The sequence below is a fragment of the Nocardiopsis dassonvillei genome, from assembly GCF_964273065.1.
Lineage (GTDB): Bacteria > Actinomycetota > Actinomycetes > Streptosporangiales > Streptosporangiaceae > Nocardiopsis > Nocardiopsis dassonvillei_B.
Genome location: NZ_OZ186815.1, coordinates 3,762,268 through 3,819,636, shown reverse-complemented (window position 1 = coordinate 3,819,636; position 57,369 = coordinate 3,762,268). Strand labels below are relative to the sequence as shown.

The window sequence follows — 57,369 nt, the reverse complement described above, 5'->3', positions numbered from 1 at the left end:
CCCCCCTCGACTCCCAGGCGCGCGGCGGAGGCCTCGGGCGCCGGGGCACCGCCGTGGCCTGTACCGGTGCGGGACGCGGCATGCCCGGAACCAGCGCCGGGGTGCGCTGCGGCGCCTCCCGCGTCGGGAGCGGCCGGTCCAGGAGCGGGTTCCCGGCCGTCATGAGTGCGGCCGGACCCGGTTCCGGGACCGTTGCCGGGGCGCGACCCGGCGTCCCCGATGCCGATGGGCGGGGTGGCGGCCGCGGACACGGGGACACCACCGGGGCCGGTGTGCGAAGTGGGATGGCCGAGGACCCCGTCGGGGCGCTCGGGAACGCTTCCGAAACCGGAGATGGTCGGTGTGGCCTCGGGGCCGGTACCGGTACGAACGGGGGCGGTTCCGGAGCCGGTGCGCAGAGCGGCGGCCGCGGACACGGGGACCCCGCCGGGGGGCACCGGGGACGGGGCGCCGGGGTCGCCGGCCGCCACCGTTGTCGCAGACGGGCCCGGCTGCGGTGCCGGTGTGCGCACCGCGGGGACCGGCTCCGCAGCCGGCACCGGTCGACGGCGGTGTGCGCCGACGGTCCGCGGGCCGCCACGCTCCCCGGCCGCCTCCGGGGACCGCGGCCTCCCCGTGCCCGCACCGGCCCTCCGCTCGGCGTCCCGCAGGCGCCCCATCAGCTCCTCCTCCGTGGACGCGCCCTGCCAGCGGACCTCGGCCGTCCCCCGGTAGAAAGCCACGTACGCACGCATGGCCGGAGCCCACATCACCGTCCACATCGGGCCCGCCTCGGCGTTGAGCCGCCGGGCCGCCTCGTACTGTTCGCCGTCGTCGGCGCGGTTCCAGCTCATCGCAGGGATCACCCGCGATCCAGCTCGAACCAGACCGTGGTCCGACCGCCCTCGGACAGGACCCCCCACCTGTCCGCCTGCAGGGCGACCAGCCTCAGCCCGAACCCGCCTTCGCGGTCCAGGTCCTGTTCCCGCACGTGCGGGGTTCCGGAGCAGTCGCCGTGCACCCCCTCGTCGGTCACCCTGACCTGCACCCGTCCGCGCAGCCGGTGCAGCGTCACGGCGACCCTGCCGCCGGGCCGCCCGCTGCGCGTGTGCCGGACGGCGTTGGTGAACAGCTCGCTGACCAGGCACTGGAGGACATCGTTCTGTGCCTCGGGCAGCAGCGCCAGCGCCGCCATCTGTCGGCGCAGAGCCCCTGTCTGCTCGGGGGTCCCGGGGACCGTGATCGAGTGCCCCAGTTCCCCGCTCTCGACGTCGACGAGGATCGCGACCCGGTCGCGCGGGTCCACGGTGCGGCGCGGCAGCGGTACGGGTCCGGGTGGCGCCGGACTCGGCGGACGGGGTACCAGCTCCTCGACGTCGTCGCTGGAGGCAGTGTTCCGCTCTCGGCGGGGTTCCATGCGGGTCACCGATCCCATCTTGTGCGCTTCCGCCTTCCGCATCGTTGTCCGACGACGCCAAGAACCACCCAGAAGAACCGACAAGGGTACAAAGACCCTTTCGGTTACCGTGCGCCTTCGTGAGAACACCTTGGGGGAGCCGTTCGGTGAAAGGCCAGTGAATCAACCACAGGGACAACATTTCGGCGAATCGGTTGCGGGCGGTTGAGAGTGCGTTGCATCGTGGTTATCCCCGGTTTCCCCCCTCACTCGGACAGGTGACGAATGACCGATCGCCGCAAGCCCGAATGGGCCAAGGTGGGCAAGGAGCTCAAAGCCCTCCGCCGCGCGGCCAAGCTGACCCAGGCGGAGCTCGCGCCTTACGCCAACGTGGTTGCCGCACATGTGTCCGCCTGGGAGAACGGCAAGCGCGGCATGAGCGAGGAACAGGTGTTCCGGCTCGACCAGGCGCTCAAGGCGAACGGCCAACTGGTCCGCGCATGGGAGAGAAGCCAGGAAACCGAAACCATCCCACCCTGGTACAAAAAGGTTCCGAAGCTGGAGCAGAAATCAACCGAGCTCCGGGAGTACCAGTCCCAGATCTTCCCCGGCCTGATCCAGACACCCGAATACGCCCGCACCACCATCCAGCACACCGCACCATGGGCCACCAACGAAGAGGTGGAAGAGATGGTGCTGGCGAGGCAAAAGAGGCAAGAGATACTCGTGAGGGACCACCCTCCGCTAGTGTCTATCGTGGTAGAGGCGTTCGTCCTAGACCTCGTCATGGGGGACGAAACTACCCAAATCGCCCAGCTGGACTGGGTGCTGCACCTTGTCGAGGAAGGCAAGATCCGCTTCCAGGTCACACCCCCGAGGACCCTGTACCACCCCGGAGCCGCTGGCCCGTTCCGGATCTACACCTTCTCCGACACTCCACCGCTGGCCTCTGCCGAGTATGCAAGCGGCGAGGTGCTCATCGACGACCAAGAGACCGTGCAGAAGTGCATGACCATCTTTGGGCTCCTGCAAGCCGAAGCACTGCCGATGAGGGCCAGCGTTGAATATGTCAGGAAGGTCAGGGAAAGCATTGAAGAGCAGGCACGAACTCGGCCAGCTGCCATGGCACAAGAGCAGCTACAGCGCAGCTCAAGGCAGCTGCGTGGAGGTGGCTGAGGGGCTGGACGTCCTCGTTCGGGACACCCAGAACCGCCCCCTCGGGCACATCGACTACTCCGCCGAAGCGTGGGCGTCCTTCCTCCGAGGCGTGAAGCTCCACGCCTGAACCCGAGCGAGAGGATCGCCGTGGAGAACCGGCGCAAGAGCAGTCACAGCGCCGCCGAAGGCGGTTGCGTCGAGGTCGCCGAAGGGCCTCTCGTCCTTGTCCGTGACACCCAGAACCGCTCCCTGGGCCACCTCGACATCAGAACCGACGCCTGGGCCGCGTTCCTCCACAGCCTGAAGCCTCGGGTCTCCTAGGTTTCAACCCCCGCTCAACGGCCGACCGGCTCCCCCCGGTCGGCCTTTTTTCTTGTCCGACCCAGGGAATCACATTTCGGACATAAGCCAATCAATACTAAGAAAGTTCGGACACTTTCCCACACTTCGCCGACCTGCGGGAACGCGATTCCGACACGGCCCCGAAAAACATTGCCGATCGGGCGGCATCCACCCCTGATCCGGCTATAGCCTTCTGCCGAAACAACTTCACATGTCCTCATACGGCAGTGACCCCGCGACGCCTGAGAAACGTCCGAGGTCGTGGCCGGCAGTAGAAACCTTCAACCCAAGAAATGTCAGCGTGAGCCAGTCTAGTGCCGCGCTCCTCGGCCGTGTCCCGCGTATGGCGGGAGCGCCGTTCTCCCCTTCCCGAAGCCGTCACACGCGGCCCGCCCTCTTCGGCTTCCGCCACAGGTCCGGGCGTGTCCGCCGCTACGCCGAGAACCCGCCCCCGGCCCGGCGCTCCGCCCTCCGCACGCGCCGGGAAAGCGAGGCCCCCACCCGTTCCGAACTGCGTCCGGCCCCGTCGGGCACCGCCTTCGACGCCTCCGGCATCGAGCCGGCCAGGCCCTACTGCGCAGACCACGAGCGCCGTCGCAGCGAGCACCCCGCCGACCGCTTCGAGGCCGAGACCCGGGTCCGCCTCGCCCGCTGGAGCATCGGGCGGGAACCGAGCGGACCATCAGCACCCCGCGCCACCGTGGCGGATTCCGCGGACCGGGGCTCACCGATCACCAGCTCGGCGACGGAACGCCGACCGGTCCCCGTCCCCGCACCTCCGACGAGCGGGCCGACGCCGAGGGAGGGAGCGGTCTGCTGCTCGTCGAAAAGTTGTCCACAGCCTGGGGACGTCTCCCGGGCCACCACACCCGGGCGGCGTTCCCCCTCCCGGGCGGCGTCCGCCGAAGCCGGTGACCGCGGAGCCGGGCGTCCTCCCGCGCCCGGCCCCTCGGCCGCCCTCCCTCCGCAAACGACAAAGGAGTCCCATGCCGAGTCGATCCCATGAGATCCCGCTCCGGCTGATCCAGAACAGGCCGGAGACCGTCCCCGTGCTGCTGCGCGAAGCCCTCGGGTACCCGGTCCCCCACCACACCGAGGCAGTGCTGACCTCATCGGTCCTGACCAACTGCGACCCCAAGGAGTGGAACGCCGACGGGGCGGTCCTGCTCCGCGACGGTCACCGACCCGCCCTGGCCGTGGCCGTGGAACGCCAGCACCGCCGTGACGACCGCAAGCGCTTCAGCTGGCTCGCCTACCTCGCCACCCTGTACGGGCGCCTGGAGTGCCCGACGGTACTGATCGTGCTGTGCCCGGACGAGGCGACCGCCCGCTGGTGCGCACAACCCGTCGAGACCGGCCATCCCGGGCTCGTGCTGCGTCCTCTGGTGATCGGCCCCGACACCATGCCGGTCGTGGTCGACCCGGAGCAGGCCCGCGCCCTGCCCGAACTCGCGGTGCTGTCCGCGCACGCGCACGGCGAGCACGACGGCCGGGTGCTGAAGGCACTGGTCGAGGCGCTGGATTCCGCCGGTGAGAAGAACCGTCCGTTCTACTATGACTATGTGCTGGCCGGCCTCAACGAGGCGGCCCGTAAGGAGCTGGAGGGCTTGATGTCCGTGGAGACCTACGAATGGCAGAGCGACTTCGCCCGTAAGTACGTCGGCCTCGGCCGCGAGGAGGGCCGCGAGGAGGGCCGAGAGGAGGGTGTCGCCACCAGCGTGCTGCGCGTCCTGAACAAGCGCGGGCGGACCGTCTCCGACCAGGTCCGTGACCGCATCCTGTCCTGCCGCGACCTCGACACCCTCAACTCCTGGCTGGACAGGGCCCTGGACGTCGACCGCGCCGAGGACCTCTTCGACTGACCCGGGACGCCTCCGCCCGGATGCCCCGGACAACGAGTGCCCCCGCCCGGCGGGGGCACTCCTGTCACACCGCCTCTGCGGCGGAAGGTCCCCCTACCCCCTCACCCCGTGTCGGCCTCCGGAGGCGCCCGGGCGACCGGCCCCGGGCCCGGAAAAGCCTCCGGTGGCTAGGGTCGGAGGCATGCGCGACATCCGGGTCATCCTCATCGGCGGCACCTCCCACACCGGAAAGTCCACCGCCGCCCAGGCGCTCGCCGGGCGGCTCGGCTTCTCCCACGCCGCCACCGACCACCTCGCCCGGCACCCCGGCCGCCCCTGGCGGACACCCGACCGGGAGGTGCCGCCGCACGTCGCCGAGCACTACGGCACCCTGCCCCTGGACGGGCTGATCGACTCCGTCCTCGCCCACTACGAGCGCCTGTGGCCGCGCATCGAGGCGACCGTCGCCGAACACGCCTCCGGCGGCGGTCCCGGCCTGGTGCTGGAGGGGTCGGCACTGTGGCCGACCCGGGTCGCGGGCCTCGCCTCCCCGCACACGGGGGCCGTATGGCTCACCGCGCCCGACGACCTGCTGCGCGAGCGCGTGCACGCCGGTTCCGGCCGCTCCACCGCCTCCCCGGAGGAACGGCACCTCATCGACGCGTTCCTCGCCCGCACCCTGCGCTTCCAGGAGCTCATGCGCGCCGAGGCCGAGCGGCTCCGCCTCACCGAGCTGCCCGTCGACGGCTCCCGTACCGCCGGACAGACCGCCGACGCCGTGCTCGCCGCCGTCACCGCCCAGGTCTCCCCGGGACGTGCCCGCACTCCTCGCCCCTGACCCGCGCACGCCCCCGGAGCCGTCCGTCGACCGGCTGCGGGCAGCATGCGGTGCGCCACGCCGGAAGGAGCCGGACGGCCTCCTCCCGGTCGACGGAACGGTGGTCGGGGGCCTGGGAACCCGGCGGCCCGGTGGCTCGGGCGCCTCGACGGCGACACGGACGGCGGCACGGGTGGCGATCGGTCCGGCGAGGACGGCGACGGCCCCGATGACGGCCGCGGCAAGGGCCGCGCCGACGCCGGGGAGGAGAGGATGCGGTGCGGGCGCGGGACCTCCGACCGCACCTCACCGGTACGACGCCGCCGCCCCGGGCGGGGTCGGCCACCGGCACGGCCCCCGGGAAACCGCGGGAAACCGCAGGCCGGGCATCCCTCCCGCCCTCTTCTTTAGAGTTGAGTTAGAACGACTCAAGTAAGGGAACGGCAGCCGGCGCAGGCCCGTTCTCACGGGTAGAGGACCTCGCGGACCGCGCACCCGTCCGGAAAGGTTCCCGCGGCACAGGGATCTCCGTCCCCGGCCCGGGGCCCGTCCGTCCTACGGACCCCGGGCTTCCCGGCCTCCGGACCCCTGCGGGGGCGGTCCGGCGGCCACGTACCCGTACGAGGAGGCGCACATGTTCTCCCCCGACCCTCGGGCCCTGCCCGCCCCGCCCACGGGGTGGTCGATCGGGTCCTACCCCACCTACGCCGAGGCGCAGCGCGCCGTCGACCACCTGGCCGCCACCGACTTCCCGGTCGAGGACCTCACCGTCGTGGGGACCGGAACCCGCGTGGTGGAGCGGGTCACCGGACGGCTGACCCGGGCGCGGGTGCTGGGATCGGCGGCCCTGTCGGGCATGTGGTTCGGCCTGCTCATCGGAGTCGTGCTGGGGGTGCTCACCCCGGGCGGGATGCTCGGGTCGATCCTCGCGGGGCTGTTCGCCGGCGTGGCCGCCGGCACGGCGTTCGCGGCCATGGGCTACGCGGCCATGGGCGGCAGGCGCATGTTCGTGTCGCACACGCAGATCGTGGCGGACCGGTACGAGCTGCTGTCCGAACCGCGCAGCGCCGAACGCGGCCGCGACCTGCTCGCCCGCTTCTCCCTGACCTCGCCCTCCCACTGACCCAGCACACCCGTCCGGCGGCCCCGGCACCCCGGAGTGCCGGGGCCGCGCCCGTCCCCGCCGCTCCGGACCGGGGACCGCGCGGAACACGAGCGGGGGCCGTCGGAACGACGGCCCCCGCTCCGCGGGCCCCGGACCCGCCTCCGGCCTAGTACTCGACCGGGATCTCCTCGAACTCCCCGAACGGCCCGGCGCGCAGCGTCAGCGCCTCCACGCTCGTGGCCGGGGCCGGGAACACCGCCACCAGGTTGTAGGTGTTGCCCGGCTGGAGGACGTGCACCTCCTCGGCGAAGCTGCTGTAGCGGCCCTCGCCGAAGTCCATCTGCGCCACGTACCGCACCAGCCCGCTCTCCGGCTCGAACAGCTGGAAGCCGCCCAGCGTGCCCTTGCTGAACTGCTCCGGGCCGCCGGCCACCACGTCCGAGCCGCCCATCTCGGGCATCAGCGGCTCGTCGGTGGTGTTGGTCAGCGCGACCGTGCCGATCACGTACGCGCCGTCCCGGCGCAGCGGGTAGACCTCCAGGCGGATGCCGTCCTGTTCGCTCTCGGCCACCACCGAACCCGGGTCGTCGTCGTAGGGGGCGGGCCAGGTGACGTTGCGCTGGGCGGTGTCGAGCCCGTCCTCGTCGTACTCCTCTTCCTCCGTCGTCTCGACCTCGGTGTTGAAGACGTAGGAGAACTCGACACGGCGGTTGCGGGCGCGGGCCTGCTCGTCGTCGGGGCCGCCCTCGCGGGCGATGGGCTCCTTCTTGCCGCGGCCCTCGACCTCCAGCTCGTAACCCGGGCCGATCTCCTCGGCCAGCAGGTCGCGGACGCTCTCGGCGCGCTGCACCGACAGGCGGTCGTTGTAGGCGTCGTCGCCGATGCCGTCCGTGTGGCCGATGATCGTGATGACCGGCTCGTCGGGGTCGACGTTGGCGGCCAGGGAGGTGGCGGCCCGGCGGACGACCTCCTCCGCCTCGGCGGTCAGGTCGGAGCGGTCGAACTCGAACATGACATCGGAGTGCAGGGAGATGATCTCGCGGTCGCCGTCGCGGGTGGTGGAGGCGATCTCGGAGTCGACGAAGCTCTGCACCCACCCCTCGTCGGCGACGGCGTCCTCGTCGGGGCGCCGGTTGACGAAGGTGAGGTTCTCCCCGCGCGGCGGCGGGTTGTCCAGGGAGAGGTGGTCCGCACCGTTGGGGCTCTCCGGGTCCGCGCGCTCCTCCTCGACGTCCTGGACGGGGATGCCGGTCATGGCGCCCAGCCCGCTGCCGACGAAGGTGACCTGGCGGACCTCGTCGGGGATACGGGGGAAGTAGCGGACGTACTCGTTGGTGACGCCGTCGTGGACGGGGTAGAGGCCGTCCTGGTTGGGGCTCTCGGACCCGTACTTGAGGCCGTCCGCGTCGAGGAACTGGCGGTAGACGCGGCCGGTGAGCGGGTCGACGAGGGTGTGGGCCATGCTGAGGTTGCGGTTGGGGCCGGCGAAGTCGTCGAGATAGGTGATCTCGTAGTACATGACGGTGTACTCGTCGGTGCGCTCCAGGCCGGTGACGGCGAAGCGCATCTCGGCGTCCTGCCCGGTGTCCTGGAAGATCCGGCCCTCCCGGACGTAGGGGAACTCCTCCTTGACCTCGGGGGGGCCGGACGCGTTCCCGAACGTCTCGGACCACCAGTCCGATATGTCCGCGGTGATCGTGCAGCCACTGAGCAGGAGGCTGCCCGAGACCATGAGCGCGGCCGCGGCGATGGGCGTCTTCCGCACCATGTGGGGGAACTCCGATCGTTGGGGAGACGTACGGGAGATATCCTCCTGCACTCCCGGAGTCGAACCGACCGCGGTGTCCCGCAACGGGAGGAAAGTCCACCGGGCCTGGCGCCGGGAGGCGGCGATGGGCGATTCTTTCTGCCATGTCAGCATCTGTCCCTCCCCGCTCCGCGGGCCCGCTCATCGGTCTGGCGACGGCGGCGGCCGCGCTGGGGGCCGCCCGGCCGGCGGCCGCGCTGCTGGGGGTGTCGCCGCCGGTCACGGTGGTGGCCGACGCGGTGGTGGACCACAGCCCGTCCGGCCTGGTGGCCTGGGCGGTCTCGGTCTTCGGAACGGCCGACAAGGCCGTACTGGTCGCGGGGGTCCTGCTGGTGGTGGCGGCGGTGGCGTGCGTCTCGGGAGTGCTCGCCCTGCGCCGTCCGGCCGCGGGGTACGCGGTTCTGGGCGCGGCCGCACTGGCGGGTGTGGCCGCCGCCTGGCTGCGCCGCGGTGGCGACCCGGGGGCTGCGGTCCCGGTCCTGGTGGCGGCACTGGTCGGCGCCCTGGTTCTGGCCCTGCTGCGCCGCACCCTTCCCGCACCCGTGCCTCCGACCGGGGTGGCGGAGATCGACGGACCGGGCGGAGCGCCCGGGGCCGACGGACCGGGCGGGGAACCCGGGACCGGACCTCCGCGGGAGGTCACCGGGGTCGGGCCCCCGCAGGAGCCGACCGGGGCGACGGGAGCGGGCGGCCCGGGTGGGACGTCCGGGGGCGGGGCGGACGAAGCCGGGACGTCCGGGGTACCGGTGGGCGGGGCATCCGCCGGGCCTGGGCGGCGCACCGTGCTGGCGTCGGCCGGGGTGATCGCGGCGGGCGCGGCCGCAGGCGGGACCGGCCTGTGGCTGCCGTCGGCGCTCGGGCGGGGCACGGGGCCCGAGTCCCTGCGGCTTCCGGCCGCCGCCCGCGCGCTCCCGCCCCTCGCCCCCGGCACGGACCTCGGCATCCCCGGGCTCTCCCCCTTCTTCACCCCCGCCCCGGAGTTCTACCGCATCGACACCGCACTGACCGTCCCCCGTCCGGACCCCTCCCGGTGGCGGCTTCGGGTGCACGGCATGGTCGACCGCCCCTTCGAGATCGACCTGGACGAGCTCCTCAGGCTCCCCCTCGTCGAGGCCGACATCACCCTCACCTGCGTCTCCAACCAGGTCGGCGGCGACCTGGCGGGCAACGCCCGCTGGCTCGGGTACCCGCTCGCCGACCTGCTCCGCCGCGCCGGGGTCCACGCCGACGCCGACCAGGTCCTCGCCACCTCCCACGACGGCTGGACCTGCGGCACCCCCACAGAAGTCGTCATGGACGGCCGCAACGCCCTCCTCGCAGTCGGAATGAACGGCGAGCCCCTGCCCCCCGAGCACGGCTTCCCCGCCCGCACCGTGGTCCCCGGCCTCTACGGCTACGTCAGCGCCACCAAGTGGGTCACCGACCTCGAACTCACCCGCTTCGCCGACGAGCAGGCCTACTGGACCGACCGGGGCTGGGCGGAGCGCGGACCGGTCAAGACCATGTCGCGTATCGACGTCCCCGGCGACTTCACCCGGGTCCCCGCCGGAGAGGTGACCGTCGCCGGGGTGGCCTGGGCCCAGCACACCGGCATCGACGCGGTGGAGGTGCGCCTGGACAAGGACGAGTGGCACACCGCCGAGCTGGCGAGGGTCCCCGGCATCGACACCTGGGTCCAGTGGGTCACCGAGGTCACCGTCGGTCCGGGCATGCACGCGCTGGAGGTGCGCGCCACCGACGCCACCGGGTCCACCCAGTCGTCGGTGCCGGTCGAGACCATCCCCGACGGCGCGGAAGGGTGGCACTACCTGCGGTTCACCGCCGAGTAGGGGCTCCCGAAAAAAATCCGGTCCGGACCCATCCGCTCCCCCACCCTGCTCCGAATACCCCACGTGACCACGAGAGCGCAGGACACCCGGGAGCGGAGCCGCAGGAGAGGGCGGCTCCTTCCCGGTCTGTGCTCGGGAGTGGTGACCGTCGCCGCGGCCGTGGCCGCCGGAGAACTGGTCGCCGCTCTCCTGGGGACGGCGTCCCCGGTGGTCTCGGTCGGCGACGCCGTCGTCGACAACACGCCGCAGGCCCTGGCCGAATGGGCGATCGCCCTGTTCGGGACCGCCGACAAGCTCGTGCTGGTCTCGGGCATCGTCGTCGTCCTGGTGCTGGTGGGAGGCGTCCTCGGAGTGGTCGCGCTGCGGCGGCCGCTCTGGGGGTACGCGGGCCTGGCGGCGTTCGGTGCGGCGGGCGCCGCAGCGGTGTTCATCGGTCGCGGTGACGACGTGAGGGCCCTGATCCCCGTCCTCACCGCCGTGGCCGTGGGTGTTCTCAGCCTGAACGCACTGCTGCGGGCCGCCCGCCGTGTCCGGACGGCCCCCCGGAGGGGCGCCGCGGTGGAGACCGCCCGGGAGGAGGCCGTGCCCGCGGGGGCGGGCGCGGCCGAGCACCGGCCGGGTCGGCGCGCGTTCGTCCTGACCTCCGTGGGGATCGCCGCGGGCGCCGGCGCCGCCGGAGCCCTGTCCCGCCTCGTGTCGGGGTGGCCGGGTGGAGCGGGCGGACCGGGGTCCGTGGCGCTGCCTGCCGCGGCGCGGCCGCTGCCTCCGCTCCCGGCGGCGACCGAGCTCGGCGTCCCCGGCCTCACCCCGTTCGTGACCCCGAACCGGGACTTCTACCGCATCGACACCGCACTGACCGTCCCCCGCCCGGATCCGGTCCGGTGGCGGCTGCGGGTGCACGGCATGGTCGACCACCCCTTCGAGATCGACCTGGCCGAACTCCTGGACCTTCCCCTCGTCGAGGCCGACATCACCCTCACCTGTGTCTCCAACCAGGTCGGCGGCGACCTGGCGGGCAACGCCCGCTGGCTCGGGTACCCGCTCGCCGACCTGCTCCGCCGCGCCGGCGTCCACACCGACGCCGACCAGATCCTCGCCACCTCCCACGACGGCTGGACCTGCGGCACCCCCACCGAGGTCGTCATGGACGGCCGCAACGCACTCCTCGCCGTCGGCATGAACGGCGAACCCCTGCCCCCCGAGCACGGCTTCCCCGCCCGCACCGTGATCCCCGGCCTCTACGGCTACGTCAGCGCCACCAAATGGATCACCGACCTCGAACTCACCCGCTTCGCCGACGAACAGGCCTACTGGGCCGACCGGGGCTGGGCGCTCAGGGCCCCGATCCACACGATGTCGCGGATCGACGTCCCCGCGCCGCTGGGCCGGGTGGACGCCGGGGAGGTGGTGCTGGCCGGGGTCGCCTGGGCCCAGCACCGGGGGGTGGACGCCGTCGAGGTCCGGGTCGACGACGGCCCCTGGGCCCCCGCCGAGCTGGCGAGGGTCCCCGGCATCGACACCTGGGTCCAGTGGGTCACCGAGGTCACCGTCGGCCCCGGCCGCCACGACGTGGAGGTGCGCGCCACCGACGCCACCGGGGCGGTGCAGACCGCCGAACGGGCCGAACCGATACCGGGCGGGGCCACCGGCCACCACCGGATCGCGTTCACCGCCACCTGATCCTCCGCCGCACCGAAATTCTTCACCTCCGATTCCACGGTTTTCACGAGAAGAACAGTCAAAGGAGAGCAAGATGATCCGCAAGAGCATCCTCGTCGGCGCCGCTGCCACTCTGGCCCTGGGCCTCAGCGCCTGCGGAAGCACGGGAGCGGAGGAGACGCCCGCCGAGGGCACCGCCAGCGAGGAGAGCACCGACCAGGGCATGGACAACGGTGGGGGCGAGATGGCCACCGCGGGCGAGAACTTCGGCCCGGGCTGCGCCGCGGTCCCCGAGGACGGCGCCGGCAGCTTCGAGGGCATGGCCCAGGACCCGGTCGCCACCGCCGCCTCCAACAACCCGGTGCTGTCCACACTGGTCACCGCCGTCACGGAGGCCGACCTGGGTGACACGCTGAACTCGGCCGAGGACATCACCGTGTTCGCGCCCACCAACGACGCTTTCGAGAAGATCCCGCAGGAGGACCTGGAGGCGCTGCTCGCCGACAAGGAGCAGCTCACCGAGGTGCTGACCTACCACGTCGTGGAGGGCCGCCAGGCTCCGGACGCGCTGGAGGACGGGACGTTCACCTCGCTCCAGGGCGGGGACGTCACCACCGAGGGCGCCGGCGAGGACTTCACCGTCAACGGTGACTCCAAGGTGGTCTGCGGCAACGTGCAGACCGCCAACGCCACCGTGTACATCGTCGACACCGTGCTGATGCCGCAGTAGTCGACACGGGAGTCCCGGGCGGTCCGCGAGCGTGAGCCGGGTCGTCCGGGTCCCATCAGGGCCGCACCGGCCGGTGCGGCCCTCCACCTCGACAGGGAGGACCGATGGACCAGGACGCGGCACGGGCGCGCGGCCCGCGGGCGGCGGAGCCGGTGCCCGAGCCCGAACGCGGCCTCGTCGACCTGCTGGGCGCGGTGGCCCGCGGGGACGAGGCCGCGTTCGGGGAGGTGTACGACCGGGTGGCCCCCGCGGTCCACGGGCTGGTGCGCCGGGTGCTGCGCGACCCGGCACAGTCCGAGGAGGTCACCCAGGAGGTCATGGTGGAGGTGTGGCGCACGGCCTGCCGCTACGACCCGCGGCGCGGGACACCGCGGGCCTGGCTGATGACCCTCGCCCACCGCCGCGCCGTGGACCGGGTGCGCTCGGAGCAGGTCGGCGCGGACCGGGAGGCGCGGGCGGCCGCCGCGGAGGTGGGCCGCCCCTACGACGAGGTCGCCGAGGAGGTGACCGACCGCATGGAGCGGGAGCGGGTGCGCCGCTGCCTGGACACCCTCACCGAACTCCAGGAGCAGTCGGTGCGGCTGGCCTACTACGGCGGATACACCTACCGTGAGGTGGCCAGGCTGCTGTCCGCTCCGCTGGGCACGGTCAAGACGCGGATGCGCGACGGGCTGATCCGGCTGCGCGACTGCCTGGGGGTGGAGTGGTGAGCCGGAGACTGAGGCAGGACCCGCACACGCTGTCGGGGGCCTACGCCCTGGACGCGCTGGCGCCGGAGGAGGCGGTCCGGTTCGAGGACCACCTGTCCCGGTGCGACTCGTGCGTGCAGGAGGTGCGCGGATTCGCCGAGACCGTCGCGCTGCTGGGCACGGCCGCCGAGTCCCCGCCACCGCCCGGACTGCGCGACCGGGTGCTGGCCGAGGTTTCGCGCACCCGCCAGCTGGCCCCGCCGCCCGCCCTGCTGGCCGAGCCGGGCCGCCGGTGGTGGACGCGCGGTTCGACGTGGATGCTCGCCGCCTGTCTGGCCGTGGCGGTGGCGCTGGGCGCGGTGGCCTGGGAGCAGGCGCGGAGCATCCGCGCCCTCCAGGAGAACGAGCGGCTGGTCGCGGCGGTGCTGTCGGACCCGGAGTCGCAGTACACCACCGCAGAGCCCATGGAGGGCGTGTTCGTCGCGGCGGTGTACTCCGAGGCGCACGGCAGCCTGGTGTTCAGCGGCCACGGCCTGGAACCGCTGGAGCGGGAGGACTACCAGCTCTGGTTCACCCGGGCCGACGGGACCGTGTACTCGGCCGGCGTGCTGCCGGTGGACGACCGCGGCGTGGTCGCCCCGGTCCCGGCCGCCACGCGGGGCGCCGGCACCGAGGGCGTCGCGGTGACCATCGAACCGGCGGGCGGTTCCGAGCAGCCCACCTCCGACCCCATCATGGCGATGCCCATCGGATCCTGAACGGGGCGCGGGGCACCGGTCGCGGGCGCCCGCCCGCGACCGGTCAGGATACGGCGACGTCCTCGGGCCGGGGGAGGTCGCGCATCACCGGGGAGAGGCTGAACAGCGCCGCCAGCCCCGACACCACGGCCATCGACACGAAGACCCAGGTGGGCCCGGCTGCGTCGAACAACAGGCCCACACCGAGGATGCCGACCGGCTGGGACACCAGGCACATGAACGTGACCGCGCCCAGCACCCGGCCCTGGAACTCGTCGGTCACCGACGCCGCGATGTAGCCGTAGAACACGGCGTTCACGCACGGGACGATCGCGAACACGCAGCCGACCAGGACACCCAGGGACAGCACGTTCGGCGCGACCACCAGCGCGAGCGCGCACACCGGGGCCGACCAGGCGGCGGCCAGGAAGGTCGCCGAGGGCCGCACCGACCTGATGACCGGTCCGGCCACGAGGGCGCCCACCAGTCCGCCGGTTCCGGCCAGTGCAACGGTGAGGCCGATCTGGAGGTGGCTCGCCCCCTGGCCCTCGGCGGTGGCGATGAGCGCCAGGAACGTTCCGGTCTGGGTGAAGGCGATGTTGAACCCGACGATCCACATCAGCATCGGCCGCAGGATGGGGTGGCGGGCCAGGAACACGAACCCGCCGACCATGCCGCGCAGCGTCCACGGTTCGCGGGCCCGGTACCCGCGCTCCTGCATGGGGCGGCGGATGCACAGCACCAGCGCCGCCGACACCAGGTAGGCGACCGCCTCCGCCAGGAAGGGGTAGGCGCGGCCGAGGTTGAACAGGAACCCGGCGACGGGCGCGCCCAGCGCGCTGGTGCTGAAGAAGCGGATCTGGTTCTGGGCGGAGGCGTCCGCCACCTGCGGCGCGGGGACCAGCTGCTTGATGGCTGCCATGGCCACGGGGTTGGAGACCCCCATGAGCGCGGAGGAGCACACCGCGACGGCGATGACGGCCGGGAAGGTGACGTTGCCGCTGAGCAGCACGACCCCGAAGAGGCCGAGCAGGACGAGCCGCCCCAGGTCGCAGCAGAGCAGGACGACGCGCCGGTTGGAGCGGTCCGCCAGCGAGCCTCCGACGACGGCCGCGATCATGGTGGTGGCCACCTGGGCCGCACCGATGACCCCGGCGTGGGCGGCGGACCCGGCGAGCATCAGGCACAGCAGGGGGTAGGCGACCTCGCCGCTCTCCTTGCCGAGCCCGGCGAAGAACCGGCTGGTCCACAGGGCCTGGAAGTCGAGGTTCCGGAGCAGCGGGGGCGGGACGGCGTCGGCCGGGTGCGGGTCGGCCGGGGCCGTGAGCACCGGCAGGTCGCCGGTGAGTGGGAGGGGGTCGTCCACTCCGGGGAGCGGGGGCGGTGCTCCCGCTCCGATCAGCGGTGGCGGCGGCCCCTCCGGCCCGGCGGGGGACGGGGCGTCCGCTCCGGGGAGCGGGTGGCGGTCCGCCGTGCCGGGCACGGCGGAGCGCCGACCGGTGCGGGTCGGGCGAAAACGGAGCTGGTCCGTGGCCATGGTGATCGACTCCCCTGAGAGCCCCTCGTGTACCGGGGATGCCGCGATACCGGCCTGGTGCGATCGGTGCTCGTGTGCGGGACCGCCGGTCGGTCGGCGGGCACATGCTCTCTCCGGGGTCAGGGGAGTCTCCCGGGGGGCTGTCCGGGGGGTGAGGTTGTCATGCCGCCATTATGCGTGCATTCACCACATTAAACGCCTTTGTTGGGGTAGATCACGCTCTCAGGTGATTCATGTCGGAAACATCCTCAGCGCAGGTGGGAAAAGGTGCCCGGGGCGGCACCGGCGGGCCCCGATACGTCTGCGCGGTGGGCCTTCTCCCCCCTGGCCACGTCCGGCCACGGGTTTTCCGGAAATCCGTCCGAACGCCTCTTGACCGGAGGCGGGGAACTCCGTTCACCCGTTCAGGAAAGAGTTTCGCGAGAATGCAGATGCACGTGAAATCCGCGATCCACATGGGAGGAAAGGGAAAAAAGAACCTCGTGGGATCCGGGTGGGCTTCGACCCCGCCCGTTGCGGCGGGGTCCCGGAGCACCGTTGCTCCACGCACCGCTCCCGGCGCGGCCGGTGGCGGCCGCGCCGGGAGCGGTCAGCCCCGGGCGGAGCCGGACCGGCGGTCGGCGGAGTGCCGCCCCCGGCGGGAGGGCCGGTGCCCCGCCGCGGCCGCCTCGATCGTCCACGGGGTGCGCTCCAGGTAGGCGACCACGACCGCCCCGGTCAGCGATCCGCCGGCGACGAGCAGGTACGACAGGGTCCACCCGCCGGTCAGCTCCGCGAGCAGGCCGAACAGCAGCGGGCCGCCCAGGGCCACACCGCTGCCCACCCCCTGGACGAACCCCGAGAGCGAGGCGGAGCCCCGGCCCGTGGTGGCCCGGGTGTTGATCATGGTCATGACGACCACGAACAGGCTCGTGCCCAGGCCCAGGAAGCACGTCCAGAGCGGGGCCAGCCAGGCCGGCCCCGCGGCCAGGCCGAGGTATCCGGCGGCGTACCCGGCCACGCCCAGCGCGACGATCGGGAACGTGTCGGCGGCCCGGGCGGTCACCGTCGGCGCGACCAGGCCGAACAGCAGGCTCACCCCGACCATGAGAGACACCATCGTCCCGGCGTAGGCGGAGGTGTGCCCGGCGTCGGTGAGCAGCGCCGGAAGCCAGGTGAACAGGGTGAAGACGTTCCAGGTGACCAGGCCGAACAGCAGCGCCATCCGCCAGGCCATGCCCACCCGGTGCAGCGGGCGGGCGAGCTCCGGCCCCTGCTCGGCCCGGGCGGTGCCGCCGGTGCGGCGCGACGCCGGGGACATCCACTGGGCGGCCCACAGCAGGCCCGCGACCAGGGCGACCGCGGACCAGGAGCCCAGCGCGACCCGCCAGCCGAAGGCCTCGGCCAGGGGCACCGCCACCAGGGGCGGGAACAGGGCGCCGATGTGGATGGCGACCATCTGGACCGTGCTCAGCGCGGCCAGCCGGTCGGGGAAGTACTGCTTGATGAGCGGGGGCAGCACCACGTTGCCCAGCGCGGCGCCGGTGAGCGCCACGGCGGTGAGCAGCAGCAGGGTGCCGGTGCCGGGCGCGAAGGCGCGCAGCGCCTGTCCGGCGGCGGTGAGGACCATGCTGAGCACGACGGTGGCCTCGGGGCCGATCCGGCGCATGATCAACGGCGTGACCAGGCCGAACACGGCGAAGGCGACCAGCGGCAGCGTTCCGAAGACACCGACGACGGTGGCGGTGAACCCGAACTCGGCGGAGATCGTGGTCAGCAGTGGCGACAGCGAGGTGACCACCAGGCGCAGGTTGAGCGCCGCGCAGGCGATGGCCACGAGGGCGAGGATGCGGCCCCGGCGGGCTGTGGTGTGCTCCGGGGCGGGCCGTACCGACGGTCGGTCGGCGACGGCCGTCATCGACGAGGGTGACATAACGGCGACGGACGTCCCTTGTTCAGCGGCGGTGCGGCGTTGCACCAGAGCCAGGCCGACCGGCGAGCTTCATCGCCTGCCTCCGAAGGATCTCTTCTCGGGCGAGCCAAATACGACCTTTTCGCTTGAATGTTAGGCATAACCCGGGCGTATACACAACTTTCCGTACTTAATACGGGTATGATGCGCACATGGCTGATCTCGACGAACTTGATACGGCGATTCTGGCCGAACTCCAGTCGGACGCACGGAAGACCAACCGCGATGTGGCCGCCGCGGTGGGCGCATCGCCCACCACGACCCTCGACCGCACGCGCGCGCTGCGGGAGAAGGGTGTGATCCGCGGCGCGATCCTGGACGTGGACCTGGAGCTCATCGGCCGACCGGTGCAGGCGCTCATCACCGTGAGTGTGGTCAAGCCCTCACGGCACAACATCGAGGCGTTCCGGGACTGGGTGCGCTCGCTGCCGGACACGCTGTCGGTGTTCGTGACCTCCGGCAGCGAGGACTTCCTGGTCCACGTGGCGCTGCCGGACAACAACAGCCTCTACGCGTTCGTCATCGACAAGCTGACCGAACGCCCCGAGGTGGCCGACGTGCGCGCGTCGATCGTGTACGAGCACCTGCGCAACGACCGCATCGCCCCCACCAACGCCCGCACCCGGCGCCGGGCCTGACCGCCGAGGCCCGGCCTGCCGGACACCTCCCGGCGGGCCGGGACCGCCCGCTCCACCGGCCGTCGGCCGCCGCGAACGTGAAAGGGGTCCGGGAGTAGGGTGGTCGGCCTTGTCCGCCACCGAGACGAAACATCCCATGACTCCTGTGATCGTGGCGGCGGTCCTGCTCGCCGCGCTGCTGCACGCCGCCTGGAACGCCATCGCCCACGGCATCACCGACCGGCTCCTGGGCTTCGCCCTCATCGGCCTGGGCGGCATGGTCCCCACCCTGCCGATGCTGTTCGTCGTGGGCCTGCCGCCCCGCGAGGCCTGGCCGTTCCTGACCGCCTCGGTGCTCACGCACCTGGTCTACTTCGGCCTGCTCATGGCCTCCTACCGCAGCGGCGAGTTCGGCCAGGTGTACCCGCTGGCCCGGGGCACCGCCCCGTGGGTGGTGGCGCTGGTCGGGGTGACCCTGCTCGGCGAGGACATGTCCGCGCCCCACCTGCTCGGGGTGCTGGTCGTCTCGACCGGGCTGATGACCCTGGTGTTCGCCGGGGGCCTCCCCTCCCGGGCGCAATTGGGAGCCCTGCCCGCGGCGTTCGCCACCGGCCTGGCCATCGCGGCGTACACCGTGGTGGACGCCTACGGGGTGCGGTCCACCCAGGACCCGCTGGGCTACATCACCTGGATCATGGTGCTCCAGGGGCCGGTGTTCTTCGCGGTCGCGGCGTGCACCCGCCGGGGACGGCTGCCCGCCCAGCTCCGGCCGGTGTGGAAGGTGGGGCTGGCCGGCGGCGCCATCAGTGCGGCCGCCTACGGGATCGTGCTGTGGGCGCAGCTGGGCGGCGCGCTCGCGGGGATCGCCGCGCTGCGCGAGACCAGCATCGTGTTCGCGGCGCTCCTGGGCAGCCTGCTGTTCAAGGAGCGGTTCGGAGCGGTGCGCGTCGCCGCCTCCGCGATCGTCGTCGCCGGGGTGCTGCTGCTGGCGGCCTGAACCGGATTCGGCGGCACGTCCCCCGGGCTGGTCCGTGACCGGCCGCCCTCGTATCGTGTCCGTGTGACCGACGTCTCAACCGAGTCCACCGCCGTCCGCAGTGTCTGGCAGGGCCTGGGCCTGCCCGGGCTCGTGGACGTGCACACCCATTTCATGCCGGACAACGTGCTGCGCAAGGTGTGGGCCTACTTCGACGCCCTGGGCGGGTACTGGCCCATCACCTACCGGGACGACGAGGCGCGCCGGGTCTCCCGTCTCCGGGAGTTCGGGGTGCGGCGCTACACGTCGCTGTTCTACGCCCACCGCCCCGGCATGGCCGCCTGGCTCAACGACTGGGCCGCCGGGTTCGCCGCCGACCATCCCGACTGCCTGCGCAGCGCCACCCTCTACCCCGAACCGGAGGCCCGCGACTACGTGCCCGCCGCCATCGCGGCGGGCGCCCGCGTGTTCAAGGCCCACGTGCAGGTCGGCGGCTACGATCCGCGCGACCCGCTGCTCGACGGGGCCTGGGGCGCGCTGGCCGACGCCGGGGTCCCCGTCGTGGTGCACTGCGGGTCCGGACCGCTGCCCGGCGAGCACACCGGGCCCGGGCCGTTCGGGGAGGTGATGCGCCGCCACCCCCGGCTGACCGCGGTCATCGCCCACGCCGGGTCGCCCGAGTACGCGGCCTTCCTCGACCTGGCCGAGCGGTACCCCCGGGTGCACCTGGACACCACCATGGTGTTCACCCGGTTCACCGAGCGGCGCGCCCCCTTCCCCGCAGAGGCGCTCCCCCGGCTCAAGGACCTGGCCGACCGCATCCTGCTCGGCACGGACTATCCGAACATCCCCTACCCCTACCTGGAGCAGCTCGACGCCCTGGCCGGGCTCGGCCTGGGCGACGACTGGCTGCGCGGCGTCCTGCACGACAACGCCGCCCGACTGTTCGACCTCTGACCGCCCCCGCACGACGCAGAGAAAGGCCGCAATGGAACTCGCGCTCACCCCTCTGGAGTTCGCCCGCAGGACCCGCAGGCTGTACCCCGACCGGCTCGCCGTCGTCGACCGCGGCCTGCGGCTGACCTACGAGGAGTTCTTCGACCGCTGCGACCGCTGGTCGTCGGTGCTCCAGGGGATGGGGGTCTCCCGGGGAGACCGGGTCGCCTACATCGCGCCCAACACCCACGCCCAGCTGGAGTCGTTCTACGCGGTCCCGCAGCTGGGCGCGGTGCTGGTGCCGGTGAACTTCCGGCTGACCGCCGAGGACTTCGTCTACATCGTCGGGCACTCCGGCGCCAGGGTGCTGTGCGTGCACGCCGACCAGCTGGACGCGGTCGACTCGGTGCGCGACCGGATGCCGGGAGTGGAGAGGTTCATCGCCCTGGAGGGGGCGCGGCCCGGCTGGGAGGACTACGAGGAGCTGCTCGCGGGGGCGTCCTCCGCGTTCGAGCGCCCCGAGGCCGACGAACACTCCCTGCTCACCATCAACTACACGTCGGGGACGACCGCCCGGCCCAAGGGCGTGATGATCACCCACCGCAACGCCTACATGAACTCCGTGGGCACCCTGCTGTACGGGCGGATCGGCATCGGCGAGGCCTACCTGTGGACGCTGCCGATGTTCCACGCCAACGGATGGACGTTCACCTGGACGGTGACGGCGGCCGCCGGGGTGCACGTGTGCCTGCCGGCGATGGACCCGGCCACGGTGTTCGAGCTCGTCCGCACCGAGGGCGTGCGGTGGCTGTGCGCCGCGCCGACCGTCCTCATCATGCTCGCCAACGCCCCCGAGGACGTGCGCGGCGAGGTCCCGTCCGGGGTGCACGTGTTCACGGCGGGCGCCTCCCCGGCGGCGGCCACCATCGAACGGCTGGAGGACGGGTTCGGCTGGACCGTCACCCACGTGTACGGCCTGACCGAGACCGCCCCCTTCATCACCGTCTGCGAGCCCCGCGCCGAGCACGCCGGGCTGCCGCCGGGGGAGCGGGCCGCGGTCAAGGCGCGCCAGGGCGTCGAGCTCATCACCTCCGGCGAACTGCGGGTGGTCGGCGACGACGGCGCGGAGGTGCCCTGGGACGGCAGGACGGTCGGCGAGATCACCGTGCGCGGCAACGTGGTGATGAAGGGGTACTACAACGACCCCGAGGCCACCGAGCGCGCCATGGGGGACGGGTGGTTCCACAGCGGCGACGCCGCCGTGGTGCACCCCGACGGCTACGTGGAGATCCAGGACCGGCTCAAGGACGTCATCATCTCCGGCGGGGAGAACATCTCCTCCGTCGAGGTGGAGGGTGTGCTGCTGCGCCACCCGGCGGTCCTGGAGGCTGCCGTGTTCGGCGTCCCGCACGAGAAGTGGGGCGAGTCGCCGCGCGCCGCGGTGGTGCTGCGCGAGGGCGTGCGGGCCACCGAGGAGGAGATCATCGGGTTCGCCCGGGACAACCTGGCGCACTTCAAGGCGCCGACCAGCGTGGAGTTCGTGGAGGCCCTGCCCAAGACGGCCACCGGCAAGATCCAGAAGTTCGTCCTGCGCGGCGGGGCCTCCGCGGTCTCCCGCCAGTGAGGGGTGCGGGTCCCCCGCCCCCGCTCTTCAGAGGCGGAGGACGCCCCTGGGCTCAGTCCCGCGGTGCTTCCAGCAGGACGAACCCGGCTCCGAAGGGGTCGGCGCAGGCCGCCATGCGGCCCACACCAGGGGTGTCCTCGGGGCCCGTGTACACCTGGCCCCCTCCGACACGCACGTCCTCCACGGCCTCCTCGGCGTCGGCGACCTGGAACACGGGGCTCCACTGGGCCGAGCCCTCGGTGTCGTCCACACGCTCGGGGGGCAGGGCCATGATGCCGCCCTGGTCGCGGTCGTGGCCGGCCCCGGCGGGGGTGACGACGCGGTAGCGGCCGTTCCGCCCCGGGGTGGGGAGGTCTCTGTAACTCCAGCGGAACAGCTCCCGGTAGAACTCCACCGAGCCGTCGCCGTCGGGGGTCCACAGCTCCACCCGGCACAGGCTTCCCGGAGCGTCGGCGCGCCGCAGCCCGGGGAAGTCGACGGGGTTCCAGACCGCGAACCGACCTCCCTGGGGGTCGAAGAACTGTGCGGTGCGGCCCAGCCGCAGGACGTCGAACGGCTCGAACAGGACGCTGCCGCCCAGGCGCTCGACGGCGGGGACCGTGGAGTCCACGTCGGGGTCGTGGAAGAAGACCGTCCAGGCGGGGCTCTCGCCCTCGCCCAACAGGGGACTGAGCCCGGCGACACCGTCCTCGTCGAGCTTGAAGCAGAGGTATCCGGCGGCTTCGGGGCTGTCCTCGATCGCCTTCCAGCCGAAGAGCCGCCGGTAGAAGGCGGCCGAGGCGTCGGTGTCGGGCGAGGACACCTCGACCCAGCAGGGCGACCCGGGCAGGAAGTCGGTCGTGATCATCGATGTTCCCCCCTGTCGTGGACACGTCATTCCCGAGTGTGGACCGTCCGGCGGCGGGCCCGGGGATGGGGGCGGCAAAGTCTCCTACAACTCACCGCAATCATCCGAACGCGATTCCGGACCACCGCTCCCGGGCCCACGGGTCGCGGGAGGCGCTCGCCGGCGCCGGCATGCCCGGCCCCGGCGCCTCAGCGCCTGAAGTGGACGAACAGGCGGCCGAAGTTCTTGGAGTCCTTCTCGACGCGGTGGTAGCGGGCCTTGACGTCCTTGCGGTCGAGGAAGCGCAGCACCCGCTTCTTGAGCTGGCCGGACCCCTTGCCCGGGATGATCTCCACGGTTCTGGCCCCCGTGCGCTCGGCCTCGTCCATGATGTCCGCGAGGGCGCGGTCGATGTCACGTCCCCTGTTGAAGATGTCGTGCAGATCGAGCTTGAGCCGCATGGCCGCCTCCGTCCGGTCACCGGGATCCTACGCGGTCGCGGACGCGGCGGCGCAGCGCCCACAGGGCGCCCGCGGCGGTGGCGGCGGCCAGCGCCGCGGCGGCGCCCAGGGTGAGGCCGTCCGGGGCGACCACGGACTGGCCGCGCAGGGCCTGCCAGGTGAGCAGCACGAACAGTCCGGCGTAGGAGCCGGAGGCGACCAGGACCAGCCGGGTGCGCACACCGTCGTCGGCCAGGCGCGGGTACCGGCCGGCCAGGGCGATCAGGAGGAACGCGAAGAGGATGATCACCTGGAGGCCGTGCAGCCCCACGAAGTGGGCGACCCGCAGGTCCCCGGCCACCGTGCTCCAGCCGACCAGGGGAAGCCCCGGCCCGCCGTCGGGCAGGCCCACGGTGTGGGCGCCGATCACGTCCGACGAGCCGCCCCCGCCCAGTGTGACCATCTGTTCGGCGGTGGGCGAGGTCATGAAGAACGCGACGGCCATCCCGGCGAGGGCGATCGCCAGGGAGGCGCGGACGGCGACGGTGACGGAGCGCTCGCCCAGCCGCTGGACCAGCAGGACGACCCCGATGGCGAAGGTGGCGACCCAGACGGTCACGATCATGCCCGCCATCAGTGAGTAGACGGCGCTGTCGAACGCGGTGGAGTAGTTGAAGTGGCTGCTCCGGCCGCGCACCGCCTGGAGGGTGATGGCGGCGAGCTCGCCGGTCACCATGACCGCGGTGACGGTCCCCAGCCACCAGCCGGTGCGCCGCCACCTGGTGAGCAGGGACAGCAGCCAGGCGAGGGTGACGTTGTAGACGGCGATGGAGACCGCGAACTTGGTGGGCTTGAGCCAGACGGGGTCGCCGGTGACGGTCCGGCCGTCGAGGAGGATGCCGGGGACGGAGACCAGCAGCACGGCCGCGCACAGCAGGGCGGTCAGGGTGAGGGGCCGGTGCAGGTCGATGACGGTGCGGATCGTGGTCTTCAGGGGGTTCATGGGATACTCCTTGTGGATACCGAACTTATCCAGTGCGGATATTCAGACTATCCACTATCCACGCGAGCTCCGCAAGAGAGAACAGGAGAGGATGTCCGTCATGCGCATCGCCGAACTCAGTGAACAGGCCGAGGTCCCCATCCCGACCATCAAGTACTACCTGCGGGAAGGCCTGCTCCCCCGCGGCGAGGCCACCGGCCGCAACCAGGCCCGGTACGGGACCGAGCACCTGCGCCGCCTGCGGCTCATCCGGGCCCTCACCACCGTGGGCGGGCTGCCCGTCGCCACCGTGCGCACGATCCTCGCCGAGGTCGACGAGCCCGGGCTCGGCATCCACGGGATGCTCGGCAGGGTCATGCCCCGCATCCCCGCCGTCCGCAACGGCATCGAACCCGAGGAGGCCGACCGCGAGCGCGCCCGGGACCTCGTCGCCGGACGCGGCTGGCACTCCTACGCCGACGATCCCAACCTGGAGGCCCTGGCCATGGTGTTCGCCGCCCACCGCGAGGCCGGGCACCCCCTGGAGGACGACGTCCTGAGCGGCTACGCCGAGGCGATCGAGCCTGTCGCCCGCATCGACCTGGACCGGCTCGCCGCGCTCCCCGAACCCGAAGAGGTCCTGGAGGGCGCCGTCGTCAAGACCGTCCTGGGCGACACCCTCATGGTCGTGCTGCGCCGCCTGGCCCAGGTCCACGAGTCGGCGAAGCGCCGGCCGGAGGAGGTGTCACGGCCCGACTGACGCCGGGAAGCGGTCGGCGAAGGCCCCGCGCACCCGCTCGTCGCGGTCCAGAACCGCGAACACCACCCGCTCGAACACGCCCGCGAACCCACCGTGCAGATGCCCCGCGAACGCCTCCGCGACCTCCTCCGGGATGTTGCCGAACACGCCGCACCCCCACGCGCCCAGCACCAGGACGTCCACCCCGTGGTGGGCGGCCGCCGCCAGCACGCCCCGGGCCCGGACCGCCAGCACCCCCGGGATCCTCCCGGCCTGCTCGGGCTGGTTGCGCTCCACCATCCGCCGGTTGGGCGCGGCGCAGGTGAGGAACCCCGCCGTCGGAGGCTCCGCCAGCCGCCCGCCCCGGTCGTCGCACAGGACCGGGACCCGCGGCGACCAGATCAGCCGGTCGCTGTACAGCAGCGACCGCTCCGCCCGGTGGTGCTCGTAGAACTCCGGGCACCGCACCAGCGACGCGTACAGCGCCGTGGACCTGGCCAGGCTCTCCTCCTGGGCGCGGGCACCGTTGGCCACCCCGCCGCCCGGGTTGCGGGCCGAGGCGAAGTTCAGCGCCGCCGCCCGCCTGCCCTCGGCGTCCAGTCGCAGCAGCGCCGCCAGGGTGCTCTCGCCGGTCACCTCGAACCGGGTGTCGTGTCGGGCGGCGGGCGCGGGCAGCGCGGCCAGCCCCTCGGGGAGGTGGAGCCGGGTGCCCTCCCGCATCGCCGCCAGGTCGGCGGACAGGTCCACCTCCCGGTCTCCGACGCGGTACCTCTCCGCCTCGAACGCCTGCCTCGTCTCCGCCCAGATACCGCGCAACCGCTGTGACACGGGCCTTCCCCTCCTCGCCTCGGACAGCGCAGGCTATTGCGCGCCGTCCCGCCGGGTCCACCGGATAAACCCCTGGACCGGGGTTCCCGGGCACAGCAGGATGCGGTGCATGGACATGCGGCGGAAAGCGATGGACCCCAAGAGACCGGTGCGCGCCTCCAAGTACATCGCACGGGTGCTGCGCCACGACCCCGACCGGGCCGGAGTGCGGCTCGACCCCCGGGGGTGGACCTCCGTGGACGGCCTGCTCGCCGGGCTGAGCCGGGCGAACGTCCGGATCTCCCGGGCGGAGCTGGACGAGGTGGTGGCGGGCAACGACAAGCGGCGCTTCGAGCTCAGCGCCGACGGCACCCGCATCCGCGCCCGGCAGGGGCATTCGGTGGCCGTGGACCTGGGGCTGGCCCCGGCGGTGCCGCCGGAGGTCCTCTACCACGGGACGGTCGGCCGGTTCCTGCCCGCCATCAGCGCCGAGGGCCTGCGCCCGATGGCCCGGCACGACGTGCACCTGTCACCCGACGCCGAGACCGCGACCAGGGTGGGCGCGCGGCGGGGCAGGCCGGTGGTGCTCACCGTCGACGCCGGGCGCATGCACCGGGACGGCCACGGGTTCCGGGTGACGGGCAACGGGGTGTGGCTGGTCCCGGCCGTCCCGCCGGAGTACCTGTCCGGGACCGCGGAAGCCGGTCCTTCCGCGGCGGACGGCCGGACCCCCGGGGGCCTCCGGGACCGGGGCTCTCCCGGGCCGGCGAAGTCCGGGGACGAGGACCTCTAGGGTCGGGCACTCCCGGGTTTGTCGGCGCTGAAGATCGCGGTGCCCGGGATCACCCGGCCGCGCACCGGACCCCAGCCGCCCCACACCCGGTCGTGCCCCTCGGGCCACTCGGGCTCCACCAGGTCGCCCAGCACCAGCCCGGCCCGGGCGATCCCCCGCACCCAGTCGCCGACCGTGTGGTGGTGCTCCACGTAGATCGCGTTGCCGTCGTCGTCCTCCTCGACGTAGGCGCGGCGGTCGAAGTAGGACTGCCGGATGGTGAAACCGTGCTCGGTGGGGTCGTCGGGGAAACTCCACCGGACCGGGTGGGTCACCGAGAACACCAGCCGTCCGCCCGGGCGCAGCACCCGGGCCGCCTCGGCCAGCGCGTCGTCGGCCGAGGGCACGAACGGGAACGCCCCGAACGAGGAGAACACGGTGTCGAAGGCGGCGTCGGTGAACGGCAGCCGCTGGGCGTCGGCCTGGACCACGGGCAGGTCCAGCCCCAGCCGCTCGTCGATGAGCCGGGAGTGCTGGAGCTGGCGGAACGACAGGTCGAAGGAGACGACCTCGCGGACCCCCCGGGCGCGCAGCCACCGCCCGCACTGCCCCGCTCCCCCGCCGACCTCCAGGACCCGGCGTCCGCGCAGGTCGTCGAGGTCGCCCAGGAGCCCGGCCGCGGCCTCGGTCAGGCCCTCCGGGCACCAGACGAAATCGGCCTCGCCGAGGAAGCCGCCGTGGTCGGCCTGGTAGGCGTCGGCCGCCCCGTCCCACCACAGGCGCCCGGCGCGGGCGCTCTCGGCGGCGTCGACGGGGCGCCGCTCCACCCGCCCGGGTGCCGGGTAGTCGTCGTGTTCGTGCACGTGTCCCCCTGTGGGTGTCGCCGACGCGGCGGTCCCGCCGCGTGGCCGGTGGCGTTGACGGGCGCCGTCGGCCGGTGCCGCCGGCGGGTGTCAGCCGGCGTCCCCGCTCGGGCGGTCCCCGGCGGCCGCCGCGACGGGCGCGGCGTCCCGGCCGTCCCCGCCCTGTCCGGCCTCGGTCTCGGCCTCCCGGGCCTCGCGCAGCTCCCGGCGGACCAGGAAGACCCAGCCGCCGATGGCGACGAGAGTGAACACCCACCACTGGACGGCGTAGGACAGGCTCATACCGGAGTCGAGCTCGCGCACCTCCACACGCTCGGGGGCCGGGTCGGGCACCGGGTCCTGGGAGGTCAGGTCGGCGTACCCGCCGTAGACCGGGTACGGCAGCCCCTCGGCGATCATCGGGACGTCCACCATGAGCAGCTGCCCCTCGGGCAGGTCGTCCCGGTTGCGCAGCCCCGTGTTCTCCTCGGTCTCGGAGAAGTGCAGGCGCCCGGTCACCTCCACGGTGCCGGTGGGGGCGGGCGGGGCGTCGGGGGTGTCCAGGGCGGTCTCCCCCCGCTGGATCCATCCCCGGTTGACCAGCAGTGCCGGGCCCTCGCCGGTGACCAGCGGGGTCAGCACGTGGAATCCGACACCGCCGGAGCCGTCGCGGTTGCGCAGCAGGATCTCGTGTTCGGTGTCCCAGGTGCCGGAGGCCTCGACGGAGCGCCACCGGTCGCCGGGGTCGACGTCGCCGCCGACCTCGGTGAGTTCGGCGACGGGGACCGGCTCGGCGGCCAGGTTCGTCTGCTGGAGGTCGACCGCGGCACTGCGCTGTTCCCAGCGGTCCAACTGCCAGAAGCCCAGCCAGACGAATGCGGGCACGATGACGAGGACCAGCGCGTGGAACGCCAGCATGCGTTGGGAGAACAGGACTCTGCGCACGTCTTCGAGGGTATGAGACGGTGCCGGGCGCCCGGCACCGGCCCGCCCGCAGTCGGCGTGGCCGCCCCCGCGGCCGGACGGGCCCGGCCTCGGAGGGCCGGGAACGGCGGGGCGGGTGCGGGGCCCGGCGGATCGGGAGCCGAACGGCGGGGCGGAGAGTGGGGACCGGAGGTCGTCGGGGCCCGGGAACGGCGGAGCGGGGGCCGCCGTGGCGGCCCCCGCGTGAGGGTGGGGGCCGCCGTGGCGGCCCCCGCGTGAGGGTGGGGGGCGGTACGGCCCCGGCGCCCGCCGCACCGGGCGCCGGACCGGTACCGCCCGGTCCTTCCCGCGCCCCCTACTCCGCGTCGGCGGAGACGGCGGCCTTGCGCTTGCGGGCGAAGTACAGGCCCGCGCCGCCCGCGCCCACGGCGGCGACGCCCGCGGCGACCAGCCCGGTCAGGGCGCCACCGGTGAGGGGAAGCTCACCGCCGGCCTGCTGGACGGGGGCGGGCTTGTCGTCGCCGGTCTCCTCCTGCTCGTCCTCCTCGCGGGGCTTCTCCGGCGCGGGCGACTCCGGGCTCTCCTCGCCCGGCTCCTCCGGCTTCTCCGGCTTGCCGGGCTCCTCGGGGGACTCCTCGCCCGGCTCCTCCGGCTTCTGCGGCTCGGCGGGCTTCTCGGAGATGATCTCCATGCAGGAGGCCTCGGCCAGGCCGAGCACGCCCACGGCGTTGCCGCAGATGTCGACGGCCGCGTCGACCGGGACGATGACCTGGTTGCCCGAGGCCACGCCGCCGGAGCCGTCGGTGGAGGCCTCCGGGGCGCCCTCGTTCTCGGGGGCGGCCTGGATGATGTTGATGATGGTGGTGCACTTGGAGCTGGCACCGCCCAGGATCGCGACCGAGTTGCCGCAGATGTTGATGGCGGCGTCGACCGGGACGACGATCTGGTTGCCCGAGGCCACCCCGCCCGAGCCGCTGGTGGAGTAGGTGCCGTTGCCGGACTCCTCCTCCAGGACCTCGACGACCTCGACGCATTCGGCCTTGGAGATACCGCCGACGGCGACGGCGTTGCCGCAGGCGTCGATCGCCGCGTCGACCGGGATGATGATCTGGTTGCCCGAGGCCACGCCGCCGGAGCCGTCGGTGGAGGCGCCGCCCCCCTGGCCGCTGGCCTCGTAGAGGACCTCGGAGACCTGGGTGCACTTGGCCGCGGAGATACCCAGGATGGCGAGCGAGTTGCCGCACAGCCCGGCCTCGATGTCCACGGGGACGACCACCTGGTTGCCGGAGCCGATGCCGCCGGAGCCGTTGGTGGTGGTGTCGGCGAAGGCCGCGGCGGCGGGGACGAACGCGAGCCCGGCGGCGACGGCGGTGACGAAGGAGTAGCGGAAGGTACGGGATGTGTTGCGCATCTGGTGCGGCCTTTCGACGCAGGAAACCTGGGGATGCACGCCGGTCGTGGCGTGGAACCGCGGAGGCGGGACCGGTCCGCGGGGGCGCGGGGCGCTGGGTGCGCACGGTTCCGCCGGGGCGGCGGTGCGGGCCCGCCACCGGCACGAAGGCGGTGGAACGGCGGGGTGGCCCGCAGGATGCCGCGGTCCTTTTCTTCTCGAACCGGCGACGGACCGAAACGTTAGCAAGCCCACGAAGAAGCACAAGCGCTTTCCGGAAATGCTTATCTCGAGCGCAAGTACTTAGGGTCACTCTATTGTAACCATATGAAGTCAAGCCTGATCAGAGCACCTACTCTCAAAACACAGTGAGATCAAGTAGACACTCTGAGTAGTAATTTAGTCAGAAAAATTTACCGGTAAACCAACACGGCCAAACTACTAAGCAACTTCGTTGGTTAGTTTCCCCGGACACTGAAGGGCGCCTCAACCCGTGCATGGCCAATTCAGAGGAATGAGTTTGATACACCCTTTGAGAGAAAAGTCGGAAAAAGGAGATATGCACCATTGAAACCCGTCGGCCGCCAGGAGTCCTCCCGCGAGGGAGTCCGCCCGGACCCACTGGACGCAGACCGCACCAGAGGTTGCAAAGCATGACAAAACACCTGGTCAAGAGCACGTACCCTGAAGCCGAAGGGGCGCCCCGCGCCGGGGACACCGGGGCCGCGCCCCCGGTCCCACACCGGGGCCGCGCCTCCGCGTCCGCGCCGGAGACACGCCCCGGCACCCCGGGCCGCCTCGGACCTGCACCGAAACCCTGACGGCGAACACGCTTGGCAATATCCTGAACACGATGAGTAGCATTCGGTGACGAACGGGTCGGGGTCCCCGGATTCGTGCGCACCGGCCAACCGGAGACGTGCGATGCGCGTCCTGAACCTCAGGACACGCCCCCCGTTTCCCCCGCCCCTTATGGAGCACGCATGCAACCCGCACCCATCCGTACCCGCGCGCGCACGGCCCTGCCGCTGGGAGCCGCGACGCTCGCCCTCCTGCTCGTCGCCGCCTGCTCCTCGGCCGACGAGGAGCCGGAGCAGCTTCAGGGATCGGCCGGCGGCGATTCCTCTCCCTCGCCCAGCGCCGCCGCCGAACCCGAGGTCGCCACCGAGCCGTTCACCGTCGCCTTCGGCGGCGACGTGATGTTCGAGGGCCTGCTGCGCCCCCGCCTGGAGGACCCGGCCACCGCGCTCGACCCCATCTCCGAGCACCTGTCCGCGGCCGACCTGGCCATGGTCAACCTGGAGACCGCCGTGACCGAGGGCGGCACCCCCGCCCCCGGCAAGCAGTTCCTCTTCCGCGCGCCCGCCACCGCCCTGGACGCCCTGAGCGGGGCGGGCGTGGACGTGGCCACCATCGCCAACAACCACGGCATGGACTACGGGGTCGACGGCCTCCTCGACACCCTCGCCAACGGCGACGCCTCCGAGGTCGCCCTGGTGGGCGCCGGGCGCGACATCGGGGAGGCGTACACGCCGCACGTCGCCGAGGTCAACGGCCAGAGCATCGCCATGTTCGGCGCCAGCGACGTGCTCGACGACCACCTGATGGCGGAGTGGACCGCGGGCGAGGGCAAGCCCGGCATGGCCTCCACCAAGGGCGAGATGAAGCAGCACATGCTCGACGCCGTCGCCGAGGCCGCCGCGCAGTACGACAACGTCGTGGTGTTCCTGCACTGGGGCCTGGAGGGCTCGCACTGCCCGCTGCCGCACGCACCCACCCTCGCCCAGGAGCTGGTGGACGCGGGCGCCACCGCCGTCGTCGGCGGGCACGCCCACGTGCTGTCCCCCGGCGGGTTCATGGGCGACTCCTACGTGCACTACGGGCTGAGCAACTTCGTGTTCTACAACTTCAACGGCCCCACCGCCGAGACCGGCGTGCTCACCCTCACCTTCGACCAGGGCTCGGTCACCCAGGCCGACTGGCTGCCCGCCCAGATCCAGAACGGCGTGCCCGTCCCCTACGAGGGCGCCGCCGCGGAGAGCGCCGCGCAGACCTGGGTCGACATGCGGACCGAGTGCGGCCTGCCGCTGACCGACTCGCCCGCCTGACCCGGACCGGCCTCGGGGCGCCTCGGAGGAGGCTCCGAAGGGGGCCCGGGACGGATCCTGGCGGGACTTCGGGACGGATCCCTCGACGACTCCCACCGGGCGTTCGCGTCGGTCGACGCGGACGCCCGGACCCTTGTCCGGAGTGCGGGGAGATCGGACTGCACGGGTGGCCGGGGTGCACGGGGTGTGCGGGTGACCGGGTGGGCGGGTGACCGGGGTGCGCAGAGTGGGCGGGGAGTGCGGTTGCGCGGACCGAATGGGTCTCGTCAGACGGCCGCGGAGGCCGGGACCCCGTGCCGGGCACAGACCTCGGCGATCTCGGAGAGCAGCCCGTGCCGGTGCGCCGCGCCCAGGTAGGAGGCCCGGACCCCGTTGGCGGCCAGCCGCACCAGGTCCTCCGGGGACAGCCCCAGGTGGTGGGCGGTGCGGTACTCGTTGACGAGGTCGGTGCCGAACATGGTGGGGTCGTCGGTGTTGAGGGTCACCAGCAGCCCCGCGTCGAGCATGGCCGGCAGCGGGTGCTCCCCGATCCGCGCCACCGCCCGGGTGCACACGTTGGAGGTGGGGCTGACGTCGATGGGGACCTGCTCGTCCACCAGGCGCGCCACCAGGTCCTTGTCGAGCATGGAGTCGATGCCGTGCCCGATGCGCTCGGCCTTGAGCAGGTCCAGGGCCTCGACCACCCGCTCGGGGCCGCCGTGCTCCCCCGCGTGCGGCAGGCTGGCCAGCCCGGCGGCCCGGGCCCGGCCGAACACGTCGGCGTAGGGGACCAGGGTGCTGCCCGTCCCGCCCACCCCGAACCCGACCGTGGTGGGAGGCGCGTCGGCCAGGACCGCGTCGAGGGTCCGGTCCGCGCTCTGCGGTCCGAAGTCGGTGGGGAAGTCGGGGATCCAGCGCAGCCGGATGCCGTGTTCGCGCTCGGCCTCGCGGCGGGCCGCCTCCACCCCGTCGAACACCACCCGGGCGGGCACCCCGCGCATGAGGTGGGTGTAGAGGCTGATGTGCAGCTCGGCGTAGCGGACGTTCTGCGCGGCCAGGCGCTCGGCGACCGCCGAGGTGAGCAGCGCGAAGTCCTCCTCCTCGCGCAGGGCGCCGACCGAGGCCAGGTACACGTCGAGGAAGTGCGGGAAGTCGGTGAAGGCGTACCAGTCGCGCAGGGCCTCGAGGGTGTCGGGGACGGACTCGACCCCGTGGCGCCGGGCCAGGGCGAAGAGGGTCTCGGCGGGCATGGAGCCCTCGAGGTGGACGTGGAGCTCGACCTTGGGGAGGTCGCGGATCAGGGCCTCGACCGCGTCGGAGGCGGGGGCGGCCGCGGGGGCCGGGACGGGGTCGGGAACGGAGACCGCGTCGGGGACGGGGCCGGAGGCCGCGCCGGAAGCGGTGCCGGGGTTCGGGTGGCTGCTCATGGCGCGAGACTACGGGTGGCCGGCTCCGGCCTCCAAGGGCTTCCGGTGAACCTCACACCCACCTGTCAGGTGGGGGTCCCGATACCGTGCGGGGTACGGTCCCCCCGCCATCGGCCTTCCGGGTACGCGCCGCCCGCAGGGAACTCCGCATGCGCGCCCGTCCCGGATCGCGTACCCGGCTGTACGCGGCGCCGGCCGTACCGCCGGTGATCGGTGTCGTCCTGTTCTCACTCCTCGTGTCCTCTCCTGTGGAACGGGCCCTGACCGCGGCGTTCGCGGTGGCCGTCTGCGTGATGTGCGCTCTGCTGTGGCGGCTGGAGCGGTCCCTGCGCCGAGCGCATGCCCGTTACCCGCTCGACTCCGACACCGACCCGGTACGGTCGGCGGCCGCCGTGCGCGAGGTGGAGAGGGGGCGGACGACCGGCGACCCGGAGACCGACCGTCTGGGACGGGCGGTGGCGGAGTCCGCGCCGGCCTTCCACACCTGCGGGTTCCTCGGGTTCTCCGTGGGGGCGCTGGCCGTGTCGTTCTGGGGAGCCTGGATCGTCTCACTTCCGGGGCCACCGGGGCTGTCACCGGGCGAGGTGTTCCTGTACACGGCACGGCCGGTGGCGGGTGCGGTGCTGCTGACGGCCCTGTGGCCGTCGGTCCTGCGGCTGCGGCGCCGGGCCCGCGCTTTCATCGCCGCCCATGACCGGGGGACGGCGTGATCCCGCCGCGGCCCGCGGTGCCCCCGCCCTCACCGTCGCGCCGGGCGGTCCGGGCCGCCGTGGCGAAGGTCCGGCGGCACCCCGGGCAGGCGGACCTGCGCCCACGACAGCGTTGAGGGAAGCGGAAGGACCGGAGGGGGCGAGGCGGCACGCGCCCGCCCGTGGGCGGGGGAGGCGGCGGCGCCTCCCCCGCTGTCGGGGTCAGGAGGTGGCGGGTGCGCCGTTGAGGCGGCGGGGGACGCCGAGCGGGTTGGCGTCGCGGAGCACCTCCGGCAGGAGGGCGTCCGGCACCGACTGGTAGGTGACCGGGCGCAGGAACCGGCGGATCGCCGTGCTGCCCACGGAGGTGTGCAGCGGCGCGGTCGTCGCCGGGTACGGCCCGCCGTGGGTCATGGCGTGGGTGACCGCCACACCCGTCGGCCAGCCGTTCCAGACGACCCGGCCCGCCACGGACGCCCCCAGGGCCAGCAGTGCGGGTGCGATCGCGTCGTCCTCCTCGCCGTGCACGGTGACGGTGAGCTGCCCCTGGAGAACGCCCGCGGCCTCCAGCAGCCGCCGCTCGTCGGCGTAGGTCACCACCAGCGTGGCCGGGCCGAAGCACTCCTCCAGGAGGGCCTCCGCGTGCTCCAGCAGCGCGTCCAGGTCGGTGCGCAGCAGCGACGGCGACCAGGCGCCGTCCCCGTCCCGCGCCCCCTGGACCAGGACCTCCGTGGCCGGGTGCCCCGAGAGGGAGTCCAGCCCGCGGGCGAACCCGTCGGCGACCCTGTCGTTGAGCAGCGGCGTCGCCGCCCGCCCCTCGAAGTCCGCGATGAGCGTGTCCAGCTTGGTGTCCTCCGGGACGAAGAGCACGCCCGGCTTGGTGCAGAACTGCCCGGAGCCCAGGGTCGCGGACTCGGCGTACCCGGTGAGGATCTCCCCACCGCGGGCGGTGGCGGCGGCCCGGGTGACGAACACCGGGTTCACGCTGCCCAGCTCCCCGTAGAACGGGATCGGGTCCGGACGCGACACCGCCAGGTCGAACAGGGCGCGCCCGCCGGGGATGGACCCGGTGAACCCGACCGCCCGGGTCAGCGGGTGCAGGACGGCGAGCCGTCCCGCCTCGACTCCCTCGACGAGGTCGAACGACCCCTCGGGGGCGCCCGCGGCGGCCAGTGCCGCCACGACGACCTCCGTGGTGCGCCGCGCCAGGCGCGGGTGGCCGGGGTGGGCCTTGACGACCACCGGGCAGCCGGCGGCCAGTGCCGAGGCGCTGTCCCCGCCCGCGGTGGAGAACGCGAACGGGAAGTTGCTGGCCCCGAACACGACCACCGGTCCCAGCGGCACCAGCAGGCGCCGCACGTCGGGTCGCGGGGTCCCCCAGTCGGGGTCGGCCGGGTCGACCATGGCCTCCAGGTAGGTGCCCTCCTCCAGCACTTCGGCGAACTGCCGCAGCTGGAAGGTGGTCCGGGCCAGTTCGCCCCGGCAGCGGGCCTCCGGGTAGTGCGCCTCCTCCTGTGCCAGGGGGACGAGGTCGTCCGCAGCTGTGTCCAGTGCCTCGGCGACGGCCCGCAGCAGCCGGGCGCGCTCGGCGGGAGCGAGCGAGGCCAGCAGCGGGGCGGCGGCGGCCGCACGCTCCATGACGGCGTCGAGTTCCTCGGGCGTGGTCTCCCGCGGAATCCCGTGCGTCGGCGGCGGGGTGTTCATTGACTCAACCTCCAAGAGCGATGGCTGTGAGGCCTCGGGCACGCTCCCACCATGCCGTGATGATGGCGCGGAAGGAAGAGTCCGCAGAACGAAACTGGAATTTCCCCGGAACCAGGTGATTCCGGAACGGCATCATAGGTGGCGTGACGACTAATTCCCGAAGCTCAACTCCCCCGCGGTCGCGGAGGACCCCCGCAGGCAAGAACGGGTCGGGTCACGCACGTGTCTCCACGGACGAGCTCGCCTTCGCGCAGGCCCCGCTCCGGAGGCTCCCCGCCCAGCAGCGCAGCATGCTCCGCGTCCAGCGGATGCTCGACTGCTGCGCGGAGATCCTGGACGAGGTCGGCTACGACAACCTCTCCACCACGCGGATCGCCGAACGCGCCGGGGTGGCGATCGGCTCGGTGTACCAGTTCTTCCCCGACAAGAAGGCGATCACCCAGGCCCTGGGCCTGCGGTTCCTCGACCAGTTCGGCGCTCGGATCACCGAACGCCTCGCCGGGGCGTCGTTCGGCCACTGGACCACCGCGGTCGACGCCATCGTCGACGAGTACATCGACATGCACCGCAACGTGCCGGGCTTTCGCAGCCTGCACTTCGGCGACATCGTCGACACCCGCCTGCTCAACGGCGGCACGGACAACAACCGGGTCATCTCTATCCGGCTGCGCCAGATCGTCGTGTCCGCCTCCGGCATCTCCGACGACGACGACCTCGACCGGGCCGTCCACGTGGCCGTCGAGGCCGCCGACGCGGTGCTCAAGCTGGCGTTCCGCAACGACCCCGAGGGCGACCCGGACCTCATCAACGAGGCGAAGCGGATGGTGAGCAGTTACCTCACCGACTTCTCACGGCGCAACGGACGCGACGAAGGCGAGGCGCGGTGGTAGGCGACGCACCCGTGGACGCGGTGGACGGAAGAGCGGAGGGCGAGCGAGCGGGGGGCCGGCGGGCAGGGGACGGAAGAGCGGGGGATGGAAGCGCGGCGGACGGCAGGTCCACCCCGGTCACCGGGTCCGCGGCGGGGATCCCGTTCGTGGCCCTGCCCCCCGCGACCGGCGTGCACCCGGCACCGCTCGTCCTGGGCCTGCACGCGTTCGAGCCGCCGCGCGGCGAGGCCGCCCTGGCCGGAACCGTGCCCATGGCCTCGCTGCCCGCCTGGCGCGTCTACCCGGGCCTGCCGCTGTTCGGCGCCCGCCTGCCCCGGGGCGGCGTGCGCGAGATCGGCCGCCGCGGTGAGAGCGACTACCTGATGGAGCTGTTCGGCCCGGTGGTCGAGGAGGCCGCCGCCGAGCTGCCCCGCCTGGTCGCCGAACTACGCTCCCTCTTCCCGATCACCGACGACCCGGTCGGCCTGGTCGGGGTGGGCGCCGGCGCGTCCGCCGCACTGCTGTCCCTGGCCGAGGGCGACCTGCCGCTCGGCGCCGTCGCCCTCATCAACCCGGTCGCCGACCCGGCCCCGCTCCTGGCCGTCCGGGAGCGCAACCACGGCACCCCCTACGGGTGGACCGAGGAGTCCCTGGCGGTCCGCGAGCGGTTCGACTTCACGAGCCGGGCCGCCGACGTCGCCCAGAGCCGCGTCCCGACGCTGATCGTCAGCGGTGGCCGGGACGACGTGCTGCCGCCCGAGCACGGGCGTGGCCTGCACGACGCGCTCCGCGCCGAGTTCCTGGGCACCGCGGCGCAGGAGGAGCAGGGAGGGCGGGAGAGGCAGGAGGGCCGGGAGGGCCAGGGTTCGGGCTGGTTGCGGCGACGCCGCCGACCCAGGCGGGACACCCCCGTACCCGTGTCCCCCGAGGGGACGAACCATGTGCTCCGTCACATCGTGATCCCCGATCTGGCCCACGCCATCGGCCCCGAGCCCGGACTGGAGCCCGGCCCGCTCACCCCCGGCGGCGTGCTCACGGACCGGGCCCTGACCGAGTGGTTCCACCGGCACGTCACGGCTTCCGCGCAGGTCCGGGCCGGGTCCGGACAGGGTCGGCACCCCGGAGGAGGCCCACGCGCCGCCGTCCCCTCCCCGTGACGGCACGTTCACCGTGTGCACCCCGCCACATCCCCGGCCGTCCCCTTAACGGACGCCACCGCGACAGCCGGTCCGCGTTCCATGGGATCATCCAGGGGCGACCGCTCCAGAGCGGTCCACCTGACCGTTTCGACTCATCCTTCAGGAGGGCGAACCACGTGACGGAACCGGCACCGGTCTTTGCCAGCGGGGTCGACAACGAGCGGTTGAACGCGCAGCTCCGCTTCCTTCTGGAGGTGGACAAACTCAAGCGCATCCTGCGGCAGAACCTGCTGGTGGACGGGTCCCGCAGGGAGAACTCGGCCGAGCACTCCTGGCATCTGGCGCTGACCGCGCGGACCTTCGCCGAGTACGCCCCCGAGGGCACCGACATCGACAAGGTCGTCGAGATGCTGGTGCTGCACGACATCGTCGAGATCGACGCGGGCGACACCTTCCTGTTCGACCAGGTCAGCTCGCAGACCCAGGCCGCGCGGGAGCGTGCCGCCGCGGACCGCATCTTCCCGCTGCTGCCGGAGGACCAGGCCGAGCGGGCCCGCGCCCTGTGGGAGGAGTTCGAGGCCAGGGTCACCGCGGAGGCGCGCTTCGCCCGGGCCGTCGACCGGCTGTCGCCGATGCTCGCGAACTGGCACAACGAGGGCGGCACCTGGGTCCGGTTCGGGATCACCCGGGCCCAGGTCATGGAGAAGGTCAAGCTGATCTCCGAGGGCTCCGAGGCGCTGGGGGCGTACGCGACGGCGCTCATCGACGACGCCGACCGGCGCGGGTACTTCCGCACCTGAGGCGCCTGAGGTCGCTGAGGTCCCTGAGGTGCAGGCGCAGCGGCGCAGCCGGATCATCGGGGCTGTCGGATCATCAGGGCTGTCGGAGCCGCCCGGGGCGCCTGCCGCTCCTGAACCGGTACCCGGCCGACCGGGTGCGGCGCCGGGGTCCGGGGGTGGGAGCGGGGCGGCCGGGACCGGGGACCAGGAACCGGGTAGCGGATCCCGGAGGACGGGGCACGGATACCGGCACCGGTCCGGACACGGGTACGGACGCGGATCAGGGTGCTCACGCGGGTGCCGGAGCAGGAGCGGGAGCGAACGCTTGCACGGGTGCGGCGGGATCAGACCCGGCCCATGAGCAGCTGCACGGCCGCGGACAGACCCACGATGACCAGGGCCACACGCAGGGCCGCGGCGCTCATCCGGCGTCCGAACCGGCCCCCCAGGTAGCCGCCGACGATCGAGCCCACCGCGATGAGGCCGACCACCGGCCACGACGGCGAGGCCAGCACGATGTAGAACACGGCGGCGACACCGTTGACGATCCCCGCGAGCAGGTTCTTCAGGGCGTTGAGCCGCTGTAGGTCGTCGTCCAGTGCGGCGCCCAGGATGCTCATGAGGATGATGCCCTGGGCAGCGGCGAAGTAGCCGCCGTAGGTCCCCGTCAGGTAGGCGCCCACCGGCAGCAGCGGGCCGCCGTCCTTGCGGGCGGGCCTGCGGGTCCGAGCCCAGCGGGTGATGCGCGGCTGGAGCACGATGAGCACGCAGGCCGCGCCGATCATGAACGGCACGACCTTCTCGAAGACCCCGGCGGGAAGGTAGATGAGCAGCAGCGCGCCGGTGATCGCCCCCAGCAACGACATGCTGCCCAACCGGACCGCCCGGCCGCGCTGCCCGACCAGCTCCCGGCGGTAGGCGACGGCACTGCTGATGCTGCCCGGCGCCAGGCCGATGCTGTTGGAGATGGTCGCGGTGATCGGCGGGTACCCCAGGGCCAGGAGCACGGGGAAGGTGAACAGGGTTCCCGACCCCGCGATGGAATTGATCCCTCCGGCGGCGATCCCCGCCAGCAGGATGGCCGCGGCCTCCCAGAGTTCCATAGTCCGGCTTTCGTGGCTTCTCCGCTCCCTCGACCCTCGAGGGTCCCAACAGACTACGAGAGCACCACCTGGGGGCCGGTCATCGGGTCATCAACCGGCGGTCCGCTGCTGGTCGTCGCCGGTGGATGGAGGCTCCGGGGTGTTCGGAGGTCACAGGTGTCCGGAGGCCGCGGTCCGGGCGGTTCTCCCAAGAGCGGAGGCCGGAGTCCCGAGCCCGGCCTGTTCCCGGGCAGCGGAGGCCGTGCGGCGACCGGTGGGCCGGTCCTGGAAAGCCCGGTCCCGGGGCGCTCCGGCGCCCCGGGACCGGGAAGAGGACGGACCGTGGTGTCAGGGCGCCCGCACGATGTCGTCGCGCAGCCGCTGGAAGGCGGCGCCGACCCCCTGGATGGCCTGTCCCATCTCCGAGGGCACGATCCACACCTTGTTGGCGTCGCCCTTGGCGATCTCGGGGAGCTTCTGGAGGTAGTGGTAGGCCAGCACGTCCGGGTCGACCCTGCTGGTGTGCAGGGCCTTGAACACCATGTGGATGGCGTCCGCCTCACCGCGCGCCCGGACGGTCTGGGCCTCGGCGTCGGCCTTGGCGGTGAGCATCTGCGCCTCCGCCTGGCCCTGGGCGCGCAGCACCGCGGCCGACCGCTCGCCCTCGGCCCGCAACACCGCGGACTGCTTCTCGCCCTCGGCACTGAGCAGCTGCGCGCGCTTCTCGCGATCGGCGCGCATCTGCATCTCCATGGCCTCCTGCACCGAACCGGGCGGCTCGATGCCCTTCAGCTCGATGCGGCTGATCTCGATGCCCCAGTCGCTGGTGGCCTCGTCCAGCACCGTCTTCAGCTCGCGGTTGATCTGGTCGCGGGAGGTGAGGGTCCCCTCCAGATTCATGCCACCGATGACGTTGCGCAGGGTGGCCAGGGTGAGCTGCTCGACCGCCTGGATGAAGTTGGCGACCTCGTAGGTGGCCCGGTAGGCGTCCACGACCCGGATGTACACCGCGGAGTCGACCTCGACGGCCAGGTTGTCCTCGGTGATGGCGGACTGCGGCGGGAAGCTCACCACCTGGACACGGCGGTCGATGCGCTCGCGTACCTGGTCCACACCCGGGATGACCACGTTGAACCCCGAGTCCAGGGTGCGGTGGTACTTGCCGAAGCGCTCGACCACGTCCTGCATGGAGTGCGGGATGATGCGCACACTCCGCCAGAAGATGAGAAGGAGAACGGCGACGAAAAGGGAGACGATGATGATCATGGTCATGCGATCACCCCTTTGTCCTGCGCCGGGGCGGTATTCGACATCGACATCTGGGCAGCTCCGGTTCTCCTGACGGGGGTGCAGGCAGCGCGGGCACGGGCCGCGCAGCGCCCGGCCCCGCCCACCCGATGATCATAAAGCGCGCCGAATTGGAGCGTTCCGCTCACCGCCGAAGACGGTACCCGAAGTCACATCGGGGAGCCATATCCGGACAGAAACAGTATTTAAGGTCAATATGATCGCGCTGTTTCCGTACCCCTTATTCCGGTTCCGGTGGTGATTCCGGCTTCTCGGTCCCCGACGGGGGACATGGGGACGGGGGACGGGAGCGGGGAAGGGCATGGAGATCGGAGCGGGCGGTGGACGGGTCAGAGGAGAGGACGGGGCGGAAGCGGTGCGGTGCGACGGGGCTACGGGAGCCTGCGGTGGGGCGGAAGCGGTGCGGTGCGACGGGGCTGCGGGAGCCTGCGGTGGGGCGGCACCGGGCGGCGGGGGCCGGCGGCGGGGGGAACCGACGGCGGGTGTGGGGAACCGACGGTAGGCGGTGGACGGGGGGAAGCGGCGGTGGACGGGGGGGAGGGGTCAGGAGAGGGACCGGCGGGAACCGGGAGCAGGGGCGGGGCGGGGCGGAATGGAGAACGGCCGGCGGAGGACCGCCGGCCGTGCAGGGGGGAGCGTCTCGGAGAGGGGCCCGGAATCAGACGGCCCGGGCGGTCCAGCGGTCGCCGTCCCGCTCCACCTTCAGGGGCAGGCCGAACGTCTCCGACAGGTTCTCGGCCGACATCACCTCGCCCAGCGGGCCCGCCGCGACCACGGCGCCCTCGCGCAGCAGCAGTCCGTGCGTGAACCCCGCCGGGATCTCCTCCACGTGGTGCGACACCACCACCAGGGCCGGTGCCGCCTCGTTGCGGGCCAGCGCGCCCAGGCGGCGCAGCAGGTCCTCGCGGCCGCCCAGGTCCAGGCCCGCAGCCGGCTCGTCCAGGAGCAGCAACTCGGGGTTCGACATCAGCGCGCGGGCGATCAGGACCCGTTTGCGCTCCCCCTCGGACAGCGTGTGGAAGTCGCGGTCGGCCAGGTCGCCGACCCCCCAGTGGCCCAGCAGCGCCCGCGCCCTCCCCAGGTCCGGGACACCGTACTCCTCGCGGAACCGCCCCAGGTACCCGTAGGCGGCGCTCAGCACCAGGTCCAGGACCGGGGTGCCCTCCTCGATGCGGTTGGCGATCGCCGCCCCCGCGTACCCGATCAGCGGCCGCAGCTCGAACACGTCCACCCGGCCCAGGTGCTCGCCCAGGACCTCCACCTCGCCGGAGGTGGGGTACAGCTGGCTGAAGGCCACGCTCAGCAGGGTGGTCTTGCCCGCGCCGTTGGGGCCCAGGACCACCCAGCGCTCACCCTCGAGCACCGACCAGTCGACACCGTCCAGCAGGAGCGCGTCGCCCCGTCGTACGGTGACCCCGCTCAGCCCCAGAACCCGACCGTCCATCGTTCTCCCTCACGTCACTCGCGTCCCGCGCCGGTGCAGGTGCCGACCTACCCTGGAGCCATGAACTCCACGTCCGCAACACTCGTCGCCTGGGGCAACGCCTGGCTGTCCGGGCACATCGGCCTGGACGAGGCCGTGGACGCCGTCGAACGGCACGGGCCCCAGCTCATCGGGACCGTACCGCCGGGGGACCTGCCCTTCGAGGAGGGCGTACCGCTGCGGACCGCACTGGTACGGCTTCGTGGCCTTCCCGACACGCGGCCGTCGATGTTCCGACTGGCGCTGCCCGTACAAGGGGACCCGCTCGGCCTGGTCGGCCCCGGGGAGCTCAACCAGGCCGCGCTGGAGGCGCGGGAGGGGGTACTGCTCCGACTCGCCGACCGCCAGGTGGGGCTGGTCCCCACGACCGACCGGCGCGGTTCATCCTACGTGGGGGTCTCCTGGACCCCGTATCCGGCCAACGACACGACTCCCCAGGTGCCCGACCTCTCCGAGGCCGAGCAGGAGCTCAAGCTCACCCTCATCGAGGTCGCGCGCGAACTGGGGGGCGTCGACGACCTCGCCGGTTTCTCGCCCGCCGTGCACCGTCGGGTGGCCGCCCTGGACACCCCCTCTTCCAATGGGGTGCTCCCGCCCGGGTACCCGCAGCGCGCCCGCGGAGTCGCCGAGCAGGCGGCGAGGCTGGCAGCGGTCGTGGACCTGGCCGACGCCCGGGCCGGCCGCGGCATGAGCGCCCACCAGGTCGACCTGCGGTCCCGGTCCCTGCGCCGCCTGGACGCGGCGGTGCGCCGGGCCCTGGTGGCCGCGCACTCCTCGATCCCCCTGTGAGCGGGGTTCTGCGCTGGGGCCGGGGTGCTGGGTTGGGCCGGGGCTCTGGGGCGGGGGTGGAGGTCCTGCGGCGGGGGCTGGGGCTTTGGGCGAGGACTGGGGCTCTGCGCCGGGGGCCGGGGTCCTGCGGCGGGGACCGGGGTCCTGCGGCGGGGACCGGGGTCCTGCGGCGGGGGCCGGGGCTCTGCGGGTGCGAGCCTGAGTGTTGCGGGTGCGGGCCGGGGTCCTGCACTGTTGGACCGCCCCCGCGCCGCCCCCTGTCGGGAAGCCTCCGAACCGGGCATTCTTGGACCTGAGGGGAAGTCTCAGGGTCGGACCAGGGGAGATACCTGATCCGCTGGGGACAGCGCCGAACCGATACTTGGAATGCGGCCGAGCCCGGCCCACGATCGAGGAGGAGACCCGAGAGCATGCAGCCCGAGCACATCCGAGCTTCCGACGCGGACCGTGACAAGGTTGCCGAACGCCTGCGCGAAGCGCTGGCGGAGGGTCGCCTCAGTCCGGTGGAGCACGAGGAACGCCTCGACACCCTCTACAAGGCCAAGACCATCGGCGAACTCGCCCCCATCGTCTCCGACCTGCCCGTCTCCGGGCACAGCCCCTTCCAGACCGTGGTCGGCGGCACCGGGAGCGGTACCGGAGTCGGTACCGACGGTATGGAGATCCTCGGCCAGGAGGCCCGCGACCTCGCCGGGCAGAGCAAGGGTTCGGAGAACATGGTCGCCGTGTTCGGCGGCTGCGAGCGCAAGGGCCGCTGGCTGGTCGAGCCCCGCACCAACGTGTCCGTCCTGTGCGGCGGCGTCGACCTGGACCTGCGGGAGGCCGTCCTCAGCCGCCGCGAGGTCACCATCCAGGTCGCCGTCATCCTCGGCGGAGTCGACATCACCGTCCCGTACGGGGTCAGGGTGATCAACAACACGTCCGGGATCCTCGGCGGCACCGAGTTGCACGGGACCGACCAGGTGACCGACCCGAACGCCCCGGTCATCCGCCTCACCGGCACCTGCATGCTGGGCGGAGTCTCGGTGAAGGCGAAGAAACCCCGCAAGTCCAAGAAGGACAAGTGACGCCCGGCACCCGCGGACACCCCGGCCCGGTGTCCACATAGTGAACTAGCTGGGAAAAGAAGCAGACCTGCGCGTCGGCGCCACCGGGCGGCCGAGTACCGTGGGTGGCGCCATGAATGATGAAACCACGTTGTTGGTGACGGTGACCGGCCGCGATCGCCCGGGTATCAGCGCGCGACTGTTGAGCACCCTTTCCGTCTTCCCCGTGACCATCTCCGACCTGGAACAGGTCGTCCTGGCCGGACGCCTCGTCCTGGGCACCGTCCTGGAGGTCGACGAGCGGGTCGCCCCCGGGGTGAGCCGCCAGCGCGTCTTCGAGGAGGTGCGCAACGCCCTCGACAAGACCGCGATCGACCTCGACATGGAGGTGGACTACGCCCCCGGCGACGCGCGGAACCGGGTCAGCGAGTCCTCCTCCTCTGCACGGCTGCACGTCACCGTGCTCGCCGACCCGCTGCGTCCCGGCGCCCTGGGGGCCATCACCTCCTGCGTGGCCCGGGCGGGCGCCAACATCGACCGGATCGAGCGGCTGTCCAGCTATCCGGTCACCTCCGTGGAGATGGAGATCTCCGGTGCCGCGGGCGACCCCACCCGCCTGGCGCAGCTGCGCGCCGAACTGGCCATGGAGGCCTCCACCCAGGGCGTGGACGTCGCCGTCCAGCCCAGCGGCCTGCACCGCCGCGCCAAGCACCTGATCGTCATGGACGTCGACTCCACGCTCATCCAGGGCGAGGTCATCGAACTCCTGGCCGCCCACGCGGGCTGTGAGGAGGAGGTCGCCCGGGTCACCGAGCAGGCCATGCGCGGCGAACTCGACTTCGAGGAGTCCCTGCGCCGCCGTGTCGCGCTGTTGGAGGGCCTCGACGCCTCCGCGATCACGGAGGTCTGCGAGGAGATCCAGCTGACCCCCGGCGCCCGCACCCTCATCCGCACCCTGAAGCGGCTGGGCTACGAGTGCGGCATCGTCAGCGGCGGATTCACCCAGATCACGGATGTGCTGGTGGAACGGCTGGGGTTGGACTACTCGGCCGCCAACACCCTGGAGATCGTCGACGGCAGGCTGACCGGCGGCCTGGTGGGCCCGGTCGTGGACCGCAAGGGGAAGGCGGTCACGCTGGAGCGCTTCGCGCGGGAGGCGGGGGTTCCGCTGGAGCAGACCGTCGCCGTCGGCGACGGGGCCAACGACCTGGACATGCTCCAGACGGCCGGCCTGGGTGTGGCGTTCAACGCCAAGCCGGTGGTGCGGCAGCAGGCGGACACGTCGGTGAACGTGCCGTACCTGGACACGATCGCTTTCATTCTGGGGATCACCCGGGAGGAGATCGAGGCGGCGGACCTGCACGGGGAGGCGGAGCCGGCTTCGACGGGGGGGACGTCGCTCTAGGGGACTGGGGCTGCTCTGGGGATTTCACCTGTTGGGGGCGGGGTGGGAGTGACCGTCCCGGGACTGCCCGGTCAGGTCCAGGGTGGGTGACAGGGCGGGTGTTCGGTGCCGGCCGTTCCCAAGGGGGAGAGGTCCTCTGCGGCCTTCACCCCTGGGGCCGGGGTGGGAGTCTCTGTTCGGGTTCACCCCTCTGTGGTGCCCGGGGCGGTTCGGGTGCGGGTTACCCCAGCGGGGGCTGGTGTTACAAGCGAGGTCGGGTGCGACCGGCGGGTTTGCAGGCGGACCCTTCCTCCGTGGACCTGTGTGGCCGGGCGTGGCAGGCCTCGCGCGCACCCGCCCCGTAAACCCCCACCACCCAGCACACCCGTCAAACGCCCAGGTCTGGTGGTCTGCCGCACGCCGACTGCGGCGGGACGGGCCCACGCTCCGCCGTCTGTACCTTCCCAAACGGCCGGGCTTTTGGAAACCAACGCTTGCTGCCGGGAGCGACCACAGACCGCCCTTTCCAGATGGTGACCCTTTTGGAAACCTCCAAGTCCGTCCACCCCCCCTGAAGCCGGGGCCGAGGTTCTCCCTCCCCCAACCCCCCTGAGGCCGGGGCCGAGGTTCTCCCTCCCCCAACCCCCCTGAGGCCGGGGCCGAGGTTCTCCCTCCCCCAACCCCCCTGAGGCCGGGGCCGAGGTTCTCCCTCCCCCAACCCCCTGTGCTCGGGGCCCGGGCCCACCCTCCGGCTATGGCCGAGGCCCCCGGTCCGACGGGAAACCCCCTGAAGCCCGGGCCGAGAAACACCCACCCACACCCAAAACAAAAAAAGGGGGGCCGCCCCCAGGACGACCCCCCACAACAACCCCCACAAACAGGGAAAGCCCCCTCAACCGAGGGGGCTCTCAACCCGACAAAAAACCGTGGCAGCAACCTACTCTCCCACCCCACCACAGGGCAGTACCATCAGCGCAAGGAGACTTAACGACCGGGTTCGGAATGTAACCGGGTGTGACCCTCCCACCATAACCACCACGGAAACCAACACCCACACCCCGAAACCCCAACAAAGAGCCCCGAAGCCGGGAAACATTTCCACCAGCTATGTGAAACGTATGCGCGAGCACCCAATTATCTGCAGCGGACAAGCCCTCGGCCTATTAGTACCGGTCAGCTCCACCCCTCACAAGGCTTCCACACCCGGCCTATCAACCCCATCGTCTATAGGGAGCCTTACCCTCTCAAAGGAGGCAGGAGACCTCATCTCGAAGCAAGCTTCCCGCTTAGATGCTTTCAGCGGTTATCCCTCCCGAACGTAGCCAACCAGCCATGCCCTTGGCAGGACAACTGGCACACCAGAGGTTCGTCCGTCCCGGTCCTCTCGTACTAGGGACAGCCCTTCTCAAGTCTCCAACGCGCACAGCGGATAGGGACCGAACTGTCTCACGACGTTCTAAACCCAGCTCGCGTGCCGCTTTAATGGGCGAACAGCCCAACCCTTGGGACCAACTCCAGCCCCAGGATGCGACGAGCCGACATCGAGGTGCCAAACCATCCCGTCGATATGGACTCTTGGGGAAGATCAGCCTGTTATCCCCGGGGTACCTTTTAGCCGTTGAGCGACACCGCTTCCACACGCCGGTGCCGGATCACTAGTCCCAGCTTTCGCTCCTGCTCGACACGTCCGTCTCACAGTCAAGCTCCCTTGTGCACTTACACTCAACACCTGATTACCAACCAGGCTGAGGGAACCTTTGGGCGCCTCCGTTACTCTTTGGGAGGCAACCGCCCCAGTTAAACTACCCACCAGACACTGTCCCCGAACCGGATCACGGCCCAAGGTTAGATGCCCGAAACAGTCAGAGTGGTATTTCACCAACGCCTCCACCACCACTAGCGTGATAGCTTCACCGGCTCCCACCTATCCTACACAAACCATCCCAAACACCAATGTCAAGCTATAGTGAAGGTCCCGGGGTCTTTCCGTCCTGCTGCGCGAAACGAGCATCTTTACTCGTAGTGCAATTTCACCGGGCCCATGGTTGAGACAGTGGGGAAGTCGTTACGCCATTCGTGCAGGTCGGAACTTACCCGACAAGGAATTTCGCTACCTTAGGATGGTTATAGTTACCACCGCCGTTTACTGGCGCTTAGATTCCCAGCTTCACAGGGGCGAACCCCCATTGACCGGTCCTCTTAACGTTCCAGCACCGGGCAGGCGTCAGTCCGTATACAGCGTCTTACGACTTCGCACGGACCTGTGTTTTTAATAAACAGTCGCTTCCCCCCGCTATCTGCGACCCCACCCAGCTCCAGCCGCGAAGGCCTTCACCAGACAGGGCTCCCCTTCTCCCAAAGTTACGGGGACAATTTGCCGAGTTCCTTAACCATGGTTCACCCGAACGCCTCGGTATTCTCTACCTGACCACCTGCGTCGGTTTAGGGTACTGGCCGCTCACGAACTCGCTAGAGGCTTTTCTCGACAGCATGGGATCACTCACTTCGCCTAAAACGGCTCCGCATCACGTCTCAGCCTTCACGGGAGGCGGATTTACCAACCCCCCAGCCTACACGCTTACCCCCGGACAACCACCGCCGGGTAGAGCTACCCTCCTGCGTCACCCCATCACTTACCTACTACAAGCTCGGATCCCAGACCGGTAAAGCAACCAGTCCCGAAGGACCGGAAACCCACCAGCGTGGTTAGCATCACCTGATTCGATACTGGGCGCTCGTGCACGGGTACGGGAATATCAACCCGTTATCCATCGACTACGCCTGTCGGCCTCGCCTTAGGTCCAGACTCACCCTGGGCGGATTAACCTGCCCCAGGAACCCTTAGTCAATCGGCGGCAACGTTTCTCACGTTGCTTTCGCTACTCATGCCTGCATTCTCACTCGCACGCCCTCCACCACACGATCACTCGGCGGCTTCACCGAACGCACGACGCTCCCCTACCAACCCGGCAAAAACCGGGCTCCACAGCTTCGGCGGTGTGCTTAAGCCCCGCTACATTATCGGCGCAGAACCACTTGACCAGTGAGCTATTACGCACTCTTTAAAGGATGGCTGCTTCTAAGCCAACCTCCTGGTTGTCTCAGCAACTCCACAACCTTTCCCACTTAGCACACGCTTAGGGGCCTTAGCTGATGATCTGGGCTGTTTCCCTCTCGACTACGAAGCTTATCCCCCGCAGTCTCACTGCCACGCTTCACTTAACCGGCATTCGGAGTTTGTCTGACGTCAGTAACCTTGTCGGGCCCATCAGCCAAACAGTAGCTCTACCTCCGGCAAGAAACACGCAACGCTGCACCTAAATGCATTTCGGGGAGAACCAGCTATCACGGAGTTTGATTGGCCTTTCACCCCTACCCACACCTCATCCCCCAGGTTTTCAACCCTGGTGGGTTCGGGCCTCCACGAGGTCTTACCCCCGCTTCACCCTGGACATGGGTAGATCACTCCGCTTCGGGTCCACAGCATGCGACTCAAACGCCCTATTCAGACTCGGTTTCCCTACGGCTACCCCACCCGGGTTAACCTCGCCACACACCATGACTCGCAGGCTCATTCTTCAAAAGGCACGCCATCACCAGACACAAGATCCAGCTCTGACGGCTTGACAGCACACGGTTTCAGGTACTATTTCACGACCCCTCACCGGGGCACTTTTCACCTTTCCCTCACGGTACTAGTGCACTATCGGTCACCAGGACGTATTTTGGCTTAGCAGGTGGTCCTGCCAGATTCACACGGAATTCCTCGGGCTCCGCGCTACTCGGGGACAGCGTCAACACCTGATCAGAACCTTCACCTACGGGACTCTCACCCACTCCGGTACCGCTTCCCAACGGATTCAGCTAGCTCTGACCACTAGTGCTCCGGGCCGGCAGACCCGAAAAGACACGCCCCACAACCCCGCACACGCAACGACTGCCGTCTATCACACGCGCACGGTTTAGCCTCTTCCCCGTTCGCTCACCACTACTAGGAGAATCACTGTTGTTTACTCTTCCTACGGGTACTGAGATGTTTCACTTCCCCGCGTCACCACCAACCGCCCTATACATTCAGGCGGCGGCAACCCGATACAACTCGGGCTAGGTTTCCCCATTCGGACACCCACGGATCAAAGCTCGGTTGACAGCTCCCCGTGGCCTATCGCGGCCTCCCACGTCCTTCATCGGCGCCTGGTGCCAAGGCATCCACCGTATGCCACTATCACTTGGCCACTACAGATAACAAGATGCTCGCGCACACTATTCACAAATCAAAACACCAACCGCATACCCTGCTACCACTCACCCACCCGGACAACCGAGAACCCCCACCCCCGCACACAGCGGAGACAAGGGAACCAGGCCCACAGGCTTCTGAGAGTTCTCAGAGGCGGTCCGCGGGAACCAACCACAAGGGTTGCTTCCTCAGACACCCAACAACGCGCCCTCCAAGGCTTCTAGGACCCTTGGAGGTGAAGTCCGACCAATCCATTACAACCAATCCCACCGGAACACCACAGATCAACCATGGGTTCAGCAGGTCCACTTTCGAGTCCGGCCAACCATAGGAAAAGTGTTGGCCTGAAAAGACTCCTTAGAAAGGAGGTGATCCAGCCGCACCTTCCGGTACGGCTACCTTGTTACGACTTCGTCCCAATCGCCAGCCCCACCTTCACTCACTCCCTCCCCGAAGGGTTAGGCCACAAGTTTCGGGTGTTGCCGACTTTCATGACGTGACGGGCGGTGTGTACAAGGCCCGGGAACGTATTCACCGCGGCGTTGCTGATCCGCGATTACTAGCGACTCCACCTTCATGGGGTCGAGTTGCAGACCCCAATCCGAACTGAGACCGGCTTTTAGGGATTCGCTCCACCTCACGGTATCGCACGCCCATTGTACCGGCCATTGTAGCATGTTTGCAGCCCAAGACATAAGGGGCATGATGACTTGACGTCGTCCCCACCTTCCTCCGAGTTGACCCCGGCAGTCTCCCATGAGTCCCCACCATTACGTGCTGGCAACATGGAACAAGGGTTGCGCTCGTTGCGGGACTTAACCCAACATCTCACGACACGAGCTGACGACAGCCATGCACCACCTGTCACCCGCCAACTAAATGACCCCACATCTCTGCAGGTCCACGGGTGATGTCAAACCTTGGTAAGGTTCTTCGCGTTGCGTCGAATTAAGCAACATGCTCCGCCGCTTGTGCGGGCCCCCGTCAATTCCTTTGAGTTTTAGCCTTGCGGCCGTACTCCCCAGGCGGGGCGCTTAATGCGTTAGCTACGGCGCGGAAACCGTGGAAAGTCCCCACACCTAGCGCCCAACGTTTACGGCATGGACTACCAGGGTATCTAATCCTGTTCGCTCCCCATGCTTTCGCTCCTCAGCGTCAGGTAAGGCCCAGAGACCCGCCTTCGCCACCGGTGTTCCTCCTGATATCTGCGCATTTCACCGCTACACCAGGAATTCCAGTCTCCCCTACCTACCTCTAGCATGCCCGTATCCACTGCAGAACCGGGGTTAAGCCCCGGTCTTTCACAGCAGACGCGACACGCCGCCTACGAGCTCTTTACGCCCAATAATTCCGGACAACGCTCGGACCCTACGTATTACCGCGGCTGCTGGCACGTAGTTAGCCGGTCCTTATTCCCCACCTACCGTCAACCCCGCGAGAACGCGGAGCCTGCGTGAGTGGTAAAAGAGGTTTACAACCCGAAGGCCGTCATCCCCCACGCGGCGTCGCTGCGTCAGGCTTTCGCCCATTGCGCAATATTCCCCACTGCTGCCTCCCGCAGGAGTCTGGGCCGTGTCTCAGTCCCAGTGTGGCCGGTCGCCCTCTCAGGCCGGCTACCCGTAATCGCCTTGGTAGGCCGTTACCCCACCAACAAGCTGATAGGCCGCGAGCCCATCCCCGACCGAAAAACTTTCCACCCTCGACCATGCGGAGGAGGGTCGTATCCGGTATTAGACGGCGTTTCCACCGCTTATCCCGGAGTCAGGGGCAGGTTGCTCACGTGTTACTCACCCGTTCGCCGCTCGTGTACCCCGAAGGGCCTTACCGCTCGACTTGCATGTGTTAAGCACGCCGCCAGCGTTCGTCCTGAGCCAGGATCAAACTCTCCATAAAGGTCTTGCACCGCCACCCCGAAGGGTGCGGAAACCTAGAAGAAAATCCTGACCGAACCGTCTGGCTCTATGTCCTTCTGGTCCAATCAAAGGAACCTCGCACACTCCGATCTCACTGATCGTCGTGTGACGGGGCCAAAACAAACTTGGCTGTAAAAATCGAACACGCGCTGTTGAGTTCTCAAGAAGCAACCGCTCTTCCCGTACAAGCCCCGGATTCGTGTTTCCCGGTCGCTCTTCCGTGGAAGGCGTCTGCGTTTCCGCTTTGTTGTGTCTTCACTTTATCAGTGTTTCCGTGTCCCGCCAAACCGGCGTTTTCCGGAACCTTCTGACTTGGTGAAGGACCGCTTCCGCTGTTTCCTTTGGAAGCACTCTCCGAGTCTACATGGCCGCAGCACTGCTCCGGACTGCTGAATTTCAGAGAGAAGAAGTTCGACCGGCCCGCCCGCTTTCGCGTGCGGCTCGCTCGGTCGTGCCCCTCCCGGGCCTTGGGCCCTTCGGAGGCGACTCGGAGAACATTACCCCCCGACTCGGATCGACGCAAACGATCTCTCGTGTGACCCGGGTCACAATCACTGCCCCTGCGGATCAGTCGAGGCACGCGTCGCCGTACAGCGTGTGCGCTGGGCCGATGACATACCGGGGCCGGCTCTCAGTTCAGGATCCGGCCCGTCCCCGTGCCCGGGGCCGTGTAGAGCCACTCGACCTCGAGGTCCACCGCGGCGACGGTGGCCGGGGAGTACGACACCAGTGCCTCGTTGCCCACGAACGTGGCGGCCAGCTGGGCGATGGTGGGGTTGTGCCCCACCACCAGGAGTGTGCGCACCCCGGGGTCGACGTAGGTGATCAGTTCCAGCAGGGCGTCCACGCCGGCGGTGTAGGCCGACTCCGAGTAGTCGATCTCCGGCCCGACGGGGCCGTCCAGTGCCTCCAGGACGCCGTCGAGCGTCTGGCGGGTGCGCTTGGCGGAGGAGCAGATCACGTGGTCCGGGGTGTGGCCCTGCTCCGCGAGGAGGCGGCCGACCCGGCGGGCCTGCTCGTGGCCGCGGTCGGTGAGGGAGCGGTCGTAGTCGATGACCCCGTAGCCGGCCTCGGCCTTGGCGTGGCGGAGCAGCAGGAGCGTGCGGCCGGTCATGACGCGATCACCGTCGCGACGATGGAGAGCAGGACGATGAACCCCACCATCACCCCCACGATGACGAACAGGCCCTTCATTCCCGACATGCGTCCCCCTGAGTACGTGGTTTGTCCCCACCCAGAGTAGGAGGGGCCGCCGGGTCCCCCCGGCGGCCCCTCGGCATGGCTAGTTGCTGCGTGCCTCTTCCTTGTTGCCGTGGTCGGTGGGCTCGTCGGCGACGCCGGTCCCGCCCTCGACACCCGGGGTGTCGTCGGAGGGGGCCCTGTCGCCGTCGTCGCTCTCGGGGGCGCCGTGCCGGAGCTCGGCGGGCTCGGTCTCGTTGCCCGACCCGCGGTTCTTGGACCACAGGACGGCGCCGACGAGGATGGCGACCGCCAGCGCGGTGACGCCGACCCTCAGCACGGTGTTGTCCGCGTAGATGACGACGCTGGGCGCCACGATCAGCGCGACCAGGTTCATCACCTTGAGCAGCGGGTTGATGGCCGGGCCCGCGGTGTCCTTGAAGGGGTCGCCGACCGTGTCGCCGATGACGGTGGCGGCGTGGGCCTCCGAGCCCTTGCCGCCGTGGTGGCCGTCCTCGACGAGCTTCTTGGCGTTGTCCCAGGCACCGCCGGAGTTGGCGAGGAACACCGCCATGAGGACGCCCGCGGCGATGGCGCCGCCGAGGAACGCGCCCAGCGGGGCGTATCCCAGGGCGAAGCCGACCGCGATCGGCGCCAGGACGGCGAGCAGGCCGGGGGTGACGAGTTCGCGCAGCGAGTCGCGGGTGCAGATGTCGACGACGCGGGCGTACTCGGGCTTCTCGGTGCCGTCCATGATCCCGGGCCGGGTGCGGAACTGCTCGCGCACCTCTAGGACGACGCGCCCGGCGGCGCGGCCGACCGCCATGATGGCCAGCCCGGAGAAGAAGAACACCACGCTGGCGCCGATGATGACGCCGACGAGGACGTCCGGGCTGTCCAGGGACAGCGAGAAGACCTCCCCGCCGCCGAGCTGCTCCTGCACGGAGGTGCGGAACGCCCCGAACAGGGCGGTGGCGGCCAGGACCGCGGTGGCGATCGCGATGCCCTTGGTGATGGCCTTGGTGGTGTTGCCGACGGCGTCCAGGCCGGTGAGGATCTCGGCGCCCTTGCCCTCGACGTCACCGGACATCTCGGCGATGCCCTGGGCGTTGTCGGACACCGGGCCGAAGGTGTCCATGGCGACGATGATGCCGACGGTGGTGAGCAGGCCCGTGCCGGCCAGGGCGACGGCGAACAGGCTGAGCGTGATGGACCCGCCGCCCAGGAGGAACGCCGCGTACACGGCGCCGGCGATGAGCAGGGCGGAGTAGACCGCCGATTCCAGGCCGACGGAGATGCCGGACAGGATGACGGTGGCCGCGCCCGTCTCGGAGCTCTCCCCGATCTCGCGGACCGGGCGCCTGTCGGTCTCGGTGAAGTAGCCGGTGAGGAGCTGGATGGCGGCCGCGAGGACGAGGCCGATGAGGACCGCGGCGATCGCGATGAAGCGCGGGTCGGGGTCGGTGCCCGCGGCGGCGATCTCGTCGAGGACGCCCTGGCTGACGCCGGACAGCTCCTGGAAGCTGCCGGGCAGGTACCAGAAGGCGGTGGCGACGACGAGCAGTGCGGAGATCCCGGCGGAGATGAAGAAGCCGCGGTTGATCGCGGACATCGCCGTCTTGTCGCGGGCGCTCGGAGCGACGATGAAGATACCGATGATGGCGGTGATGACGCCGATCATCGGGACCAGCAGGGGGAAGACGAGGCCTTCGACGCCGAACGCGACGCGTCCCAGGATGAGGGAGGCGACGAGCACGACGGCGTAGGACTCGAAGAGGTCGGCGGCCATGCCCGCGCAGTCGCCCACGTTGTCGCCGACGTTGTCGGCGATGGTGGCCGCGTTGCGGGGGTCGTCCTCGGGGATGCCCTGCTCGACCTTGCCGACGAGGTCGGCGCCGACGTCGGCGGCCTTGGTGAAGATGCCGCCGCCGACGCGCATGAACATGGCGAGGAGGGCGGCGCCGAAGCCGAAGCCCTCCAGGACGATCGGGGCGTCGCCCCGGTAGAGCAGGACGACGACGGCCGCGCCGAGCAGGCCCAGGCCGACGGTGATCATGCCGGCGACACCGCCGGTGCGGAAGGCGATCCGCATGGCGGTGCGGCTGTCGTCCGCGGTACCGCCGCGGGCGGCGGCGGCGACGCGGACGTTGCCGCGGACCGCGAGCCACATGCCGATGAAGCCGGTGGCGGCGGAGAGCACGGCGCCGAGGGCGAAGAAGAGGGACCGTCCGATCCGGATGTCCCACGAGTCGGCGGGGAGCAGGAGCAGCAGCAGGGGGATGATGACGACGAAGACCGCGAGGGTGCGGAACTGTCGCCTCAGGTAGGCACCCGCTCCTTCCTGGACCGCGACCGCGATGTTGCGCATTCGCTCGGTGCCCTGTCCGGCGGCGAGGACTTCACGTACCAGCATCCCCGCGACGGCGAGCGCGAGGAGCGCCACCGCCATGACGACGATGATGAGCGTCAAGTCGATGCCTTGTAGTTCTAGGGCCGTGCCGCTCGGCGCGGCGAGGTTGAGCCCAGACAATCCGTCCTCCTTGCGACGGGCACGGCCTTTTTCTCCCCCGTCCACGCAAAGCACGGGGAATCCCGTGCGAAGTCGTGCACGTACCGCCGTCCGGAGGGAGCCTGAGCTGGCCCGACGGCACGTGGTCCGGGGTCGAGGCGGTGCCACTTTCGGTTTCTTGCCCACGGCCCGCGCCACGTGCTCACGGGCGGTGATCAGGAAATCCTACGCAGCCCGAAGAAAAAAGGAGAGAGCGGATTAGTGATTTTTTCGAGAATGATCAAAGATGTGATCCATCGGTGATCTCGAAAAACGGATAAATGCCTTTATCGGCGATCTTTGCCTTGCATAATGACTTAATGCGGTGTTAACGTTAAAGCTCTCATGAAGGCATGAAGCGGGAATGAGCCCCAGGAGCCCCTGCGATCTCAGCGCAGTCGCAGCCGGGAGGGGTCCACCCCGTCGCCCGGCCCGACGCGTCCCGCGTCCAGGCCGTCGGCCAGGGAACGGGCGAAGGCCGCCGCCCCCGCGGTGTCCACTCCGTGCGGCGCGTCCGGTCCGTACGCCTCCACCCGGTCGGCGCCCCGGCGCAGCAGGCGGGCGGCGCCCGTGGGGTTCCCGCGCTGGGCGTGCGTGACGCCCACCGCCACCTGTGCCAGACCGCGCCACAGTTCCCGCTCCGGCTCGGGGGAGGACTTCCACACGGCTTCGAGAACCTCGTGGGCGGTGAAAGCGTATCCCTCGTCGAGCAGGCGCTGGGCCGTTTCCAGCCCTTCCTCCGCCGAGAACTCGGCGTCGTCGGGCACCCGCTCCACCTCGCCGACGCTGCCGTGCGGCATCGGCCGGCCGTAGCGGTCGCGTGGGCGCTGGTTCTGGGCACGCCCGTCCGGGGCGCGGTCGCGGTCCGCGTTCACCGTGTCCACCTTCTTCCTCAGTCGTCGCCGGGGAGATCGTCGAGCCACTCCGTGAGGGCTCCCGAGACGGCGTCCGGGCGCTCCTCGTGCGGGAAGTGCCCGGCATCGGGTATCTCCCTCCAACGGTAGGGCCCGAGCACCGAGCGCTCCGAGGCGCGGGCGGCCTCCGGGGGGCAGAGCGGGTCGAGGCGGCCGTGGACCTGGAGCACCGGGACGCGCACCGGCGTGCGCATGCGCGCCCGGTAGCGCAGGCCGTCCGGGCGCAGCCGGGAGCGGCCGATCCACCGGTGGTACTCCAGGGAGCAGTGGGACACCTTGGGGATGGAGAACGCGATCCGGTACATCTCTTCGGCCTCGGTGTCGGGCCAGCCCGGACCGGACCACTCCCGCAGCAGGTCGCCGACCCGGGCGCAGCCGTCGGCGAGGAGGCGGTGCTCGGGCAGGACCGGCAGCTGCGCCTGGAGCATGTGGCGGGCGCCCGGGCCGGAGGAGAGCAGCGCCCGGGCCGCCCGGCCCGGGTGCGGGGAGGCGACCGCCGCCAGGGCCCGGACCGTGCCCGGGTGGTAGGCGGTCATGGTCCACCCGACCAGGCCGCCGACGCCGTGGCCGACCACGACCGCGTGGCGCGTGCCCAGGGCGCGGACCAGGCCGGCGGCGTCCTGGGCCAGGGTCACCGGGTCGTATCCGCGGGGGGTCTTGTCGCTGCCGCCGTATCCCCGCAGGTCGACGGCGACCGCGCGGTACCCCGCCGCCGCGGCGGCGGTGAGCTGGTGCCGCCACGCCCACCAGAACTGGGGGAACCCGTGCAGGAACAGCACCAGCGGCCCCTCGCCCAGCTCGACGGCGTGGAAGCGCGCTCCCGCGGCCCCGACGGTCCGGTGGGCCCAGGGGCCCTCGACGTAGGCGGCCGAATCGTCCAGCACTGCGGCGGTGTCAGTTCCCGGCGGTGGCCGTGGCCCCGCTCGGCTGCGCGGCGGCGACGTCCGATCCCGGCGGGGTGATCTCGCGGCGCAGGATGGCGCCCAGGCGCGAGGTCGTCAGCTGGGTGCGCTCCAGGCCCCGCATCCTGCGGAAGCTGAGCAGGCCGAACAGGGCGAACATGAGCGCGATGAGCAGGTAGACCCCGGTCACGATGGCGAAGGAGGCCCATCCCGGCAGGCCCGCCACCTCGTACAGGACGAAGGCGATGGTCACCGAGAGGAGGATGACGAAGATGTGCATGAGGACGGCGAACACGGCGAACCCGGCGATGCCCTTGCCCGCCTTCGCCGCCTCGGCCTTGGCCTCGGCCTTGGCGAGCTCCAGCTCCAGGCGCACCAGACGTGAGAAGTTCCCGGTGACGTCCGAGACCAGTTCGCCGACGGAGCGGTCGCTTT

At 71.0% G+C, this 57,369-nt stretch carries 46 protein-coding genes and 3 rRNA genes (1 of these 49 only partly in view); 25 read left to right on the top strand and 24 right to left on the bottom strand.

Going from position 1 to position 57,369, the window contains the following annotated elements; genetic code table 11:
- Positions 1-841: 841 nt before the first annotated feature.
- On the bottom strand, positions 842-1,396 hold the full coding sequence (locus ACSUPR_RS16995; RefSeq protein WP_436892042.1) for an ATP-binding protein: 555 nt from the start codon (positions 1,394-1,396) through the stop codon (positions 842-844).
- 264 nt (positions 1,397-1,660) lie between these two features.
- Here ACSUPR_RS16995 and ACSUPR_RS16990 point away from each other — a divergent pair, with 264 nt between their 5' ends.
- The 6 genes from ACSUPR_RS16990 to ACSUPR_RS16965 all read left to right on the top strand — a co-directional run bounded on the left by ACSUPR_RS16990 (position 1,661) and on the right by ACSUPR_RS16965 (position 6,656).
- Positions 1,661-2,551: a helix-turn-helix domain-containing protein gene (locus tag ACSUPR_RS16990; RefSeq protein WP_436885584.1), complete on the top strand. Its 891-nt coding sequence runs from the start codon at positions 1,661-1,663 to the stop codon at positions 2,549-2,551.
- Positions 2,538-2,660, top strand: a complete 123-nt coding sequence (locus ACSUPR_RS16985) for a DUF397 domain-containing protein (RefSeq protein WP_436885583.1) — start codon at positions 2,538-2,540, stop codon at positions 2,658-2,660. Before ACSUPR_RS16990 ends, ACSUPR_RS16985 begins: the two co-directional genes overlap by 14 nt.
- Complete coding sequence (locus ACSUPR_RS16980; RefSeq protein ID WP_436885582.1) at positions 2,621-2,854, top strand: DUF397 domain-containing protein; 234 nt, start codon at positions 2,621-2,623, stop codon at positions 2,852-2,854. Before ACSUPR_RS16985 ends, ACSUPR_RS16980 begins: the two co-directional genes overlap by 40 nt.
- A gap of 1,007 nt (positions 2,855-3,861) precedes the next feature.
- Entirely contained in the window at positions 3,862-4,737 is an 876-nt protein-coding gene (locus ACSUPR_RS16975) for a hypothetical protein (RefSeq protein WP_436885581.1), read from the top strand.
- A gap of 181 nt (positions 4,738-4,918) precedes the next feature.
- Positions 4,919-5,554: a hypothetical protein gene (locus ACSUPR_RS16970; RefSeq protein ID WP_436885580.1), complete on the top strand. Its 636-nt coding sequence runs from the start codon at positions 4,919-4,921 to the stop codon at positions 5,552-5,554.
- A gap of 613 nt (positions 5,555-6,167) precedes the next feature.
- Positions 6,168-6,656, top strand: coding sequence for a general stress protein (locus tag ACSUPR_RS16965; protein ID WP_436885579.1), 489 nt, complete (start codon positions 6,168-6,170; stop codon positions 6,654-6,656).
- Positions 6,657-6,804: 148 nt separating this feature from the next.
- On the opposite strand, the gene ACSUPR_RS16960 is transcribed toward ACSUPR_RS16965, so the two are convergent.
- The gene (locus tag ACSUPR_RS16960) at positions 6,805-8,406 is read right to left on the bottom strand and encodes an OmpA family protein (RefSeq protein ID WP_436885578.1); all 1,602 of its coding nucleotides are present in this window, start codon (positions 8,404-8,406) and stop codon (positions 6,805-6,807) included.
- Between the two features lie 143 nt (positions 8,407-8,549).
- Between ACSUPR_RS16960 and ACSUPR_RS16955 the strand changes: the two genes are divergently transcribed.
- The 5 genes from ACSUPR_RS16955 (at position 8,550) to ACSUPR_RS16935 (ending at position 14,110) form a co-directional block, all read left to right on the top strand.
- Positions 8,550-10,274: a molybdopterin-dependent oxidoreductase gene (locus tag ACSUPR_RS16955; protein WP_436885577.1), complete on the top strand. Its 1,725-nt coding sequence runs from the start codon at positions 8,550-8,552 to the stop codon at positions 10,272-10,274.
- 63 nt (positions 10,275-10,337) lie between these two features.
- A complete protein-coding gene (locus tag ACSUPR_RS16950; protein ID WP_436885576.1) occupies positions 10,338-11,954 on the top strand; it encodes a molybdopterin-dependent oxidoreductase in 1,617 nt (538 codons plus the stop codon).
- A 73-nt stretch (positions 11,955-12,027) separates the two neighbouring features.
- Positions 12,028-12,663 (top strand): fasciclin domain-containing protein, encoded by a 636-nt coding sequence (locus ACSUPR_RS16945; protein ID WP_436885575.1) that lies wholly within the window; start codon positions 12,028-12,030, stop codon positions 12,661-12,663.
- Positions 12,664-12,767: 104 nt separating this feature from the next.
- Positions 12,768-13,373, top strand: a complete 606-nt coding sequence (gene sigK, locus ACSUPR_RS16940) for an ECF RNA polymerase sigma factor SigK (RefSeq protein ID WP_436885574.1) — start codon at positions 12,768-12,770, stop codon at positions 13,371-13,373.
- A complete protein-coding gene (locus ACSUPR_RS16935) occupies positions 13,370-14,110 on the top strand; it encodes an anti-sigma factor (protein WP_436885573.1) in 741 nt (246 codons plus the stop codon). Before sigK ends, ACSUPR_RS16935 begins: the two co-directional genes overlap by 4 nt.
- Before the next feature lie 43 nt (positions 14,111-14,153).
- Here the strand turns inward: ACSUPR_RS16935 and ACSUPR_RS16930 are convergent, their stop codons facing one another.
- Positions 14,154-15,425: an MFS transporter gene (locus tag ACSUPR_RS16930; protein ID WP_436892041.1), complete on the bottom strand. Its 1,272-nt coding sequence runs from the start codon at positions 15,423-15,425 to the stop codon at positions 14,154-14,156.
- 790 nt (positions 15,426-16,215) lie between these two features.
- Entirely contained in the window at positions 16,216-17,538 is a 1,323-nt protein-coding gene (locus tag ACSUPR_RS16925) for an MFS transporter (protein WP_436885572.1), read from the bottom strand.
- 191 nt (positions 17,539-17,729) lie between these two features.
- Here ACSUPR_RS16925 and ACSUPR_RS16920 point away from each other — a divergent pair, with 191 nt between their 5' ends.
- The 4 genes from ACSUPR_RS16920 to ACSUPR_RS16905 all read left to right on the top strand — a co-directional run bounded on the left by ACSUPR_RS16920 (position 17,730) and on the right by ACSUPR_RS16905 (position 21,730).
- Positions 17,730-18,215, top strand: a complete 486-nt coding sequence (locus ACSUPR_RS16920) for an Lrp/AsnC family transcriptional regulator (protein WP_436885571.1) — start codon at positions 17,730-17,732, stop codon at positions 18,213-18,215.
- Between the two features lie 136 nt (positions 18,216-18,351).
- Positions 18,352-19,191 carry an EamA family transporter gene (locus tag ACSUPR_RS16915; protein ID WP_436885570.1) on the top strand — a complete coding sequence of 280 codons (840 nt, stop codon included), beginning with the start codon at positions 18,352-18,354 and terminating at the stop codon, positions 19,189-19,191.
- A gap of 153 nt (positions 19,192-19,344) precedes the next feature.
- Entirely contained in the window at positions 19,345-20,127 is a 783-nt protein-coding gene (locus tag ACSUPR_RS16910) for an amidohydrolase family protein (RefSeq protein WP_436892040.1), read from the top strand.
- Between the two features lie 31 nt (positions 20,128-20,158).
- A complete protein-coding gene (locus ACSUPR_RS16905; protein WP_436885569.1) occupies positions 20,159-21,730 on the top strand; it encodes a long-chain-fatty-acid--CoA ligase in 1,572 nt (523 codons plus the stop codon).
- A gap of 52 nt (positions 21,731-21,782) precedes the next feature.
- Here the strand turns inward: ACSUPR_RS16905 and ACSUPR_RS16900 are convergent, their stop codons facing one another.
- The 3 genes from ACSUPR_RS16900 to ACSUPR_RS16890 all read right to left on the bottom strand — a co-directional run bounded on the left by ACSUPR_RS16900 (position 21,783) and on the right by ACSUPR_RS16890 (position 23,999).
- Positions 21,783-22,577 carry a VOC family protein gene (locus tag ACSUPR_RS16900; protein ID WP_436885568.1) on the bottom strand — a complete coding sequence of 265 codons (795 nt, stop codon included), beginning with the start codon at positions 22,575-22,577 and terminating at the stop codon, positions 21,783-21,785.
- 188 nt (positions 22,578-22,765) lie between these two features.
- Positions 22,766-23,017, bottom strand: a complete 252-nt coding sequence (locus tag ACSUPR_RS16895; RefSeq protein WP_436885567.1) for a Smr/MutS family protein — start codon at positions 23,015-23,017, stop codon at positions 22,766-22,768.
- A 16-nt stretch (positions 23,018-23,033) separates the two neighbouring features.
- Positions 23,034-23,999 carry a hypothetical protein gene (locus ACSUPR_RS16890; RefSeq protein ID WP_436885566.1) on the bottom strand — a complete coding sequence of 322 codons (966 nt, stop codon included), beginning with the start codon at positions 23,997-23,999 and terminating at the stop codon, positions 23,034-23,036.
- Between the two features lie 100 nt (positions 24,000-24,099).
- Between ACSUPR_RS16890 and ACSUPR_RS16885 the strand changes: the two genes are divergently transcribed.
- Positions 24,100-24,738: a MerR family transcriptional regulator gene (locus ACSUPR_RS16885; RefSeq protein ID WP_436885565.1), complete on the top strand. Its 639-nt coding sequence runs from the start codon at positions 24,100-24,102 to the stop codon at positions 24,736-24,738.
- Here ACSUPR_RS16885 and ACSUPR_RS16880 read toward each other — a convergent pair.
- Entirely contained in the window at positions 24,724-25,545 is an 822-nt protein-coding gene (locus ACSUPR_RS16880; RefSeq protein WP_436885564.1) for a TIGR02452 family protein, read from the bottom strand. The two genes, ACSUPR_RS16885 and ACSUPR_RS16880, sit on opposite strands and share 15 nt — an antisense overlap.
- Before the next feature lie 130 nt (positions 25,546-25,675).
- Between ACSUPR_RS16880 and ACSUPR_RS16875 the strand changes: the two genes are divergently transcribed.
- On the top strand, positions 25,676-26,317 hold the full coding sequence (locus ACSUPR_RS16875; RefSeq protein WP_436885563.1) for an RNA 2'-phosphotransferase: 642 nt from the start codon (positions 25,676-25,678) through the stop codon (positions 26,315-26,317).
- On the opposite strand, the gene ACSUPR_RS16870 is transcribed toward ACSUPR_RS16875, so the two are convergent.
- From ACSUPR_RS16870 to ACSUPR_RS16860, 3 genes are all read right to left on the bottom strand, one after another.
- Positions 26,314-27,159 carry a class I SAM-dependent methyltransferase gene (locus ACSUPR_RS16870; protein WP_436885562.1) on the bottom strand — a complete coding sequence of 282 codons (846 nt, stop codon included), beginning with the start codon at positions 27,157-27,159 and terminating at the stop codon, positions 26,314-26,316. The genes ACSUPR_RS16875 and ACSUPR_RS16870 overlap by 4 nt on opposite strands.
- 90 nt (positions 27,160-27,249) lie before the next feature.
- Entirely contained in the window at positions 27,250-28,083 is an 834-nt protein-coding gene (locus ACSUPR_RS16865; RefSeq protein WP_436885561.1) for an SURF1 family cytochrome oxidase biogenesis protein, read from the bottom strand.
- A 334-nt stretch (positions 28,084-28,417) separates the two neighbouring features.
- Positions 28,418-29,473 carry a chaplin family protein gene (locus ACSUPR_RS16860; protein ID WP_436885560.1) on the bottom strand — a complete coding sequence of 352 codons (1,056 nt, stop codon included), beginning with the start codon at positions 29,471-29,473 and terminating at the stop codon, positions 28,418-28,420.
- Positions 29,474-30,435: 962 nt separating this feature from the next.
- Here ACSUPR_RS16860 and ACSUPR_RS16855 point away from each other — a divergent pair.
- Positions 30,436-31,560, top strand: a complete 1,125-nt coding sequence (locus ACSUPR_RS16855) for a CapA family protein (RefSeq protein WP_436885559.1) — start codon at positions 30,436-30,438, stop codon at positions 31,558-31,560.
- Positions 31,561-31,826: 266 nt separating this feature from the next.
- Here ACSUPR_RS16855 and add read toward each other — a convergent pair whose 3' ends face one another.
- Positions 31,827-32,966 (bottom strand): adenosine deaminase, encoded by a 1,140-nt coding sequence (gene add, locus ACSUPR_RS16850; RefSeq protein ID WP_436885558.1) that lies wholly within the window; start codon positions 32,964-32,966, stop codon positions 31,827-31,829.
- 149 nt (positions 32,967-33,115) lie between these two features.
- Between add and ACSUPR_RS16845 the strand changes: the two genes are divergently transcribed.
- A complete protein-coding gene (locus ACSUPR_RS16845; protein WP_436885557.1) occupies positions 33,116-33,676 on the top strand; it encodes a hypothetical protein in 561 nt (186 codons plus the stop codon).
- Positions 33,677-33,877: 201 nt separating this feature from the next.
- On the opposite strand, the gene ACSUPR_RS16840 is transcribed toward ACSUPR_RS16845, so the two are convergent.
- Complete coding sequence (locus ACSUPR_RS16840; RefSeq protein WP_436885556.1) at positions 33,878-35,359, bottom strand: aldehyde dehydrogenase (NADP(+)); 1,482 nt, start codon at positions 35,357-35,359, stop codon at positions 33,878-33,880.
- A gap of 290 nt (positions 35,360-35,649) precedes the next feature.
- Between ACSUPR_RS16840 and ACSUPR_RS16835 the strand changes: the two genes are divergently transcribed.
- The 3 genes from ACSUPR_RS16835 to ACSUPR_RS16825 all read left to right on the top strand — a co-directional run bounded on the left by ACSUPR_RS16835 (position 35,650) and on the right by ACSUPR_RS16825 (position 38,167).
- Positions 35,650-36,249 carry a TetR/AcrR family transcriptional regulator gene (locus ACSUPR_RS16835; protein WP_436885555.1) on the top strand — a complete coding sequence of 200 codons (600 nt, stop codon included), beginning with the start codon at positions 35,650-35,652 and terminating at the stop codon, positions 36,247-36,249.
- Positions 36,250-36,386: 137 nt separating this feature from the next.
- Positions 36,387-37,385, top strand: coding sequence for an alpha/beta hydrolase family protein (locus ACSUPR_RS16830; RefSeq protein WP_436892039.1), 999 nt, complete (start codon positions 36,387-36,389; stop codon positions 37,383-37,385).
- A 158-nt stretch (positions 37,386-37,543) separates the two neighbouring features.
- The gene (locus ACSUPR_RS16825; protein WP_436885554.1) at positions 37,544-38,167 is read left to right on the top strand and encodes an HD domain-containing protein; all 624 of its coding nucleotides are present in this window, start codon (positions 37,544-37,546) and stop codon (positions 38,165-38,167) included.
- 323 nt (positions 38,168-38,490) lie between these two features.
- On the opposite strand, the gene ACSUPR_RS16820 is transcribed toward ACSUPR_RS16825, so the two are convergent.
- The 3 genes from ACSUPR_RS16820 to ACSUPR_RS16810 all read right to left on the bottom strand — a co-directional run bounded on the left by ACSUPR_RS16820 (position 38,491) and on the right by ACSUPR_RS16810 (position 41,980).
- Positions 38,491-39,249, bottom strand: coding sequence for a sulfite exporter TauE/SafE family protein (locus ACSUPR_RS16820; RefSeq protein ID WP_436885553.1), 759 nt, complete (start codon positions 39,247-39,249; stop codon positions 38,491-38,493).
- 327 nt (positions 39,250-39,576) lie between these two features.
- Positions 39,577-40,500 carry an SPFH domain-containing protein gene (locus ACSUPR_RS16815; protein ID WP_436885552.1) on the bottom strand — a complete coding sequence of 308 codons (924 nt, stop codon included), beginning with the start codon at positions 40,498-40,500 and terminating at the stop codon, positions 39,577-39,579.
- 694 nt (positions 40,501-41,194) lie between these two features.
- Entirely contained in the window at positions 41,195-41,980 is a 786-nt protein-coding gene (locus ACSUPR_RS16810) for an ABC transporter ATP-binding protein (protein ID WP_436885551.1), read from the bottom strand.
- Between the two features lie 60 nt (positions 41,981-42,040).
- On the opposite strand from ACSUPR_RS16810, the gene ACSUPR_RS16805 reads away from it, so the two are divergent.
- The 3 genes from ACSUPR_RS16805 to serB all read left to right on the top strand — a co-directional run bounded on the left by ACSUPR_RS16805 (position 42,041) and on the right by serB (position 45,259).
- Positions 42,041-42,808, top strand: a complete 768-nt coding sequence (locus tag ACSUPR_RS16805; RefSeq protein WP_436885550.1) for a hypothetical protein — start codon at positions 42,041-42,043, stop codon at positions 42,806-42,808.
- A 410-nt stretch (positions 42,809-43,218) separates the two neighbouring features.
- A complete protein-coding gene (locus ACSUPR_RS16800; RefSeq protein WP_436885549.1) occupies positions 43,219-43,875 on the top strand; it encodes a DUF1707 SHOCT-like domain-containing protein in 657 nt (218 codons plus the stop codon).
- A 112-nt stretch (positions 43,876-43,987) separates the two neighbouring features.
- A complete protein-coding gene (gene serB, locus ACSUPR_RS16795; protein WP_436885548.1) occupies positions 43,988-45,259 on the top strand; it encodes a phosphoserine phosphatase SerB in 1,272 nt (423 codons plus the stop codon).
- Between the two features lie 903 nt (positions 45,260-46,162).
- On the opposite strand, the gene rrf is transcribed toward serB, so the two are convergent.
- The 8 genes from rrf to ACSUPR_RS16755 form a co-directional block, all read right to left on the bottom strand.
- Positions 46,163-46,278 (bottom strand): 5S ribosomal RNA (rrf, locus tag ACSUPR_RS16790).
- Positions 46,279-46,380: 102 nt separating this feature from the next.
- Positions 46,381-49,474 (bottom strand): 23S ribosomal RNA (locus ACSUPR_RS16785).
- Positions 49,475-49,839: 365 nt separating this feature from the next.
- Positions 49,840-51,371 (bottom strand): 16S ribosomal RNA (locus ACSUPR_RS16780).
- Together the 16S, 23S and 5S rRNA genes form the textbook arrangement of a ribosomal RNA operon.
- Before the next feature lie 651 nt (positions 51,372-52,022).
- Positions 52,023-52,505 carry a SixA phosphatase family protein gene (locus tag ACSUPR_RS16775; RefSeq protein WP_436885547.1) on the bottom strand — a complete coding sequence of 161 codons (483 nt, stop codon included), beginning with the start codon at positions 52,503-52,505 and terminating at the stop codon, positions 52,023-52,025.
- Positions 52,506-52,673: 168 nt separating this feature from the next.
- Positions 52,674-55,100, bottom strand: coding sequence for a sodium-translocating pyrophosphatase (locus ACSUPR_RS16770; RefSeq protein WP_436885546.1), 2,427 nt, complete (start codon positions 55,098-55,100; stop codon positions 52,674-52,676).
- A 407-nt stretch (positions 55,101-55,507) separates the two neighbouring features.
- Positions 55,508-56,002 (bottom strand): DUF309 domain-containing protein, encoded by a 495-nt coding sequence (locus ACSUPR_RS16765; RefSeq protein ID WP_436885545.1) that lies wholly within the window; start codon positions 56,000-56,002, stop codon positions 55,508-55,510.
- An 8-nt stretch (positions 56,003-56,010) separates the two neighbouring features.
- Positions 56,011-56,916 carry an alpha/beta fold hydrolase gene (locus ACSUPR_RS16760; protein ID WP_436885544.1) on the bottom strand — a complete coding sequence of 302 codons (906 nt, stop codon included), beginning with the start codon at positions 56,914-56,916 and terminating at the stop codon, positions 56,011-56,013.
- 10 nt (positions 56,917-56,926) lie between these two features.
- Positions 56,927-57,369, bottom strand: the 3' portion of a protein-coding gene (locus tag ACSUPR_RS16755; protein ID WP_436885543.1) for a phage holin family protein. 28 nt of this gene lie beyond the right edge of the window; 443 of the gene's 471 nt are visible here — the last part of the coding sequence; its start codon lies beyond the right edge, outside the window — the gene reads right to left on this strand; it ends in the stop codon at positions 56,927-56,929.

What these genes read in the sequence shown, in the direction of transcription:
- ACSUPR_RS16945 (WP_436885575.1), top strand. Translation starts at nt 12,028, where the DNA reads ATGATCCGCAAGAGCATCCTCGTCGGCGCCGCTGCCACTCTGGCCCTG.
- ACSUPR_RS16810 (WP_436885551.1), bottom strand. Translation starts at nt 41,980, where the DNA reads ATGGACGGTCGGGTTCTGGGGCTGAGCGGGGTCACCGTACGACGGGGC.
- ACSUPR_RS16820 (WP_436885553.1), bottom strand. Translation starts at nt 39,249, where the DNA reads ATGGAACTCTGGGAGGCCGCGGCCATCCTGCTGGCGGGGATCGCCGCC.
- ACSUPR_RS16990 (WP_436885584.1), top strand. Translation starts at nt 1,661, where the DNA reads ATGACCGATCGCCGCAAGCCCGAATGGGCCAAGGTGGGCAAGGAGCTC.
- ACSUPR_RS16855 (WP_436885559.1), top strand. Translation starts at nt 30,436, where the DNA reads ATGCAACCCGCACCCATCCGTACCCGCGCGCGCACGGCCCTGCCGCTG.
- ACSUPR_RS16955 (WP_436885577.1), top strand. Translation starts at nt 8,550, where the DNA reads ATGTCAGCATCTGTCCCTCCCCGCTCCGCGGGCCCGCTCATCGGTCTG.
- ACSUPR_RS16860 (WP_436885560.1), bottom strand. Translation starts at nt 29,473, where the DNA reads ATGCGCAACACATCCCGTACCTTCCGCTACTCCTTCGTCACCGCCGTC.
- ACSUPR_RS16915 (WP_436885570.1), top strand. Translation starts at nt 18,352, where the DNA reads ATGACTCCTGTGATCGTGGCGGCGGTCCTGCTCGCCGCGCTGCTGCAC.
- ACSUPR_RS16975 (WP_436885581.1), top strand. Translation starts at nt 3,862, where the DNA reads ATGCCGAGTCGATCCCATGAGATCCCGCTCCGGCTGATCCAGAACAGG.
- ACSUPR_RS16905 (WP_436885569.1), top strand. Translation starts at nt 20,159, where the DNA reads ATGGAACTCGCGCTCACCCCTCTGGAGTTCGCCCGCAGGACCCGCAGG.
- ACSUPR_RS16835 (WP_436885555.1), top strand. Translation starts at nt 35,650, where the DNA reads ATGCTCCGCGTCCAGCGGATGCTCGACTGCTGCGCGGAGATCCTGGAC.
- ACSUPR_RS16805 (WP_436885550.1), top strand. Translation starts at nt 42,041, where the DNA reads ATGAACTCCACGTCCGCAACACTCGTCGCCTGGGGCAACGCCTGGCTG.
- ACSUPR_RS16890 (WP_436885566.1), bottom strand. Translation starts at nt 23,999, where the DNA reads ATGAACCCCCTGAAGACCACGATCCGCACCGTCATCGACCTGCACCGG.
- sigK (WP_436885574.1), top strand. Translation starts at nt 12,768, where the DNA reads ATGGACCAGGACGCGGCACGGGCGCGCGGCCCGCGGGCGGCGGAGCCG.
- serB (WP_436885548.1), top strand. Translation starts at nt 43,988, where the DNA reads ATGAATGATGAAACCACGTTGTTGGTGACGGTGACCGGCCGCGATCGC.
- ACSUPR_RS16900 (WP_436885568.1), bottom strand. Translation starts at nt 22,577, where the DNA reads ATGATCACGACCGACTTCCTGCCCGGGTCGCCCTGCTGGGTCGAGGTG.
- ACSUPR_RS16800 (WP_436885549.1), top strand. Translation starts at nt 43,219, where the DNA reads ATGCAGCCCGAGCACATCCGAGCTTCCGACGCGGACCGTGACAAGGTT.
- ACSUPR_RS16845 (WP_436885557.1), top strand. Translation starts at nt 33,116, where the DNA reads ATGCGCGCCCGTCCCGGATCGCGTACCCGGCTGTACGCGGCGCCGGCC.
- ACSUPR_RS16875 (WP_436885563.1), top strand. Translation starts at nt 25,676, where the DNA reads ATGGACCCCAAGAGACCGGTGCGCGCCTCCAAGTACATCGCACGGGTG.
- ACSUPR_RS16910 (WP_436892040.1), top strand. Translation starts at nt 19,345, where the DNA reads ATGCCGGACAACGTGCTGCGCAAGGTGTGGGCCTACTTCGACGCCCTG.
- ACSUPR_RS16965 (WP_436885579.1), top strand. Translation starts at nt 6,168, where the DNA reads ATGTTCTCCCCCGACCCTCGGGCCCTGCCCGCCCCGCCCACGGGGTGG.
- ACSUPR_RS16775 (WP_436885547.1), bottom strand. Translation starts at nt 52,505, where the DNA reads ATGACCGGCCGCACGCTCCTGCTGCTCCGCCACGCCAAGGCCGAGGCC.
- ACSUPR_RS16925 (WP_436885572.1), bottom strand. Translation starts at nt 17,538, where the DNA reads ATGTCACCCTCGTCGATGACGGCCGTCGCCGACCGACCGTCGGTACGG.
- ACSUPR_RS16895 (WP_436885567.1), bottom strand. Translation starts at nt 23,017, where the DNA reads ATGCGGCTCAAGCTCGATCTGCACGACATCTTCAACAGGGGACGTGAC.
- ACSUPR_RS16885 (WP_436885565.1), top strand. Translation starts at nt 24,100, where the DNA reads ATGCGCATCGCCGAACTCAGTGAACAGGCCGAGGTCCCCATCCCGACC.
- add (WP_436885558.1), bottom strand. Translation starts at nt 32,966, where the DNA reads ATGAGCAGCCACCCGAACCCCGGCACCGCTTCCGGCGCGGCCTCCGGC.
- ACSUPR_RS16815 (WP_436885552.1), bottom strand. Translation starts at nt 40,500, where the DNA reads ATGACCATGATCATCATCGTCTCCCTTTTCGTCGCCGTTCTCCTTCTC.
- ACSUPR_RS16920 (WP_436885571.1), top strand. Translation starts at nt 17,730, where the DNA reads ATGGCTGATCTCGACGAACTTGATACGGCGATTCTGGCCGAACTCCAG.
- ACSUPR_RS16970 (WP_436885580.1), top strand. Translation starts at nt 4,919, where the DNA reads ATGCGCGACATCCGGGTCATCCTCATCGGCGGCACCTCCCACACCGGA.
- ACSUPR_RS16960 (WP_436885578.1), bottom strand. Translation starts at nt 8,406, where the DNA reads ATGGTGCGGAAGACGCCCATCGCCGCGGCCGCGCTCATGGTCTCGGGC.
- ACSUPR_RS16840 (WP_436885556.1), bottom strand. Translation starts at nt 35,359, where the DNA reads ATGAACACCCCGCCGCCGACGCACGGGATTCCGCGGGAGACCACGCCC.
- ACSUPR_RS16995 (WP_436892042.1), bottom strand. Translation starts at nt 1,396, where the DNA reads ATGGAACCCCGCCGAGAGCGGAACACTGCCTCCAGCGACGACGTCGAG.